At 66.5% G+C, this 57,316-nt stretch carries 52 protein-coding genes (1 of these 52 cut by a window edge); 24 read left to right on the top strand and 28 right to left on the bottom strand.

The genetic code is table 11. The features are described 5' to 3' along the window. The 4 genes from GST15_RS02270 to GST15_RS02255 form a co-directional block, all read left to right on the top strand. Positions 1–897: the 3' portion of a lysylphosphatidylglycerol synthase transmembrane domain-containing protein gene (locus GST15_RS02270; RefSeq protein WP_159015648.1), read on the top strand. 141 nt of this gene lie to the left of the window's left edge; only the last 897 of its 1,038 coding nucleotides appear in the window; the start codon falls outside the window, past its left edge; the stop codon is at positions 895–897. A 152-nt stretch (positions 898–1,049) separates the two neighbouring features. Then, positions 1,050–2,567, top strand: a complete 1,518-nt coding sequence (locus tag GST15_RS02265) for a sensor histidine kinase (protein ID WP_159015647.1) — start codon at positions 1,050–1,052, stop codon at positions 2,565–2,567. 102 nt (positions 2,568–2,669) lie between these two features. Then, a complete protein-coding gene (locus GST15_RS02260) occupies positions 2,670–3,152 on the top strand; it encodes a pyridoxamine 5'-phosphate oxidase family protein (protein ID WP_159015646.1) in 483 nt (160 codons plus the stop codon). Between the two features lie 139 nt (positions 3,153–3,291). Further along, positions 3,292–3,567, top strand: a complete 276-nt coding sequence (locus tag GST15_RS02255) for a hypothetical protein (RefSeq protein ID WP_159015645.1) — start codon at positions 3,292–3,294, stop codon at positions 3,565–3,567. A 25-nt stretch (positions 3,568–3,592) separates the two neighbouring features. Here GST15_RS02255 and GST15_RS02250 read toward each other — a convergent pair whose 3' ends face one another. Then, positions 3,593–4,978 (bottom strand): pyridoxal phosphate-dependent decarboxylase family protein, encoded by a 1,386-nt coding sequence (locus GST15_RS02250; RefSeq protein WP_159015644.1) that lies wholly within the window; start codon positions 4,976–4,978, stop codon positions 3,593–3,595. 186 nt (positions 4,979–5,164) lie between these two features. On the opposite strand from GST15_RS02250, the gene GST15_RS02245 reads away from it, so the two are divergent. Next, positions 5,165–6,280: a TolB family protein gene (locus tag GST15_RS02245; protein ID WP_159015643.1), complete on the top strand. Its 1,116-nt coding sequence runs from the start codon at positions 5,165–5,167 to the stop codon at positions 6,278–6,280. Positions 6,281–6,296: 16 nt separating this feature from the next. Here GST15_RS02245 and GST15_RS02240 read toward each other — a convergent pair whose 3' ends face one another. From GST15_RS02240 to GST15_RS02230, 3 genes are all read right to left on the bottom strand, one after another. Next, positions 6,297–6,884, bottom strand: coding sequence for a DUF3011 domain-containing protein (locus GST15_RS02240; RefSeq protein WP_159015642.1), 588 nt, complete (start codon positions 6,882–6,884; stop codon positions 6,297–6,299). A gap of 125 nt (positions 6,885–7,009) precedes the next feature. Next, complete coding sequence (mgtA, locus tag GST15_RS02235; RefSeq protein WP_233263024.1) at positions 7,010–9,526, bottom strand: magnesium-translocating P-type ATPase; 2,517 nt, start codon at positions 9,524–9,526, stop codon at positions 7,010–7,012. Between the two features lie 200 nt (positions 9,527–9,726). Further along, positions 9,727–10,137: an EF-hand domain-containing protein gene (locus GST15_RS02230; protein WP_159015640.1), complete on the bottom strand. Its 411-nt coding sequence runs from the start codon at positions 10,135–10,137 to the stop codon at positions 9,727–9,729. 293 nt (positions 10,138–10,430) lie between these two features. Between GST15_RS02230 and GST15_RS02225 the strand changes: the two genes are divergently transcribed. Continuing rightward, the gene (locus GST15_RS02225) at positions 10,431–10,943 is read left to right on the top strand and encodes a hypothetical protein (RefSeq protein WP_159015639.1); all 513 of its coding nucleotides are present in this window, start codon (positions 10,431–10,433) and stop codon (positions 10,941–10,943) included. 66 nt (positions 10,944–11,009) lie between these two features. Continuing rightward, positions 11,010–12,128: a hypothetical protein gene (locus GST15_RS02220; RefSeq protein ID WP_233263023.1), complete on the top strand. Its 1,119-nt coding sequence runs from the start codon at positions 11,010–11,012 to the stop codon at positions 12,126–12,128. Positions 12,129–12,174: 46 nt separating this feature from the next. Here the strand turns inward: GST15_RS02220 and GST15_RS02215 are convergent, their stop codons facing one another. Next, positions 12,175–13,329, bottom strand: coding sequence for a ScyD/ScyE family protein (locus tag GST15_RS02215; protein ID WP_159015638.1), 1,155 nt, complete (start codon positions 13,327–13,329; stop codon positions 12,175–12,177). A 346-nt stretch (positions 13,330–13,675) separates the two neighbouring features. Between GST15_RS02215 and GST15_RS02210 the strand changes: the two genes are divergently transcribed. After that, on the top strand, positions 13,676–14,815 hold the full coding sequence (locus tag GST15_RS02210) for a DUF1615 domain-containing protein (protein ID WP_159015637.1): 1,140 nt from the start codon (positions 13,676–13,678) through the stop codon (positions 14,813–14,815). Between the two features lie 242 nt (positions 14,816–15,057). Beyond that, positions 15,058–15,393, top strand: a complete 336-nt coding sequence (locus tag GST15_RS02205; protein ID WP_159015636.1) for a GYD domain-containing protein — start codon at positions 15,058–15,060, stop codon at positions 15,391–15,393. Between the two features lie 2 nt (positions 15,394–15,395). Here GST15_RS02205 and GST15_RS02200 read toward each other — a convergent pair whose 3' ends face one another. Continuing rightward, the gene (locus GST15_RS02200) at positions 15,396–16,055 is read right to left on the bottom strand and encodes a glutathione S-transferase family protein (protein ID WP_159015635.1); all 660 of its coding nucleotides are present in this window, start codon (positions 16,053–16,055) and stop codon (positions 15,396–15,398) included. Between the two features lie 25 nt (positions 16,056–16,080). Continuing rightward, a complete protein-coding gene (locus GST15_RS02195) occupies positions 16,081–16,851 on the bottom strand; it encodes a VOC family protein (RefSeq protein ID WP_159015634.1) in 771 nt (256 codons plus the stop codon). Positions 16,852–17,084: 233 nt separating this feature from the next. Here GST15_RS02195 and GST15_RS02190 point away from each other — a divergent pair, with 233 nt between their 5' ends. Next, positions 17,085–17,903, top strand: a complete 819-nt coding sequence (locus GST15_RS02190; protein WP_159015633.1) for a class I SAM-dependent methyltransferase — start codon at positions 17,085–17,087, stop codon at positions 17,901–17,903. A gap of 66 nt (positions 17,904–17,969) precedes the next feature. Here the strand turns inward: GST15_RS02190 and GST15_RS02185 are convergent, their stop codons facing one another. Next, a complete protein-coding gene (locus GST15_RS02185; protein WP_159015632.1) occupies positions 17,970–20,087 on the bottom strand; it encodes a DUF1631 family protein in 2,118 nt (705 codons plus the stop codon). A 250-nt stretch (positions 20,088–20,337) separates the two neighbouring features. On the opposite strand from GST15_RS02185, the gene GST15_RS02180 reads away from it, so the two are divergent. Next, the gene (locus tag GST15_RS02180) at positions 20,338–21,681 is read left to right on the top strand and encodes a M48 family metallopeptidase (protein ID WP_159015631.1); all 1,344 of its coding nucleotides are present in this window, start codon (positions 20,338–20,340) and stop codon (positions 21,679–21,681) included. A gap of 95 nt (positions 21,682–21,776) precedes the next feature. Here GST15_RS02180 and GST15_RS02175 read toward each other — a convergent pair whose 3' ends face one another. Further along, a complete protein-coding gene (locus GST15_RS02175; protein WP_159015630.1) occupies positions 21,777–22,835 on the bottom strand; it encodes an NADH:flavin oxidoreductase/NADH oxidase in 1,059 nt (352 codons plus the stop codon). A 152-nt stretch (positions 22,836–22,987) separates the two neighbouring features. Between GST15_RS02175 and GST15_RS02170 the strand changes: the two genes are divergently transcribed. Then, positions 22,988–25,645 (top strand): EAL domain-containing protein, encoded by a 2,658-nt coding sequence (locus GST15_RS02170; protein ID WP_159015629.1) that lies wholly within the window; start codon positions 22,988–22,990, stop codon positions 25,643–25,645. 6 nt (positions 25,646–25,651) lie between these two features. On the opposite strand, the gene GST15_RS02165 is transcribed toward GST15_RS02170, so the two are convergent. The 5 genes from GST15_RS02165 to GST15_RS02145 form a co-directional block, all read right to left on the bottom strand. After that, positions 25,652–27,337, bottom strand: coding sequence for an ABC1 kinase family protein (locus GST15_RS02165; RefSeq protein WP_325064766.1), 1,686 nt, complete (start codon positions 27,335–27,337; stop codon positions 25,652–25,654). A gap of 105 nt (positions 27,338–27,442) precedes the next feature. Continuing rightward, the gene (locus GST15_RS02160; protein WP_199268697.1) at positions 27,443–28,825 is read right to left on the bottom strand and encodes an HD-GYP domain-containing protein; all 1,383 of its coding nucleotides are present in this window, start codon (positions 28,823–28,825) and stop codon (positions 27,443–27,445) included. A gap of 217 nt (positions 28,826–29,042) precedes the next feature. Next, entirely contained in the window at positions 29,043–30,485 is a 1,443-nt protein-coding gene (locus GST15_RS02155) for a M48 family metalloprotease (RefSeq protein WP_159015627.1), read from the bottom strand. Positions 30,486–30,501: 16 nt separating this feature from the next. After that, a complete protein-coding gene (locus GST15_RS02150) occupies positions 30,502–31,068 on the bottom strand; it encodes a DUF3558 domain-containing protein (protein ID WP_159015626.1) in 567 nt (188 codons plus the stop codon). A 22-nt stretch (positions 31,069–31,090) separates the two neighbouring features. After that, positions 31,091–32,362 carry a hypothetical protein gene (locus tag GST15_RS02145; protein WP_159015625.1) on the bottom strand — a complete coding sequence of 424 codons (1,272 nt, stop codon included), beginning with the start codon at positions 32,360–32,362 and terminating at the stop codon, positions 31,091–31,093. Between the two features lie 417 nt (positions 32,363–32,779). On the opposite strand from GST15_RS02145, the gene GST15_RS02140 reads away from it, so the two are divergent. After that, on the top strand, positions 32,780–33,319 hold the full coding sequence (locus tag GST15_RS02140; RefSeq protein ID WP_159015624.1) for a peroxiredoxin: 540 nt from the start codon (positions 32,780–32,782) through the stop codon (positions 33,317–33,319). A gap of 376 nt (positions 33,320–33,695) precedes the next feature. After that, a complete protein-coding gene (locus GST15_RS02135) occupies positions 33,696–34,769 on the top strand; it encodes a tetratricopeptide repeat protein (protein WP_159015623.1) in 1,074 nt (357 codons plus the stop codon). Positions 34,770–34,812: 43 nt separating this feature from the next. On the opposite strand, the gene GST15_RS02130 is transcribed toward GST15_RS02135, so the two are convergent. Then, positions 34,813–35,283, bottom strand: a complete 471-nt coding sequence (locus tag GST15_RS02130) for a YehS family protein (protein WP_159015622.1) — start codon at positions 35,281–35,283, stop codon at positions 34,813–34,815. 378 nt (positions 35,284–35,661) lie between these two features. Here GST15_RS02130 and GST15_RS02125 point away from each other — a divergent pair, with 378 nt between their 5' ends. Then, on the top strand, positions 35,662–36,627 hold the full coding sequence (locus GST15_RS02125; RefSeq protein WP_159016407.1) for a L,D-transpeptidase family protein: 966 nt from the start codon (positions 35,662–35,664) through the stop codon (positions 36,625–36,627). A gap of 70 nt (positions 36,628–36,697) precedes the next feature. Here the strand turns inward: GST15_RS02125 and GST15_RS02120 are convergent, their stop codons facing one another. The 6 genes from GST15_RS02120 to GST15_RS02095 all read right to left on the bottom strand — a co-directional run bounded on the left by GST15_RS02120 (position 36,698) and on the right by GST15_RS02095 (position 42,563). Beyond that, complete coding sequence (locus tag GST15_RS02120; RefSeq protein WP_159015621.1) at positions 36,698–37,195, bottom strand: YybH family protein; 498 nt, start codon at positions 37,193–37,195, stop codon at positions 36,698–36,700. Positions 37,196–37,302: 107 nt separating this feature from the next. Beyond that, entirely contained in the window at positions 37,303–37,989 is a 687-nt protein-coding gene (locus GST15_RS02115) for a DUF2238 domain-containing protein (RefSeq protein WP_159015620.1), read from the bottom strand. A gap of 152 nt (positions 37,990–38,141) precedes the next feature. After that, on the bottom strand, positions 38,142–38,633 hold the full coding sequence (locus GST15_RS02110; protein WP_159015619.1) for a YciI family protein: 492 nt from the start codon (positions 38,631–38,633) through the stop codon (positions 38,142–38,144). A 65-nt stretch (positions 38,634–38,698) separates the two neighbouring features. Beyond that, the gene (locus GST15_RS02105) at positions 38,699–39,220 is read right to left on the bottom strand and encodes a GFA family protein (protein WP_159015618.1); all 522 of its coding nucleotides are present in this window, start codon (positions 39,218–39,220) and stop codon (positions 38,699–38,701) included. Between the two features lie 134 nt (positions 39,221–39,354). Continuing rightward, positions 39,355–40,275, bottom strand: coding sequence for a M14 family metallopeptidase (locus tag GST15_RS02100; protein WP_199268696.1), 921 nt, complete (start codon positions 40,273–40,275; stop codon positions 39,355–39,357). A 17-nt stretch (positions 40,276–40,292) separates the two neighbouring features. Beyond that, entirely contained in the window at positions 40,293–42,563 is a 2,271-nt protein-coding gene (locus GST15_RS02095) for a transferrin receptor-like dimerization domain-containing protein (protein WP_233263021.1), read from the bottom strand. 445 nt (positions 42,564–43,008) lie between these two features. Between GST15_RS02095 and GST15_RS02090 the strand changes: the two genes are divergently transcribed. Continuing rightward, on the top strand, positions 43,009–43,194 hold the full coding sequence (locus tag GST15_RS02090) for a CsbD family protein (protein WP_159015615.1): 186 nt from the start codon (positions 43,009–43,011) through the stop codon (positions 43,192–43,194). A 289-nt stretch (positions 43,195–43,483) separates the two neighbouring features. After that, the gene (locus GST15_RS02085; RefSeq protein WP_159015614.1) at positions 43,484–44,386 is read left to right on the top strand and encodes a diguanylate cyclase domain-containing protein; all 903 of its coding nucleotides are present in this window, start codon (positions 43,484–43,486) and stop codon (positions 44,384–44,386) included. Between the two features lie 91 nt (positions 44,387–44,477). Here GST15_RS02085 and GST15_RS02080 read toward each other — a convergent pair whose 3' ends face one another. Continuing rightward, the gene (locus GST15_RS02080; protein WP_159015613.1) at positions 44,478–44,900 is read right to left on the bottom strand and encodes a hypothetical protein; all 423 of its coding nucleotides are present in this window, start codon (positions 44,898–44,900) and stop codon (positions 44,478–44,480) included. Positions 44,901–45,294: 394 nt separating this feature from the next. Continuing rightward, complete coding sequence (locus GST15_RS02075) at positions 45,295–47,886, bottom strand: alpha/beta hydrolase family protein (RefSeq protein ID WP_159015612.1); 2,592 nt, start codon at positions 47,884–47,886, stop codon at positions 45,295–45,297. 215 nt (positions 47,887–48,101) lie between these two features. On the opposite strand from GST15_RS02075, the gene GST15_RS02070 reads away from it, so the two are divergent. From GST15_RS02070 to GST15_RS02050, 5 genes are all read left to right on the top strand, one after another. Next, on the top strand, positions 48,102–48,536 hold the full coding sequence (locus tag GST15_RS02070) for a DUF2231 domain-containing protein (protein ID WP_159015611.1): 435 nt from the start codon (positions 48,102–48,104) through the stop codon (positions 48,534–48,536). Further along, complete coding sequence (locus tag GST15_RS02065; RefSeq protein WP_159015610.1) at positions 48,533–49,852, top strand: PQQ-dependent sugar dehydrogenase; 1,320 nt, start codon at positions 48,533–48,535, stop codon at positions 49,850–49,852. Before GST15_RS02070 ends, GST15_RS02065 begins: the two co-directional genes overlap by 4 nt. Positions 49,853–49,975: 123 nt before the next feature. Beyond that, on the top strand, positions 49,976–50,482 hold the full coding sequence (locus tag GST15_RS02060) for a DUF2975 domain-containing protein (protein ID WP_159015609.1): 507 nt from the start codon (positions 49,976–49,978) through the stop codon (positions 50,480–50,482). Position 50,483: 1 nt separating this feature from the next. Beyond that, positions 50,484–50,705, top strand: coding sequence for a helix-turn-helix domain-containing protein (locus GST15_RS02055; protein ID WP_159015608.1), 222 nt, complete (start codon positions 50,484–50,486; stop codon positions 50,703–50,705). 119 nt (positions 50,706–50,824) lie between these two features. Then, positions 50,825–51,304: a hypothetical protein gene (locus GST15_RS02050; protein ID WP_159015607.1), complete on the top strand. Its 480-nt coding sequence runs from the start codon at positions 50,825–50,827 to the stop codon at positions 51,302–51,304. A 383-nt stretch (positions 51,305–51,687) separates the two neighbouring features. Here the strand turns inward: GST15_RS02050 and GST15_RS02045 are convergent, their stop codons facing one another. From GST15_RS02045 to GST15_RS02035, 3 genes are all read right to left on the bottom strand, one after another. Then, positions 51,688–52,200 carry a cytochrome b gene (locus GST15_RS02045; RefSeq protein WP_159015606.1) on the bottom strand — a complete coding sequence of 171 codons (513 nt, stop codon included), beginning with the start codon at positions 52,198–52,200 and terminating at the stop codon, positions 51,688–51,690. Positions 52,201–52,596: 396 nt separating this feature from the next. Then, on the bottom strand, positions 52,597–52,734 hold the full coding sequence (locus tag GST15_RS02040) for a hypothetical protein (protein ID WP_159015605.1): 138 nt from the start codon (positions 52,732–52,734) through the stop codon (positions 52,597–52,599). A gap of 619 nt (positions 52,735–53,353) precedes the next feature. Further along, positions 53,354–53,860: a hypothetical protein gene (locus GST15_RS02035; RefSeq protein ID WP_159015604.1), complete on the bottom strand. Its 507-nt coding sequence runs from the start codon at positions 53,858–53,860 to the stop codon at positions 53,354–53,356. A gap of 337 nt (positions 53,861–54,197) precedes the next feature. Between GST15_RS02035 and trmY the strand changes: the two genes are divergently transcribed. Then, entirely contained in the window at positions 54,198–54,848 is a 651-nt protein-coding gene (gene trmY / locus GST15_RS02030; RefSeq protein WP_325064765.1) for a tRNA (pseudouridine(54)-N(1))-methyltransferase TrmY, read from the top strand. A 176-nt stretch (positions 54,849–55,024) separates the two neighbouring features. Here trmY and GST15_RS02025 read toward each other — a convergent pair whose 3' ends face one another. Then, positions 55,025–55,828, bottom strand: coding sequence for a PhzF family phenazine biosynthesis protein (locus tag GST15_RS02025; protein WP_159015602.1), 804 nt, complete (start codon positions 55,826–55,828; stop codon positions 55,025–55,027). 101 nt (positions 55,829–55,929) lie between these two features. On the opposite strand from GST15_RS02025, the gene GST15_RS02020 reads away from it, so the two are divergent. Beyond that, entirely contained in the window at positions 55,930–56,700 is a 771-nt protein-coding gene (locus tag GST15_RS02020; protein ID WP_159015601.1) for a hypothetical protein, read from the top strand. Between the two features lie 40 nt (positions 56,701–56,740). On the opposite strand, the gene GST15_RS02015 is transcribed toward GST15_RS02020, so the two are convergent. Beyond that, entirely contained in the window at positions 56,741–57,196 is a 456-nt protein-coding gene (locus GST15_RS02015; protein WP_159015600.1) for a pyridoxamine 5'-phosphate oxidase family protein, read from the bottom strand. Positions 57,197–57,316 lie beyond the last annotated feature (120 nt).

Here is a 57,316-nt window from a genome sequence, read left to right as displayed (position 1 = left end):
CTGCGGGCATTGGCGCCGGCGTGGCTGCTGCTCGCCTGTGCACTGCAGGCGGGTACGTACCTGGGCGTGGCGGGATCCTGGCGGTCGGGATTGCTGCACTGCGGGGTCAGGCCGCCCTTCGCCACGCTGCTGTCACTCGCACTGCAGAAGTTGTTCGTCGACCAGACGCTGCCCAGCGGGGGGATGAGCGGGACGGCATTCCTCGTCACCGCCCTGGCCCGGCGCGGCATTGCACCTGCTGCATACCTGGCGACTCTGCTGGCCGACCTGCTCACCCACTACGGCGCTTATCTGCTGGCTGCCGGAGTTGGGGTCATCCTGCTCTGGTTCGAACACGCCCTGCGTCCATGGATGCTGGGCGTGGCGTTGTTGTTCTCGCTGGTCGTGCTCGCCATTCCCGTCGCCGTGCTGGCGCTGCGGCGGATGGGGCATCGTGCGCCCGCGTGGATCAAGCGGGCGCCGGGCATCGCACCGCTCGTCGAGGCGTTCGCCGATGCTCCCCTGACGCTGTTGCGACGGCCGCGCGTCATCGCTGTCATGGCGGCACTGAATTGCCTCGTGATCGTCCTGGATGCGCTGACGCTGTGGGCGATGCTGCACGCGCTGGGCCAGCCGGTTGCATTCCACATCGTGTTGCCCAGCTTCGTGATGGCATTGATGGTGGCGATGCTGGGGCCGATCCCGATGGGCCTGGGGACCTTTGAAGCCACATGCGTGGCCGCGCTGGTGCTGCAGCATGTCCCGATCGAGGCCGCACTGGCCGGAACGCTGCTGCTGCGCGGCTGGACCACATGGCTTCCAATGCTGCCCGGGCTGGTGCTCGTCCGACGTGAGTTGCGCCATCCATCGCGGAAGCAACTCCACGGTGTTGCCGGTGGCCGCCCCACGCATGGATGAGCGTTGTACCAATCGGCGACGGCCGATTGATGCGTCGACCACCACGTCGATGTAAAGCCTTCTTGCGGTTCTGCGGGTTCAACATCGTCCGGAACAATGCTGCCATGGCCGGCGGACCCTCAAGCCGGCGCGCATGCGGGGGAATCGGCGACATGGATCGACTGCTGCAGGACATCATCAACATGCTGCCGGTCGGCGTGTGGGTCGCGGACGCGCAGGGGCACCTGGTCCGCAACAACCCCGCCGCGGAGCGCATCTGGCTGGGAGCGGACCTCGTCGGCATCGACGAACTCGATCGCTACAAGGGCTGGTGGGTCGACACCGGCAAGCCGATCACGCTGGAAGAATGGGGACTGGTGCGCGCCATCCGGCATGGAGAAACCACCGTCGGCCAGTTGGTTCGCATCCAGTGCTTCGATGGATCCTTCAAGATCATCTTGGCCTCCGCCGCCCCGCTTTACGACGACAGCGGACGATTGACCGGCGCGGTGGCAATCAATGAGGACGTCACCGCGCTGCAGGAGGGCGAGCAACGCTGGCGCCATCGCGAGCAGCTGCTGCACACCATGTTCGACCTGCTCCCGGTCGGCGTCTGGGCTTTGGACGCCATCGGAAACGTCACGCTGGTGAATCCGGCAGCCGAACGCATCTGGGGCAGGCACGACTGGAAGACCCTGGCTGATTTCAGCGCGTCCAAGGGCTGGCGCGCTGGCTCGGACGAGCCCATCGCACCCGGCGACTGGGCCGTTTCCCGCGCACTGCGCGAAGGCGTCACCTCGCGCGAAGAGCTCATCCGCATCGAAGCCATGGACGGCTCCCAAAGAACCATCATCAATTGGGCAGCGCCCATCGTTGGTGAATCCGGCGAGGTTACCGGCGCGATCGCGGTAAACGAGGACGTCACGCCCCTGTACCGCGCACAGGAACAGTTGCGGGCCGCGGTGCGCGATCGCGAGGAAATCCTGGCGATCGTCGCGCACGACCTGCGCAATCCGCTGGGCAGCATCATGCTCGGTGCGAGTACCGCCCAATCCATGGCCAGCAAGTTGCCTGGCGGGGAGAACCTGCGCGATCGCATGGCGGTGCTGGTCGATCTTGCGCGCAACATGTCCGGACTGGTCGAGGACCTGCTCGCGATTGGCGTGTCCACGACTGGCGGGAAACCAATGCTGGAGCTCCGGCAAGTCGCGCCGTCGACCTTGGTCAAGCAGGCATTCGACACCGCCTGCCCGCTCTATGCACAACATGGCGTCGAGCTGCGCTGCGAGATCGAACCCGGGCTATCGGACATCCGCGTCGACGCCAGGCGCATCGAACGCGTGCTGGCCAACCTGCTCGACAATGCGCTCAAGTACACCGAGCCTCCCTGTGTCGTGACGCTCAGCGCACAGGCGCACGGCCCTGTTGTTTTCTCGGTGACGAACAGCGGCCCCGCCCTGACGACGGAGCAGCGCGATGCCATGTTCCAGCCTTTCTGGCAGGCCGAGCAACGTCATCGCGGCGCAGGCCTGGGGCTGTCGATCTGCCGGAGCATCGTGGAAGCCCATGGCGGCAGCATCTGGGCCGAAGCAGCGGAAGGCCAGCGGGTGCGCGTGTCGTTCCACGTGCCGCGCCTGCCGGCCGCACTGGTGCCACTGCAACCTGCGCCGACTGGCGTGGCGGCGTCATGAGCAGGACCGGACCGCGCGCGGAACACGTGGTTCTCACCCACTGCGGCCTAGAACGACGCACGAACCCCCACGCGACATGCCCATTCCGGCTGCGAGGTTGCGATGCACACCCAGCAAGAGATCGAGGGGAAATTCTGGAAGGCCCTGAAGACCGAGCGCACCGTGATGCTCGGGCTAGAGGGCGAAGGCGGCCACACGCGGCCGATGACCGCGCAGACCGAAGGCGAGCGGGGTCCGATCTGGTTTTTCGCCTCGCGCGATGGCGAACTGGTGCAGAAACTTGGCACGGCCAGGCACGCATTCATCGCTTTCAGCTCGCGGGACCACGGCTTGTTTGCCGCGATTCAAGGCCAACTCGAACTCGACGACAACCGCGCTGCAATCGACCACTTCTGGAACCCCTTCGTCGCCGCCTGGTTTGCAGGCGACAAGGACGATCCACGACTGGCGCTGTTGCGCTTCGACGCAGAGCACGCCGAGATCTGGCTCAACGCAGCGAGTGTCCTTGCAGGCGTCAAGTTCCTGATGGGCGGACACCCGAAACGCGAGTACCGGGACCACGTGGCCAGGATCGACCTGCGCTGAGTCCGGTCACCCCGCGCGGATGTCGCGGTTGAGCCACGGCCTGGGCTGCCTTCGTCATTCGATTGTCTCGGAGCACTAACGTCCCTTGTGCGAGGTTGGCCCGCACAGCCCGGTCGGCAGCAGCCCGAAGGAGGACACGATGACCCGTCCACGCCCGACATCCACCGACGCCATCGCCCGCAGCAGCGGACAGGCCAGCGCATTGCATTCGGGCATCAAGCACCCGACCGACGAGCAGGCGCTCGAGGAGCGTCTCGACGATGCCGACGTCGCATCACTGGGGTCCGGCGTCGAGGACGAGATGCGGGATCGTCGCGGCAAAGGGGTCGCTGGCGAATACGACGACTCCATCACCCACGATGCCGACGAGCACTACCCGGGCCCCGAGAACGGGGAACCACCGGCCGTCAAATGAGCTGCGTTGCGATCAGGGGCCGGGGTTAGCGAAGGGATCGGTACACGCGCAGGATCGCCGCGGCACTCTGCGCGATGTCGGTCTCCGACGTCGCCCAGTTGGACACCGACACGCGCATCGCGGCCATGTCGTGCCAGGTGGTTCCGCTGAGCCAGCAGGTGCCGTCGGCCTGCACGCCGGCCACGACAGCGCGCGTCGTGTCGTCGTCGCCGAAGCGGACCAGGACCTGGTTCAGCACGACGTCGCACAGGATGCCGACTCCCTCCTCCGCCGCAAGCAGCCCTGCCATCTGTCGCGCGCGATCACAGCAGCGGTCCACGAGATCCTCGACACCATCGCGACCCAGCATGCGCAGCGTGGCGTAGACCGGCACGCCGCGCGCACGGCGGGAGAACTCCGGCACCCAGTCCACGGCGTCGCGCTCGGCGCCTGCCGTCTGGATCAGGTAGGCGGCAGCGGATGTCATCGCCGCACGATGTTCGGCGGCGTGCCGGACGATGGCCACACCGCAGTCGTAGGGGACGTTCAACCATTTGTGCGCGTCCGTCGCCCAGGAATCGGCAAGGTCGATGCCGTCGGCCAGTTCGCGATGCCGATCACTGGCGCGCGCCCACAAGCCGAAAGCGCCATCGACATGGAGCCATGCGCCGCGCTCGTTGGCGACCTGCCCGATCTCACGCAGCGGATCGAATGCGCCGGTGTTCACGTTGCCCGCCTGTGCGCAGATGATCGTCGGACCATCCAGCGTCGCCATCAGCTCGCGCAGCCGGTCCGCGCGCATGCGTCCCTGTGCATCGCTGTCGACACGCCGCATCGACCGCGTTCCCAGCCCGAGGTAGCGCAACGCCACGTCGATCGTGACATGCGATTCGGCGGACGCAACGATGTTGATGCGCGGCGCACCACACAGGCCGTCAGCCTCGACGTCCCAGCCGGCACGCGCCAGGACGGCGTGCCGCGCAGCGGCAAGGCAGGTGAAGCTCGCCATCTGGCAGCCGGTGACGAAGCCGGCTTCGGACTCGCGCGGCAGGTCGAACAGGTCGATCAGCCAATCCGCCGCGATCTCCTCCACCACCGCGGACAACGGTGATGTCGCGTAGATGCCGGCGTTCTGGTCCCAGGTTGCGGCCAGCCAGTCGGCCGCGAGCGCAACCGGATAGGTCCCACCGATGACGAAGCCGAAGTAGCGCGGCGAGCCGCTGGCGATCGTGCCGCGGCCAGCCTGCGACGCCAGCAACTCGAGCACCGACTCGCCGGCCTCGCCATGGCCTGCAAGCGGCTGCCGCAGTGCCGACAGCAATTCCTCGCGGCTGGCGCGCGCCCCGACATGCCGGGTGGGCTGCTCGCGCAGATAGGTCGACGCAAGCACGCGTGCGCGCTCGAGCAGCGGATCGGTGATGTCGATGGCCATGCGGGGTCCTCGGGACGTCGGGCCGGCGCAGTTTGCACCCTTGGGCGTGCGCCGTGGCCGTCGTGCGGATCACGGTTGCAGCGGCAATCGAAAATGGCGGACAACACGCTCGCCGTCCGTTCACCCGGCCTTGAGTCGCATGCGCGAAGGATGCTCGTGCCGACCACGCATCAACCGGGGCTGACAATGCATGCGCCCACTGTGTTTTCCGCCATGGCGCTGTTGCTGGCGTTGGCGGCCCCAGCCGCGGTGGACGCCGCATCACCAGCGAGTGGCGCGCCACCGGGCTGGATCGTATTCAGCCGCGCGCAACTCAACGCCGACGGCACTCAGCGCAGCAGTAGTTTGTGGCTGGCGACACCGGCCACGGCGGCGCGTCGTCTCACCCCACTTGCCGACCATGAGTACAACGCATCGGGAAGCTGGTCGCCACGCGGCACCCGCATCGCGTTCCAGCATGGTTCGATGGCCGCGAATGGAACCGACCGCTTCGACATCTTCTCGGTCGACCCGCTTGGCCACCAGCTGCTGCAACTGACGTCTGGATCCGGCAATTTCGTCACGCCGGCATGGGGGCCGGGAAACCGCATCGCCCTCGTGTCCAAGTACCGCCACCACGACTGTCTTTCCATCGTCGAGGCCGACGGCCACCACCAGCACGACCTGTTCTGCCCACCCAGTCCCGCCGAAGTGGCGCGCCCGGTGTGGTCAGCCGACGGACGCAGCATCTTCATCCACGCCGGCTATTACACCGGCAGCCTGGAGCCGTTCTGGCGTTCGCTGGCGTATCGCGTGGACGCACGCACGGGTGCGCCGTTCGTGTTGACCGACCGGGTGCTGGACGAACCACGTTTCCTTGAATTCTCACCCGATGGCAGCCGCGGCATCTATTCCGATGTCTGGACCAACGCGATGCAGTTGATCGACTTCAACACCGGACGGCTGAAGTCACTGGGAAGGGGCTACGCACCACGCTGGTCGAGCAACGGCAGCCGGATCGCCTTCACCCGCGAGGTCTTCGACTTCTCGCAACCGCAGTTCCATTATTACGAGCCGCTGTTCGTCATGGATGCCGATGGCAGCCATGTCCGCCGCGTCACGCAATCGCGCATCGACAACCATGCCTATACGGCCGCGCAGTGGTCGGCCGATGGCGTGCATGTGCTGGTGAACCGTCGCGTCTACCTGGACCCTTCGCTCACGATCACGCGCCATTCAATGCGCATCGTCAATGTCGATACACGGGTGGTGACGCCGGTGGCCGACGGATATGCGGAACCGGGAGCCTGGTTCGAGCGCTAGCATCGACCGGCAGTCGCTAGAACACCTGGAAGTCCGCGCGGCAGCCACGGTCGACCCAGATCCCGTTGTGGTCCCAGTCCCAGGTCTGGCCGCGGATGCAGGCCACCCCGGAAATATTCCGCAGGACCTGCACGCCGCGCCGGATGGGCGCATTGCAGTGACGCCAGCGGCCGTCGATCGACTCGCAACGCACGACCGGTCCGGCCCCGTATCCGGAGCCATATCCAGGCAGATAGCCGCCGGTGCCCGTCGTGAACTCCGCGCGGCAGCCATCGGACACCCACACGCCACTGGAGTCGTAACCCCAGGTGCGATTCGGGATGCAGGGACTGCCGGACAGGCGACGGCTCAGGTAGACGCCGCCGCGGGTGTCGATGACGCAATGCCGCGTCCGGTTGTTCTCGGACTCGCAGCGCACGGTCTGGCCATAACCGGTTCCCGGGTAGCCATACGGAGGCCGTGGGTACGTGGGGTACGTGCCGCCCGGGTAGCCGCCGCCCGGGTAAATGCCACCAGGGTAGCCGCTGCCCGGATAGCCATAGCCGACACAGCCGGTGAGGACCGCCAGCCCAAGGACGGCGGAGAGTCGCAGGCAACCGTTCATGCGCCACCTCACTCGAAGTCTCTGTCGACCCGGACAATGCGCGCGGACATCTTAAAAAGGGATGACCGGGGACCAGCCGGCATTAAGGCCGGATGAACGGGTCGCGCACTGCGGGCCTCCCGACCCTAGGCCGCCAGGTTGGCCGCGCGCGCATAGAAGAATTTCTTCGCCAGCTCTGCGGCCAGCACGTAGCCGATGGTGAGTCCAACCATGGCCAGCATCATCGGCGCCGGCAGCGGTACGAAGCCAAACAGCACGTCGAATGGCAGGTACGGAATGACCATCGTGACCCCGATCACGATGAGGGTGCTCAGCAGGAGCAACCTGCCCGGCCGGCTGCGATAGAAGGGCCGGTGCGTGCGCACCACGAGTGCGATCACCAGTTCGGTCAGCAGCGATTCGATGAACCAGCCCGTCCTGAACTCCTCGGGCCCGGCATTGAACAGCCACAGCAGCGTGCCGAAGGTGAGGAAGTCGAACAACGAGCTGACCAGCCCGAACAGCACCATGTAGTCGCGGATGAACACCGTGTCCCATCGACGGGGCCGCGCCACCCATTCCGGGTCGACGTTGTCGCTGGCGATCGTGGTGGCCGGAATGTCCGACAGGAAGTTGTTGAGCAGGATCTGCGAGGCCAGCAACGGCAGGAATGGCAGGAACACCGACGCCACCGCCATGCTGAACATGTTGCCGAAGTTGGCGCTGATGGTGGTGAGGATGTACTTGAGCGTGTTGGCGAAAGTCCTTCGGCCCTCGTCGATGCCGGCGCACAGGATGCCGAGGTCCTTGCGCAGCAGCACGAAGTCGGCGGCGTCCTTGGCCACGTCCACCGCGGTGTCCACCGAGATGCCAACGTCCGCCGTATGCAGTGCCGGTGCATCGTTGATGCCATCGCCCATGTAGCCGACGACATGGCCGGTCTTCTGCAGCGCCAGGATGATCCGGTTCTTCTGGTTCGGGTCGACCTCCGCGAACACGGTGACGTTCTTCGCCACGTGCATGAGCGCTTCGTCGCTCATCTCGCCCATCTCGCGTCCGGTCAGGACGGTCGTGACCGGCAGGTCGACGGCGTCGGCGACATGGCGTGCGACCTTGCGGTTGTCGCCCGTGATCATCTTCAGGCGCACGCCACGCTGCGCCAGGTCGCGGATGGTGCCACGCACGTCGGCCTTGGGTGGATCGAGGAACAGCAGGAACCCGGCGAAACACAGGCCGCGTTCGTCGGCGCGGGTATAGACGCCAGTGCGCTCCTCCACCACGCGCGAGGCCACCCCCAGGACGCGATGCCCCTGCCCGCTCCATTCGTCGTAGCGTGCCGCGACCTGTTCGCGGGCTGCGGCGTCGAGCGGCAGCGCGCCCGCAGCCGACTCCACGCTGGTGCACATGGCCAGGACGTTATCCAGCGCACCCTTGGTCACGATGGTGAGCCTGCCCGCGGCATCGGCGGATACCACGGACAGGCACTTGCGCACGAAGTCGTAGGGGATCTCGTCGCGCTTGTGTTCGCCTCCAAGGTCGATGCCGGCGCCAGTCGCGGCTGCGTTGATGGCGTCATCGAGGGAGTTCGACAGCCCGGTCTGGAAGCGCGCGTTGATCGCGGCCAGGCGCAGCACCCGCGTGCTGGGCGAGCCAATCGCATCCACTGCCCGGTCGAGCTGCACGGTGCCCTCGGTCAGGGTGCCGGTCTTGTCGGTGCACAGCACATCCATGCTGCCGAGGTTCTCGATGGAATTCAGCCTGCGCACGATCACGCCCAGCCTCGCCATGCGCTTGGCGCCATGCGACAGGGTGATGGTGATGATCGCCGGCAGCAGCTCCGGCGACAGTCCGACGGCCAGCGCGAGCGCGAACAGCAGCGAAGCGATCGGCGGCTTGTCCATGAAGATGTTGATGGCCAGCACCACCACGACCATCACCAGCATCAGGCGCGTGAGCAGGTAGCCGAAACGCCGGATGCCGCGTTCGAACTCGGTCAGCGGCGGCCGCAGTGCAAGTGATCCGGCGATCTGCCCGTACACCGTCCCTTTGCCCGTGCGCACGATCAGCACGCGTGCGGTGCCGCTGCGCGCGCTGGTCCCCATGAAAACGCAATTGCCGCGCTCGGCCAGGGACGCGTCCGCGGCGACGGTGTCCGGCGTCTTCTCAACCGGAAAGGTCTCGCCGGTGAGAACGGCCTGGTTGACGAAGAAATCCTTCGCCTCGAGCACGATGCCATCGGCAGGGACCAGGCTGCCGGCGGAGAGCAGCACGATATCGCCCGGCACCACGTCGACTGCAGGCATCGTCCGCGCCTTGCCGTCGCGCAGGACAAGCGAATGGATGGTGACCTGCGAACGCAGCTTCGCGATCGCATTGCCGGCGATGTATTCCTGGACGAAGCCCAGGATGGTGCTTCCCAGGACAATGGCCAGCACGACGCCGGCATCGATCCACTGCGATGCCACCAGCGACACCGCCGATGCAAAGATCAGGATCAGTACCAGCGGGCTCTTGAACTGGTTGGCAAACAGTCCGAGCGTGCTTGTCTGCGTCGTGGCTTCGAGCGCATTGGCGCCGTGGCGTTTCAGTCGGCCGGCGGCGTCGTCCGTGGAGAGGCCGGCGGGACTGGCGCGCAGGGCCGCCAGCACCTGCTCCGGCGGCATGCTCCAAGGCGAACCTGGCCCTGCCTGGGCCGAAGGACCCGACGGCGGAGAGCGCAGCGACTTGGAGAACAAGGACAATGCCGTGCCATCCGCGAACGGGTTTCGGATCCGGTCAGCCTGCAATCGCGTGGACACGACCGGTGCCACACCGCAAGCGGGGCGCATCCCTGCGCCCCGCGTCGATCATCCGGGCTTGGCGATCAGCCGCCCGGCTTGGCCGCCATCTCCGCCCGGTGCGTGTCGACTTCGGCCGAGGACAGCTTGCCGTCGCCATCGGTGTCGGCGGCGGAAAAATGCTGGTAGAGCATCTCGGTGTCCGCCAGTTCGTCCTTGGAGATGCCGCCGTCGCCATTCTTGTCCATCGCGGCGAATGCGAGGCCACTGTCGACCGGCGTGGTGGCGGACGCAGCTGGGGCAACCGATGCGCCGGAGGCCGGTGCGACCGTGCTGTCGGCGGGCATGGCGCTGGTAGCCGGTGCCGGCGTGGTGTCGGCGCTGGCCGCGGTTGCCGCGGCGTCGTCTGCATCGTTGTCGTTGCCGCGATTGCAGGCCGTCATCAGCAGCGCGCTCGACAATGCCACTGCGAGCAACAGGCGATTGGATGTCTTCATGGGGATTCTCCAGGTCAGGATTTCGATCGATGCCACGCATCGGTGGCCATCGGCATATCAACGGTGCCGAGGGAAACGTGCCGTCGGCAGCGCGCCGCATGGGATGAATGCGAGGCGACACCGGCGCAACCTTGCAGCGTCGGCGTAAAGGCAAGGTGACGGCGCTGCAGGTCCCGGTCGCGCGGCCAGGGCGCACGGCTAGGTGACGGACCGTCCGCGGGACCACCCTCGCCTCCACTGGATGATCACGTGGCTGCGTCGAAGGTCTTGGCCCCCAGCCGAGGAATATCCGGATGAAGCACGTCGCAAAGGCATTGGCTCTGGCGCTGGCGACCGCCATTGCGATGGCTGCCGGGGGATGCGACGCCGATCGTGCGCCGGGACCCGCCAGCGACGCGGTGCAGGCAGAGGCTGGCGCACCACCAGCGGACGCAGGCGTCGTTTCCCCGCCAACGCCAACGCCCGCACCCGCGCCCGGCGCAGGGGTTCCGGACCCCAATGCGACGATTCCCGATGCGTTCCAGGGAACGTGGGCGGCCGATGCCCTCGCTTGCCGTGTACCGGCCCACGAATCGCGCCTGGTACTGCAAGCCAATCGCGTCGCCTTCCATGAGGGTGCTGGTCCGGTCAAGTCAGCCGTGGTGGACGGCAACGACATCACCGTGCTGGCGGAACTCACGTCCGAAGGACAAACCGACGAGGCGACGTACGCATTCCACTTGTCCGACGACGGCAACACGCTCACCGACATCAGCACCGGGCCCGGCATGGTGCGGCAACGCTGCGCCGATGTGGCCGCGCGCTGACGCGGATATTCGCCGCGACTGGACAGCCGGCGCCCAGCGACCATGAACGTCCGGGAGTGACGACAGGTGGATGTCGAACTGCACATCCAGGCCGGCGCGCTGATCGCGCATCGCCTGCTCGACGTGGCCGACACGATCGACCTGTCGCGCGCCGAGACCCTGTGGCTGTCGCATGCCGGTCGCGTCAGCCGCCGCACCCGGCTGTCGACGGCCGCGGCCAACGAACTGGCATTCGACGTCCCACCTGCGCTGCTCGCATTGCCGCCGCTGTCCATCGACGTCGACGGGACCGTCCTGCGCGCCGAAATGACGGCGCGTGTCCACGATTTCGGCGCCATTGCGATTGCGTTGCGCGTGGATGCGAGCGATCTCTCGTGGGAGGCATTCGCCGCGCGCTGCAATGCGCTGGACCGTGCGACCGGGCCGGCATCGGGGACGGAGATCTGGCACGACGCATTGCGCCACGTCCTGGAGGTGATCGCGCCGGCGCTGCAGCACCCGGCCTCGAAACACCTCGAGGAGGATTACCTGTTCGCCGTCGTGCATCGATTCGGGCAGCCGATGAGCGGCGCGCAGGTTCGCGCACATGCCGACCTCGCCGCGCTGCTGTCCGGAGAAACCATTCCATTGTCCCCGCAGGAATCCGCCGAGCTCACCGCGCAGTCGTTCTCGTACTTCGTGGACGACCTGGTCGTGCTGACATGGGACCGCGCCTTCATCTTCGAGCCGCGCCGCGACTCGGACGTCATCGACATCCTCGAGGTCGCCAATGCGCAGTTGCTGGAGATGCGCTATTACGACGAGCTGCTGGATGACGAACTGTCGACCATGTACAACCTGGTCGCGGGCGCGCGCGGTGGCTTGTCGCTGGTCGCCTCGCGACGCGCAGCCAGGCTCGCGCGCAGGCTGTACGGCCTCGTCGCCGAGGTGACCGCGCTCACCGAAAAGGTGGAGAACTCGCTCCAGGTCACCGAGGACGTCTACCTCGCGCGCATCTATGGCGCCGCGCTCGAACAGTTCCGTGTGCACAGGCTCAGCGCAGCCGTGGACCGCAAGCTGGCCATCATCCGCGACACCTATGGCGCGTTGTACGAGGAAGCATCGAGTCGCCGCGCCGAGCTGCTCGAACTGGCCATCGTGCTGCTGATCGTGTTCGAGATCGTGCTCGCGCTGGTGGAACGCTAGCCTCGCGTCGCGGGCGACAGCTCGCTGCCGCCCGCAACGACTCCAGTCAATGCCCCAGGTGGATCCGCAATACCTGGCCCAGGCCAAGCGGTGGTGCACCGAAACCCACGTTGGACACGTACAGGTCGCCATCAGGTCCGAAGACCATTCCCGTCGGCGTGGTCAGCCCGGAGACGATCGTCTCGGGCGCGCCATTGACGATGCGCACGATGCTGCCCGTCGCTGGCGATGGATCCGGAGTGGAGCCATCGGTGGCCTGCAACACATACATCCGGCCCAGCTTGTCGAACTGCAGGCCCAGCACGGTCGTCAATCCGTTGACGGCTGTCGTGACCTGGCCCGTGGGCGTGATCTTCAGCACCTTGGCGGAGCCCTTCACCACGGGAAAGGTGTTGAGGTTGCCGACAAAAAAGTTGCCGTAGTGCGCCTGCAGCGCGGTCGGCACGATGTGGCCCTGGCTGGCGGAGATGTCCGACACCCGGTGAATCGCGCCAGTCGTAGGCGAAATGCGGTCGAGTTCGCCATGGTTGGGCTCCACTGCGTACAGGTTGCCGCCCGCGACGACCATGCTCCACCAAGTGCCATCGGGTTCGAAGTCGTCCGCCTCGGGATTCTTCACCGGATGGGTCTTCTGGTAGGCACTGAGGTTGGCGACGAGCGTCGTCGTGCCACCTGCGCCGATGCGGACCACGGCATTGTCACGGCCAGGCACGCCATGCGAGCAGCCCGCACCGCCGATGAGCGCATACATCGTGTTGCCAATGAAGGCAATGTCGGCCACGCCACTGGTCAGCGCTCCGGTGATGGCGCTGGTCTGGCTCGACGGCAACTGGCTGGTCACCGTCGTGCGCACGCCGGTCCTGCTGATCCTCGAAATCCGTCCGCCTGTCGCGCTGCCGGTGTACGGTCCGATGGGTGGAATCACCTGCGCGCACTTGCCGATGGTCGAGTGCGTACCGCCCTTTCCGCCTTCGGCGACGTAAAGGTAACCATCGGGACCGAACTTGAGTCCGCGCGGGTTGTAGAGGCCGGTGGCGAGTACCGACACCGTGACCGCCTGCGCTGCCTGCGGCTGTACGAGCGCGGCGATGTCCTGCGCCTGGATCGGAGGCTTCTGCGCTGCCGGGGCCGTGGCAGGAAACAAGGCAAGACCCAATGCCAGTGCGAGCGAACTGGCGCCGAGTGTGATCTGGAAATTCATGGGGATGGCTCCGAGGGGTGCGGCAATCCAGGGCGATGCCGCTTCGCCAGGAAAACGTCACGGGATGCATCGCCCAAGGCAGGGGCCTGTTGAGGAAAGCGAGCGCCGTGCGCATTCATCGACAGCAGCGATTGGATTGGGCTGGCGTCGACCCATTGGCCAACGATCTGTGTGACGCGATGCGGACACCCCTGCTGGAAAACCATCCGCGGACTCGACGGTGCAGCTTGCGACTGCACGCCTTGCCATGGGCGCATTCAATGTCCATGGTGTCGATCCTGACTCGACAACAAGCGCGCGCAACTTGTCTCTACATCACCCGCCCACCGATGCCATTGCATCGCACATGCCCTTGCCGACGACCCATCGACCGCGCCGTGACACGCTTGCAAGGGCCGGCTTCGGCTGCGTTCTCGGCGCGATCCTCGGACTGGCCGGCTGCTCGGGGCCAAAGGCCGTGCGCAGTCCGGCCGAGGTGCGCGCGCAGATCCTGCGCCTGCTGCCTGCCGGGCTCGCGGACCGAAAGGGCTGGTCGAGCGACCTGTATGCCGCCCTTGCGTCGCTGGGCGTCGAGCCCACGACGCGCAACCTCTGCGCGGCGCTGGCGATCACCGAGCAGGAGTCCGGTTTCCGCGTCGATCCCGCCGTGCCCGGCCTGCCGAAAATCGCGCTTGCCGAAATCGAACGCCGTGCCGCGCAGCACGCCATCCCGGCTTTCGTCGTGCGTGGTGCACTGCTGATCTCGTCGCCTGACGGCAGGAGCTATGAGCAACGCCTGGCGACGGTGCGCACGGAACAGGACCTGAGCCACCTCTACGACGATTTCATCGGATCCGTACCGCTGGGCAGGCGCCTGCTCGGTGGCGCCAATCCCGTGCGCACCGGCGGCCCGATGCAGGTCAGCATCGCTTTCGCCGAACAGTACGCGCGTGCGCACGACTATCCGTACCCGACCCAGTCGACCATCCGCCATGAAGTATTCACGCGCCGCGGCGGGCTCTACTACGGTGTCGCGCACCTGCTCGATTACCCGACGTCCTACCAGAAGGCGCTGTACCGGTTCGCCGACTACAACGCCGGTTTCTACGCCAGTCGCAATGCCGCCTTCCAACAGGCACTGCAGCTCGCCTCAGGCATCCATATCCCGATCGATGGCGATCTCGTCGCCTATGGGTCCGGCAGCGACAGTGCGCCCGGTGCAACCGAGATGGCGGTGCGGTCGCTGGCCGGACCGCTGCAGGTGACGCCGGCGCAGATCCACCGCGTGCTGCAAACGGGCGAGACGGAAAAGTTCGAACACTCACGCCTGTACGAAGCGGTATTCGCATTGGCGGAGCAACAGGCGCACCACCGGCTGCCGCGCGCCATCCTGCCGCGCATCACCCTCGACAGCCCGAAGATCACGCGCAAGCTGACGACGCAATGGTTCGCAAACGCCGTCGATGGCCGATACCGTCGTTGCCTGGCCAAGGCATCCGGACCCTGACGACCCGCGGCATTCCCGACTGGCGCGTACCCGCGCTCACTCTTCCCGGTGTTCTCGTCCATGCGGCCTCTGGGCGGAGGGCAATGCAGGAAAGTGACCCGGGGTGATGCAGACGTCGGCAGCGACGCGATCCGGGGAAGTGACGCACCGCTCCCGGCCCGCGGCGTTCAACTGTTGATCAGCGTCAATGTCTCGGCGAGGCAGCGTGACATCGTCGCGTTCCCCATGCAGGAGAGACGGACATGCCGCTGTTCATCACCCAGGGCCGCTTCACGCTGGACGCCGTGCGCGGCATGCTGGCCAAGCCGGAAGACCGCGCCGGAACCGTCGGCAAATTGTTCGCGCAATCCGGAGGCAAGCTGCTCGCCTACTACATGACCTTCGGCGAGTACGACTTCATGGTCATTTCCGAGGGGCCGATCGAAGGGGTGGCGGCGACCTCGATCGCGGCGGCGGCTTCGGGCGGCGTGGACCACGTGAAGACCACCTTGGCGATGTCATCGGCCGACATGAAGACTGCCTTCGCCAACGCAGGCGCTGCCGCAAAGAGCTTCAGGTCGGCTGGGGCCAGCAGCTAGCCTCAATCCCGATCGGGCGCACCGAGCGGGAAATATCCGCGATACGGCCGTGCTTCATCGACGGCGCGGGCAAACGATGGTCGGGCCAGCAGACGGCGCCGATACGCCTTGACGTTGGGGAAGGCATCGCCGATTGGATGGGTCCAGTCGGCATAGAACAGGAACGGAGCGGCGGCGCAATCGGCAAGGCTGAAGTCCTCGCCCGCCGCCCATTGCCTGTCGGCCATGAGCGCGTCGAGCCAGCCATAGGCGGTGTCGAGCATGCGGCGCGCCTCCGCCACACCGTGCGGGTCGCGCACGGCCTCCGGCCGGAGCCTGTCGGCCACCACTTTCTGCTGCGGCGTCGAAATGTAGTTGTCGAAGAAGCGATCCATCATCCGCACTTCAAGCGCGGCGTCGGCTTGATCGGGGATCAACCGGACCGGGCCGGGATGATGCGCCTGCAGGTATTCGATGATGCAGCTGGCCTCCACGACCATGCGCCCATCGTCCACGAGCATCGGAAACCGCTTCATCGGCCATCGCGCCGACAGCTCGCGCATGGGCCCGCTGTCCGGACCATCGAGCAGCTGCAGCTCGAACGGCGTCCCGTTCTCGTAGAGCGCGGTCAGGACCTTCTGGCAGTAGGACGAAAATGGATGGGCATACAGTTGCAGTGGCATCGTCGTCGGATTCCTGGCTTGCCGATCAGCGGCGCGGCGACACGACGGCAAAATGCGCGCCCTGCGGATCGGTGCCCTGGATGATCCATCGACCGCCGGGAACTTCGTGCGGCCCCATCAGCACCTTGCCTCCATTGGCGTCGATGCTCGCCACGACCGCATCGATCCCATCCACGTTGATGTAGAACGCCCACGCCCCGGCGGGGACATCGGCGGGCTTGTCCATCATGCCACCGCACTGGACGCCATCGATTGAGAAGAGGCGGTACTTGCCCATCGCGCCCATGTCCATCAGGTCGTCGGTCGCCCAGCCGAATTGCTGCGAATAGAACGCGAATGCGGCTTCCTCCCCATTGCCGGCATACAGCTCGTTCCACCCGAACGTGCCTGGCGTTCCGGGTTCGGCAGGTGGCGGCACCTCATCGCGCGGCAGCGGCGTCAGCAGCATGAACGCGGCACCGCCCGGGTCGGCGACCACGGCAAAACGCCCGACGTCGGGAATGTCGGCCGGCGCACGCAGGATGTGACCGCCGGCATCGGCGATGCGCTTGGCCGTGGCATCGGTGTCGCCGACGCCGATATAGCCCATCCATGCGGGCCGTGCACCACCAGCCAGTGCTTCGGCGGACAAGGCCATGATGCCGCCGACGCCACGCTCGCCTGCGGACACCACCGTGTATGGCATTCCGGGCTTGCCGCCCTCGGACAGGGTCCAGCCGACCACGGCGCCATAGAACGCCTTGGCGGCTTCGACATCGGTGGTCATCAGTTCGTACCAGATGAAGTTGTCGGACATGGGCCGTCTCCTGGGCAATGGGGTGGTGGATGGTTCAATTACTGGGACCGAAGTACAGGCGCCAGGCGAACATTGTCGGCATGGCCTGTTGAAGCCGGCGTCAGCCACTGGTCGCGCTTGGCACTGGCTCAGCGCCGTTGGGACAGCAGGTCGTGGATGACTGCTGTCCAGCCACGGCATCTGGACCGACCGTGTGGCATCGTGCGCAGCGCAACCCGACAGGAGGCCGCGCAATGGGCAACCCTGACATCGACCGGGCGTTCGACGGCTCGATCCCGCCGCTGTACGAGCGTTACATGGTGCCTTTGATCTTCGAGCCCTATGCCCACGACCTGGCGACGCGCGTGGCCTCGCGCCCGGTCGGGCGCGTGCTGGAGATTGCGGCCGGCACTGGCGTCCTCACGCGACAGCTGGCGATGCGCCTGCCCGATGCGGCATCCATCATCGCCACGGACCTCAACGCGCCGATGCTGGCGATGGCGGAATCGCTGGGAACCGCGCGCCCCGTGCGATGGCGCCAGGCGGACGCGATGCAGTTGCCGTTCGCGGATGCGTCGTTCGATTGCGTGGCGTGCCAGTTCGGGGCGATGTTCTTTCCGGACAAGGTGAAGGCTTTTGCCGAAGTGCGCCGCGTGCTGGCGCCGGGCGGCGTGTTCGCCTTCAACGTGTGGGATCGGATCGAGGAAAACGAGTTCCCCGATGTCGTGACGCAGGCGCTGGAGTCCATGTTCCCCCACGATCCACCGCGATTCATGGCGCGCGTGGCGCACGGCTATTTCGATACTCGGGCCATCGTTCGCGACCTGGAGAGCGCTGGTTTCGCGATGCCGCCGCAGGTCGACACCATCGCGGTGCGCAGCCGCGCCGCATCCGCGCGGATGGTCGCCCTCGCCTACTGCCAGGGCACGCCGCTGCGCAGCGAAATCGAGGCCCGCGATCCCGCGCGGCTTGATGAAGCGACCGATGCCGCGACGCAAGCACTGGCCCGGCGGTTCGGGACGGGCGCCGTGGAAGGCAGGATCCAGGCGCATGTCATCGTCGTGGAACGCTGAGCCGCGGATCGGCCCGCCGGAAAAAACAGGGACAGGAACGACCTGCCCCTGCCAGTGATCGCCACCTCAGGCAGCGATCTTGTTTTGCATTCGTCCCATCATCTGCTGCAACGCGTCGTCGAATGCACTGCCCGCCGGCCGCAACTGCACGCGGCCGATTTTCTCCATCGCCGCCAACTCCTCCGCCGACGCGACCAGCACGCGGGCCCCACGCCGGTTGACGAACAGGAACCGCGACGAAATCGGGCTGACCCAGGACACCTTTGCCGGCTCGGTGCGTCCGGACTCGCCGGTGAGCTGCAGCCAGGTACCGATCTCCAGCGCCCGCATGCGCTCGGCCATTTCGGGGTCGAAGTCCAGGCTCGCGTGGCCGCCAACGACCGCAAGCACGGGTGGCGCGACCTCGGCGCGCGGGATGATCGGAGCCGGCATCGGCAGTTGCGCAGGCTCGACGTCCCCAGTCGCCACGTCAGCGATCTGGCACAGGCTGCGATGGATCGTGTCGATGGCCTCATCGGCCGCCGTGCCGACACACCCCGAGCTGGCGAGCATCTGTGTCAAACCGGTCCTGTCGAGCGCAGGCAATTCGGCGACCGGCACCTGACTGCTGGCGGCATCGAAGGTCGCCATCAGGCCATCGATCGTGCCGATCGATCGCACATACGGGTCGGACTCGGGTCCGCCGCGCAAACCCAGTTGGGTCAGGTGATGCGTGGCGTAGCCGGACAGCAGGTCGTTGAGCATCGGCGGCAACTCGCGTGCGCCGCGGTGCGAGCAGACGTCCGCAGCCGCACGTTCGCGCGACGCTGCGAGCCGCTCGCGCCCGCGTTGCGTCTCCGCCGCGCGACGCTCGGCGATCTCGATGCGCTGGCGATGCTGGGTCATGAAGGAGCGCAACTCCTGCTCCAGCGTTTCAAAAATCGCGACGTCCTCGGCGAACTCGGCAACGAGGCGGTCGATGGACGCGTTGACGTGATCCAGCAACTCGCGCTCCTGGGGAACATCGCCGTGATTGCCCTCGCAGGCCTCGGCGACCGCATTGAGGAAACGTCGCGCCGGATGTCCCTTGTAGACGAACATCCGGCGATCCGTCACCGCCACCTTGACGTAGGGCACCAGCATTCGGCCGATCTTTCGGCGCACGTCGGGCTGGAAGTCGCGCTCGTCGAGCAGCACGTCGAACAACATGCCGACCAGGTCGACCGCGTCTTCCTGCACGGCGGACAGATTCAGGTCCTCGCCGCCCATTCCGAGTCGACGCGCACCGGCCAGCACTTCCTTGCGCAACAGGTCGGCAAGGGACAGGCGCGCATCGCCGACGGCCTGGTCGAGCATCCCCTGCGGCTCGCTCTGCAGCAATGACAAGGCGGACATCAACTGCGGCACGCCGAGCTGGGCACTGGGCTGCCGGATGTCGGCGCCGGCGGGCATCATGTGCTGGCGCCAGGACTGCAACATACCGATCAGGCTGGAGAACAGCGCGTGGTCGGTCGGCGTTTCCGCCGCGGCGGCGATGTCGCCATCGCTGCGCGTTGCCTGCGCGTCCGGCCTGGCGACATTGGATTCGACCGGCGCTGGCGGCAGGAGACGCGGCAGGATCCCGGCATCGCCGAGGCGTGCGTTGATCTGGTCGTAGAGCGGCGTCAGTGCGGTCGCCAGTTCCCGCTCCATGAATTTGTACAGCGCGATCCGCAGCGAGGTGGACAGCTCGACGGCTCCCAGCGCATCGCGCAGGGCCTGCGCGATCGAGGCGGGCCCGGCGGGGTTTTCGCCGGCTGCCAGCACCGATCGGTCGGCGAGCACGGCGATGCGCTGGTCGAGCATGTCCAGTGCCGGCGCGTGCCGTCGAAGCAGGTTGTCCAGCATCTGTTCCGAAGCCAGTTGCTCCTCGAGGGCGTCCTCGGACAACAGGAACAACTCCCGCTTGACCGGATCGGCCGACAACGGCCCACCCTGCAACCGCTGGAAGGCGGCAACGACGGAAGCCTCGAACGTCTGTCGAAGTTGCGCGCGGGCGCGCCGGAGGTCGCGCAGGGCCGTCAGCTCGGCTCCCTCGGCGGCCTGGGTCGTCCGATCGAACAGATAGTCGTCGGCCTGGCGCATCACGACTTCCATCGCCGCGCCAAGGCGTTCGATCGTGGCCTTCTGCATCTCGGCGAAAAGCTGGCTGGCGCCGGGTTTCACTGATGTCGTTGCGAACAGCGCGTCCATTGAGAAAGCCCCGTTGACCCCCGTCCGCGCCGTTATCCCATGAATGACCCATTCAGGTTGTCGAATCCGGAACCCACTTTTCCGAATTGCGCCATGCGTCACTTATTGGCGCTGAACGGCAATCGATAACGCTGGGCGTCACATGCCAACCCGTCCAGATGGGTTGCTGGCTGCGGGATCGTTACCGATCCGGTAGGTTGACGATTCTCTTGGGGAGACGTCCATGAAACCTGCTTTCGCGATCCTGCTCGCGGCCGTCCTGGCCTTCGGTGCGACCGTCGCCCACGCCGCGCCAATCGCGCCAACAACGCAGGCCACGCAGGCCGCATCCACTTCGCCGACCGCGGCGTCCTTCGACGTGGAGGCGAATACCGCCCGCTACATGGCGCAGCTCTCACCGCAGCAGCGCGCCAATTCGGATGCTTACTTCGAGGGCGGTTACTGGCTGACGCTGTGGGACCTGTTGTGGGTGCTCGGCGTCGCCTGGTTGCTGCTTGGCACGCGACTGTCCACGCGCATGCGCGACCTCGCCGAGCGGATGACGCGAATGCGCTGGCTGCAGACGGCGATCTACGCCGTGCAGTACATCCTGGTCACGACGCTGCTCACCTTGCCCTGGTCGATCTACAGGGACTACCTGCGCGAGCACGCATACGGCCTGTCCACCCAGAACCCTGGGCAGTGGGCGGGCGACCAGTCCAGGATGCTGCTGGTCACGCTGGTCCTGGGCACGCTTGCGCTGGTCGGCATCTATGCCGTGATCCGCAAGGCCACCCGGAGCTGGTGGCTGTGGGGCGCGGGCGCGGCGATCGTGTTCGTCATGCTGGTCGCCACCATTGCGCCGGTGTACATCGCGCCGCTGTTCAACACCTACAAATCGCTGCCGGAGACGCCGCTCAAGGCGCAGATCCTGTCGATGGCGCGCGCCAACCAGATCCCCGCAACCGACGTGTACTGGTTCGATGCGTCCAGGCAGAGCAAGCGCATCAGCGCCAACGTCAGCGGCATGTTCAACACCACCCGCATCAGCCTCAACGACAACCTGATGAACCGCAGCACGCCCAGCGAGATCAAGGCCGTGCTCGGCCACGAGATGGGGCATTACGTCCTGAACCACGTCTACAAGGGCCTGTTGTTCTTCGCCGTCATGATCGCCTTCGCCTTTGCACTGGTGCAGTGGGGTTTCGGCAAGGTGGAGCGTCGCTGGGGGCAGCGATGGGGCATCCGCGGCGTCGACGACGTGGCCGGCCTGCCGGTGCTGGTATCGCTGCTCGCGATCGTCATGTTCTTCATGACGCCCTTGAACAACACCATGACCCGCAGCGCCGAAGCGGAGGCCGATGCGTTCGGACTCAACGCCGCACGCCAGCCCGACGGCTTCGCACAAGCGGCCGTGCAGCTGTCCGAATACCGCAAGATGCATCCGGGGGCGGTGGAGGAATTCGTGTTCTTCGACCACCCGAGCGGCTGGAACCGCATCCATCGCTCCATGGTGTGGAAGGCCGAGCACATCGGTGATGCCGACATCCGTGCCGAGGACGCAGCGCTCGCCGCTGGCGGGCACTGATCGCGACGGTTGGCAAGGCGGGTCGTTCGAACAGGGAATGCGGCCTGGCGCGACCCGCGCTTCCATTCTGATCGTGCCGCCGGCGGCCTGACGCGCTACCAGGATCGTTGGTATTGCTCGGGCACCGCGATGCGGACGCCGAGCTCGGCAGCAGCGCGCCGCGGGAAATACGGATCGCGCAGCGATTCGCGCGCCATCAGGATCAGGTCCGCCTCGCCGCGCTCCAGGATCGACTCGGCCTGGCGGGCATCGGTGATCAGCCCGACCGCGCCGGTCGCGATGCCGGCGTCGTGCCGGATGCGCGCCGCGAACGGCACCTGGTAACCGGGGCCAACCGGAATCCTGGCGTGCGGGACATTGCCGCCGGACGAACAATCGATCAGGTCGACGCCGTCCTGCCTGAGCCAGCGCGCGAGTTCGACGCATTCGTCGATATCCCAGCCGCCTTCCGACCAGTCCGTCGCCGATACGCGCACGAACAGCGGCAACGGCGCCGGCCATTGCGAGCGCACCGCCGCCACGACCATTCGCAGCAGGCGCGCGCGGTTCGCCAGCGAATCACCATGGTGGTCGTCGCGCCGGTTGGAGAGCGGAGAAAGGAATTCGTGCAACAGGTAACCATGCGCCGCGTGCAGTTCGATCACGCGGAAGCCCGCCTCGCGCGCACGCACGGTCGCGGCAACGAAGTCCGCGATCACCTTGTCGATTCCTGCCGGCTCCAGTGCAACCGGGACCGGGTAGCCGACGTCGAATGCAATCGCACTGGGTGCCAGCGTCGTCCAGGCGCCCTGCCCGGCCGCCAGCGGCTTGCCACCGCGCCAGGGCACATCCGTACTGGCCTTGCGACCGGCATGCGCCAGCTGGATGCCCGGCACCGCGCCCTGCGATGCGATGAACTGCACGATGCGCCCCCAGGCGTCGCGTTGCACGTCGTTCCACAAGCCCGTATCGCCCAGGGAAATGCGTCCCTCCGGCGACACTGCCGTTGCCTCGGTGAAGACCAGGCCGGCGCCACCGACCGCGCGACTGCCCAGGTGCACCAGGTGCCAGTCGTTCGGCACGCCATCGACGGCGGAGTATTCGCACATTGGCGACACCGCGATGCGGTTGCGCAGGGTGACGTCGCCAAATGCCAGTGGCTCGAAAAGTCGCATGGCGCATCCATCGTGGTCGATCGCGTCATGTTGCTGCATTGCGCTGCGGCCGCCAAGACAGCGGCAGCGTCGAGCCAGCTCACGGCCCTTCACCTTGCGTCTCGAGCGTGCACGGCATAGCTTAGGGCCGAACTGCGCCCGAGGTCGCTCGAATGAAGTTGCGCCTGCGCCCGAGCGTCGCCGTGATCCTGTTGCTTGGCCTGGCGTTGCTCCTCTTTCTCGGCCGCCCATTCCTTCCGCTCCGTGGATCGGCATCGGAGCGCACGGTCACCGTCGGCCTGTACGACAACCCGCCCAAGATCTACTTGGACGGCAACGGCAAGCCGGCAGGATTGTTCGTGGACCTGTTGCAGCCCATCGCCTCGCGCGAGCACTGGTCGCTGCGCTTCGTGCATTGCGCATGGTCGGACTGCCTGCAGTACCTGCGTGATGGCCGCATCGACCTGATGCCCGATGTCGCCTATAGCGAGGAGCGCGCGCGCCAGTTCGATTTCCACAGGATCGCCGCCGCCCACAGCTGGTCCCAGGTGTACCGGCGCCCGCAGGTGGACATCCGTTCGGTCGCGGACCTCGCGCACCGGCGCATCGCCATCCTGCGCAACGGTATCCAACACCAGTACCTGGTGCAGCTGATGGCTGGAAGCGCCCTGCCCTTTACCCCCGTGCTGGTGAACAGCTTCCCTGAGGGTTTCCAGGCCACGCGCGACGGGCGCACCGACGCGGTGGTGAGCAACGCCTTCTTCGGTGCTGGCCAAGCGCGTCGTTATGGGCTGGTCGAGACGCCGATCATGTTCGAACCGGTCAGTCTCTACTTCGCCACCGCCAAGGGGCGCAATCCCGAGCTCCTGGCGCGCATCGATCATTACCTGACCCGGTGGCGACAGGATCCGGACTCGGTGTATTTCGCTGCCATCCGCAACGCAATGGCGCCCGAACCGGTGACGATCATCCCGCGCTGGCTCCGGTACACGCTGCTGGGCATGGCGACGCTGGCGCTGCTGCTGCTGGGCTTCGGCGTGCTGTCGCGCTGGGAAGTCCGCAGGAAGACCATCGACCTGCAGCGCGCCAACCGGCGCCTGGACCAGGTGATCGCGGCCAGCCCGGTCGTGCTGTTCCTGCTGCAGGGTCGCAGCCGCGAGTTCGCGCCCCAGTGGGTGAGCCCCAACATCCAGCGCGTGTTGGGATATCCGCCGCAGGACGCGCGCCAGCCGGGCTGGTGGGCTGCGCACCTGCACCCCGACGACCGCGACAGTGCGATGTCCAACCTGGGCCAGCTCGCCTATCGCGGGCAACTGACGCAGACCTATCGTTTCATCGACGCCGCTGGCAGGACGCGTCACATCCACGAGGAGTTGCGGGTCGCCGACACGATCGATGGCGAAACCACGCAGATCGTCGGGACGTGGAGCGATATCACCCAGGCGCGGGAGCACGAGGCCGAGCTCGGTTTCCTCGCGCTGCATGACACGCTCACCGGCCTTGGCAATCGCGCGATGCTGCAGCTGCGACTCACCGAGGCCATCGATCGCGCGCGCACCGACGGCACCCGGCTGGCGATCGTCTCGATCGACCTGGATCGGTTCCGCAACGTCAACGACACGCTGGGGCACACGCTTGGCGACGAGTTGCTGCGCACGGCGGCAAGACGGATCGGATCACTGGCAGGGCGCGACGACTTCCTCGCGCGGATTGGCGGTGATGAGTTCGTCCTGGTCCTGTGCAACACCAGCACCAGCCAGGCCTCGGCGAAGGCGCAACAACTGCTGCAGCTGTTCTCGGACCCGCTCACGGCGACGCCGCACGCCGTCGTCGTCACCGCCAGCGTCGGCATCAGCGTGTTTCCCGATGACGGAGCGGATGCCGATACGTTGCTCAAGCACGCCGACCTGGCGCTGTACGAGGCCAAGGGCATCGGATACAACAACTACCGCGTCTTCGCGTCCGCGTTGTCCGCTGGCGCACAGGATCGCGTGGCGCTGGAGACGGCCTTGCGCAGCGCCGTCGCACTCGGGCAACTGCTGCTGCATTACCAACCGCAGGTGGACCTGGCCAGCGGCAAGCTGATCGGCGTGGAAGCACTGGCGCGCTGGAACCATCCGGAGCTGGGGTCGGTGCCACCGGGCCGGTTCATCCCGCTGGCCGAGGAACTCGGACTCATCGACGAGATCGGCGCATGGGTGCTGCGCGAAGCCTGCCGGCAGATGGCCGCATGGCAGGACGCCGGGCTGTTCGTGCCGTCCATGGCGGTGAACCTGTCGGTGCAGCAGATCGAGCGCGACGTCCTGCCGACGCTCGTCGCTGATGTGCTGCGGGAGGCAGGGCTTGCAGCCGGGCGACTGGAGCTTGAAATCACCGAGTCGACCATCATGCGCGAGCCGGAGAAGGCCATCGCGGTGTTGCGCGAACTGCACGACAGGGGCGTCAAGATCTCGATCGACGACTTCGGCATCGGCCATTCGAGCCTGGCCTACGTCAAGCGCCTTCCGGTCGACCGGCTGAAGATCGACCAGTCGTTCGTGCGCGAGATCGGTCGCGATTCCAACGACGAGGCCATCTGTCGCACGGTCATCGAGCTGGCGCGCAGCCTTGGCCTGGATGCCATCGCCGAAGGCGTGGAACGCGATGAACAAATCGACTTCCTGCGCGCGGAAGGCTGCCAGTTCGCGCAGGGCTATCTCTTCAGCAAGCCGTTGCCCGCGGCGGCGCTGCAGGATCTGTGGCAACGCGGTTGGCGTGCATCTCCCCGACCACCAGGCCTGCGGCAGGAACGCAGGGGCGTCGCCTCGGCGGATGGGCCGGGCAAGCGCTGACCCGCGTCACTTTCCCCCGCCACTGCGCCAGATCGACACCAACAGCCAGACGGCGGCAATCACCGCACCCACGAAGCCGAGCAAGCCGAAGAACGGCAATCCGAGCAGTGTCGGACCGCCCTTGACGGTCAGGGTGATGGACGAGCCGATGATCAGCGCCGCCAGCACCACGCCGACGGTCAGGCGGTTCGCGGAATGATCGATCTGCTCGCCGAACTCGCGCAGGTGGCCAATGTCGATGTGGTGCCGGAATTGCCCGCCGCGCACCGAGCGCAGCAGCCCACGCAGGTCCTGCGGCAGCGTGGCGAGCATGCCGGCCATGCCGGACAGTCCGCGCAGGCCGCTCTTCGTCAGCGCCCGCGGCGAAAAGCGCGCCCGCATCGCGCGACGCAGGAATGGCTCGGCGCGGCGTGCCATGTCGAAGTCCGGATCGAGCTTGCGTCCGGTGCCTTCGAGTGTCACGAACACCTTGACCAGCAACGCCAGGTCGGCCGGCAACGCCAGCTGGTGCACACGCAACAGCGTGGTGACTTCCAGCAGCATCCGGGTCAGGTCGAGCTGCCCCAGCGGAATGCCGTGGTAGCGATCGACGAATGCGTCGACGTCCTCCGCCAACTGGGCTTCGTCGATCCCGGGCTCGCCGGTCCAATCGAGCAGCACCTCGGTCACGGTCTCCGCCCGGTGGTTCACCAACGCGTGCAGCAGCACCAGCACCTGCGTGCGACGCGCGGACGACAATCGACCGACCATGCCGTAATCGATCAATGCGATGCGGCCGTCGCGCAGCACGAACACATTGCCCGGATGCGGATCGGCGTGGAAGAAACCATCCTCCAGCAGCATCTTCAGCACTGCTTCGGCGCCGCGCCGTGCGACCTGTTTGCGGTCGATTCCGGCTGCATCCAGCGCCGTGATGTCCGCAACGGGAATGCCGTCGATGAAGTCCTGCACGTTCATGCGTTCGCCGGTGTAATCCCAGTGCACGCGTGGCACGACGATCCCCGCATCGTTGCCCTTGGCAAGACTGGCGGCGATGCGCTCGGCGTGGCGGCATTCGGCTGCAAGGTCCAGCTCACGCGTCAGCGAGGCCTTGAACTGCTTGACCACACCGACCGGATGGAACCGCCGCAATTCCGGAAAGTGCGCATCGAGTGTCGCGGCCACGCGATGCAACAGGCGCAGGTCGGCCTCGATGATCGGGCGGATTCCCGGCCGGCGCACCTTGGCCACGACATCGGTGCCATCCGGCAAGCGCGCGCGGTGCACCTGCGCGATGGACGCGGCGGCCAGTGCCTGCGGGTCGATCGCGAGGAAGACATCCTCGGGTGGCGCGCCGAGGTCTTCGGCCATCTGTGCCCGGATCGCTTCCCAGGCAACCGGCGGCGCCTGGTCCTGCAGCTTGCCGAACTCGTCGATCCATTCGGGTGGGAACAGGTCCACGCGCGTCGCCAGCACCTGCCCCAGCTTGACGAAGCTCGGGCCCATCTCCTCCAGTACGCGGCGTGCCCGTACCGGCGGCGACAGCGTGGCCAGTTCCGCCATTGCGCCCAGCGGCAGGATCCTGCCCGCGCGTCCCAATGCGGCTTCCAGCCCGAAGCGATGCACCAGGTCGCCGAATCCGTAGCGGATCAGGATCGCGGCCAGGTCGTGCAGCCGCCCAAGGTCACGCGTGGCCGCCAAGGTCTCCCAGATCATGCTTGCTCTCCGCCGGGACCGCCACCCTAGCACCGGGGCCCGTGAGGCCATGGTGCGCCGCGCCGGGCGTCCAGCCGACCCTTCGGCATCCACGGCAACAGCTCAGGCCATCGGACCCTGCGCTTCGCGCGCGACCACGCATTCGAGCGCAGCGAAGCAGTCGCCATCGATCGCCGGTCCGACTGCCGCGCGCATGATGTCCAGCGTCTGCGCGATGGGTGTCGGCGCGTGGTACGGACGTTCGGCGGTGATCGCGTCGAAGATGTCGGCGACGGTGATGATGCGCGTCTCCAATGCGATCTCGTGTGCCGACAGTCCCAGCGGATAACCGGTTCCGTCTAGGCGTTCGTGGTGCGCGGACGACACCCGCGCGAGTTCGGCGAAGGGCGAGATGCGCTCGAGGATCTGGCCGGTGTAGGTCGCATGCAGTTGCACCGCCGCCCATTCGGCTGCGTCCAGACGCGCGGGCTTGTCGAGGATCGTGTTGCTGACACCAAGCTTGCCGACGTCGTGCAGCACGGCGGCACGCCGCAGCCAGCGCCGCCGCGCTTCGTCGATATTCAATTCACTGGCCACGAGGTCGGTGTAATGGCGGACACGCTGGCTGTGTCCGGCCGTGAACGGGCTCTTGGCATCCACGACCTGGCCGTACGCGTCGGCGATCGCATCGAGATAGTCGTCGTCAAGCTCGACGCCGTGCCCTCCAGGCTCCAGCGCCTGGACCGCGCGCTCGACCTCGTCGCTGGCGAGCGTCCGCCAGAAGTCGGGCGTCGCGGCCACCGCGTCGAGGGCATCCACGAGTTCCGGGTCGAACCAGTCGCCCGCCCGGGAGCGCGCCTCCGCCAGCGCCGCCGCAGGGCCGTCGTTGAAATGGAACACGTCGACGACCTGCGCCAGCAAGGCGATGCGCGAGCCCAGCGGAATGGCGCCGCCCTGCAATCCATCCGGCCGGCCGCTGCCGTCGAAATGCTCATCCAACCCGTGCACGCCCTGCGCGACCGATTCGGGAAACCGCAACTGCCGCGCGATGTCGGCACCGCGGCTGCAGCGGGTCTGGATCAGTTCCTGCGCCACCGCGTCGCCGTTGCGCATGATGTTGAGGATCGCGCCGACCCGCTTGCGCCAGCTGGCGTGTGGCCCGGTGCGACTGACGACGAATGCCAGCACCTGCGGCGTCCCGGTGCCGACGCGCTTGAAGTCGTGCTTGAAGCTGCGGTCGTCGGTCAGGTAGAGCTCGCAGATGCGCGCGGCATTGCTGCTGCAACCCAGGTCCTTCAGCAGCAGCGTGTAGTAGAGCGACCAGAGCTCCTCATCGCGCAGCCCGATCTGCCGCCCCACGTGCATGCCGATCCAGCAGCAGCGCACGCAATGCCCCGCCGGCTGCCCCTCGGTGAGGTCCAGCGCGTAACTCAGCGACCCGATGAGTTCGGCGAGCTTGAGTTGCGACATGCCTTCCTTGCGGACCCGGGGATGGCCATCCTCCATGGATGGCCTGGCCGTAGCGGATCACCTGTGGACTGTACGTTGTGGTTCGGCGCACGGATGCGCGGCAGGTCGCGATACGAGCCATTGATTCCGGGCCTTGTCTTCCCGAACGAGCCCCTGGACTGCGGAACCAGCACGCCCTCGGACGACAGACACGCCCGCGGTGTCCACCACCGCGCATGCGGTCGCCAGCTGTCAATTCGCGTCTGGACGCCGATCAGCGCAAGAGGGCGTGCACGATCACGGCCGGCAACCAAGTGAACAGCCCCGACAGTGCGACCGAGACATAGAGCAGTCCGAACACGACCGCGGACATCAGCCCTGCCAACAGCGCGATGACCGGCGCCAGCAGCACCCATGCCCAAAGCGGCGGCACCCTGCCCGCACGCGGCGCGACATGCGCACCCATCAGGCCCAGGGCCTTCAGCCGGCGGTCCAGCGAAGGCGACATCGGCACGCTGGATCCACCGAGGATGCTGCGGGCGCCGATCAGCGGGCTCGGGACGACCGACAGGTGCGCGATCCAGGCGCCGAATGCACCGTCGACCGTGGCACCACGGATTTTTTCCAGGGCGCTCCCGAGCGTGTCCGGGTCGCGGGTGAGCTGCACCGCGATCGCATCGGCCATGTACTTGCGCCGGCGCCAGCCGAGCGACAGCAGCGGCCCGAGCAGGAAACTGCACAGCATGCCGCCGAAGAAACCGCTGATGACCAGCGGTCCGGCAACGGGCATCCATGCCAGGGTGCGCAAGGGAATCCTGCCGGTGTCAGCGGGAGGGTCGTGCCCGGTTTGCGTCGCCGGATCGAAGGGATTGGTCAGGACCATCGCCAGGTGTGCATCAGCGGCGCTGGCGCCTGGCCGCAGCGAGCGCAACAGCAGGTGACCGAGGCGACGGGCGGCTCCCCGGTCCGACAACGATTGGCTGAGCCTTGCGATCAGCCCGAACATGCCCAGCAAGCTCGCCATGCGCGCACCGACTCCCAGATCGCCGTTGGCGATGGACCCGACCAGGTGGGCGGCGACGCCCTGCAGCTCGGCACGACTGGCACCGGCGAGCAGACCGGTGCTGACCACGACGTTTGCGTGCGCGTCGTCGGCGCCATACGCGGCTGCATTGACCGCGTCGGTTTCGGTCACCCAGACCCGTGGCGCGACGACCGAGGCAGCGATCGCCATTTCGGCGACGGTGTTGGCGAAGCGTTGTTCGGCGAGCACGGCCGGGTTCGGCGGGCGAGCCCCGAAAATCGAGGCATCGTTGGTCATCGCCTCGCGCATCAGGCGTCCAAGCGTGCGCAGCATCAGCAGCATCAGGCAGCCGCCGGGCAGTGCCGCGAGCAGCAGCAATTCCATCCAGCGTCCCGGCCGGATCGCCTCGGGCGCATCGATCACGCCGGACATGGCATCGGTCACCCGGCCGATCAGATCGGGCACCGGTATTGCCAGGTTCACGAGATCCAGGGCCAAGCCGAGGATGGCGTAACACAGGGGCGCCATCAGCACCGCCACGACCAGGGCGAGCACGAGTGCGCAGGCATTGGCCAGCCATCCCAGGTAGGTTGCCCCCCGGCGATGGCGCGCGATGCTGGCGAAGAACGACTCGCGCTCCTCGTGGGTGAATTGTGGCGATGCCGAATCCGGCATCGGCAGTGCCTCGCTCACGGGCAAACCGGCCTTGTCACATCCTGGCCTTGGCCGTGTCGAACAGCTTCCTGACGGTTCCCGGGCCGTCCCCGACACCCACCAACGTGAAGACCAGCAAGTCCTCGCCGTGACGGATCGTTACGGCCGGCCCCAGCACCACCGCATCGTCGCCGATGCCCTGGTAGGCGCTGTCCGCGCTGGCATCGTGTCCGGCCATCGCCTTCTCCGCCCTGAGCGTCGCAGCACCATCGCCCCGGGACACGGTGAACTCGGCGCTCGGACCACGACCGCCAGCCGGGTTGTACCTGCAACTGGACACGTCCTGGGTTACGTCGTTCGCCACCGCGACCATCGCGGTGCCAAGGAATGTCGACATGTCGGCCGCAGTGAGCAGGTTGCAGGCACTGTGCGGATCGCCTGGCGCGACATCCACACCTGCAGTCGTCCCAGCTGGTGACGACGCAGCATCCGGCGACGGCGCGGCCGTCGACGCGTCGGGCGCAGACACACTGGCGCCGGCGGCCACTGGCGCAGGCCCCGAACAGGCCTGCAACGCGGGCAGCAGGAGCATCAAGGCGAATGCAAGGCGACGCACGCTCATGGGTGGCTCCAGATGTGCACGGTCAGCGACGATCCTTGCGTGCCAGTTGGAACCTCGCCGCGTCGTCGAATCCGCTCTGCTCGTGGCCCGGTGCGAGGGAGTTGCGGATCTTCAGCGAACCCGGGTCCATCGCGGCATTGCCGACCCCGCCGAGTGCGGGATCGCCGAACAGCCCGGTCGCGATGTCGAATCCGAGTTTGTAGAACGCGGGGGCATCGGGCGCAGCCACCTGGGCCAGGGCGTTGGCGGCATCGCGCACGGCGGCAACGTCCGGATCGGCCTGGGCAATGGCGGCGCCCTTGGCGGCGAGTTCGGCATTGGCATTGCGGTCGATCGAGAACTGCACGGCGAGTCCGAATCCGAATTGTTCGTCGGGATCCAGCGCGTTCTGGATCGCCTGCTTCCCGGGTCCATTGGCGGTATCGCCTTCGGCCACGGCCATGCCGTAGTCGAAGCCGTTGCGGGCCTTGCCATCGGGGATCGCATTGCGCAGTTCCGTGGCCAACGGATCCTGGCTGGCAAGGACCTGGCCCCGCGCTGACTTGTCGCTTCGCCAGGCCCCATCGAGCTGCGGCGCCGCGGGCTGTGCAGGCGGTGCCGGCTGCGCTGCGCATTGCCTTTCCAGTGAGGCGGCCGCTGGCGAATTACGCGCGCGCGCGGACCTGGCTACCTCGCAGATCGACAGGCCGGCATTCGGATTGGCCGACGGCGCGACCCGCCCCAGGGCGACCGGCGGCTTGGCGGGCGGCACGACCCGGCCCAAGGCCATTGCCGGCCTGGCGGCAGTGGCAAGACCCAGCGACGACGCGGCCGGCGCGGGCGCGGTCGTCGCGGGCACGCCCGCGTTGTCCATGCATTCGGCGGTTCCATCGCTGTGCCACATCGCCATGGTTTGCGGATGCTGCTTGTCGTAGGTGCTGCCCTCGATCCGCCCCTGCGGGCCGACCTTGCCGGTGTAGGCGCCAGTCGTGCCGTTGTTCCAGTAGACGGTCACGTCGAAGTCATCACCCTTGATCGTGCCGTCGACCGACCCATCGATCACGTAGTAGTCGTCGCCGCTGAACATGTCGCCCTTGTGGGTGGCGCCGTAATAAGCGCTGCCCTTGAGCACCGTTCCGTCCTGTTGCAGGGAAAAATGCACCGCCGTGTCATTGCTCTGGATGGCGGCCCACTGGTTGCTCACATTCCAGTGGCCACACCCGGCTTGCGCCGCAGCCAGCGAGGGCAGGCCGAGGCAGGAAAGAACGACGACCCAGCCTGCGACGGAATCTAGGCTCTTACGGATACCTGGCATGCGACCACTCCACTGTTGGATACGTCGTCCGGCGAATTCGCTTCAGTCATGGCGACCCTGGCCCCAGGCCAGTATCGGCGCCGGCGGCCGCCACGCGGATATTGCTCTCGATGGAGCTTGCCCACCTGATGCCGGGAAGTAACGGCCAACACCAGCATGCTGTCCTGATTCCAGGGTCATGGTCCCGCCGCCCGCCCTCGATACCGATCCCTGTCTCACACGCCAAAAGTCCGCATGACCGGACGCCGTCCAGGTTTTTTCCTGCGGTCTCCCGCGCGCCCAGCCGACCCGCGTGCCGCCGGCGTGGTCGCGCATCCGAACCCGTGTCTCCGCCATGACGAACGTCCCCACCCCCCTCACCGGCCCGCCGGCGCCAGCGGCAGGTGTATAAGGCCTCATTCCCCAGGAGTGACAGTCATGAAACGCCATCTGCTGAAGCTTGCCGCCATCGGCGCAATCGCCCTCGCATCGCCATCTTTTGCCGCCTTGAAGGTCGGCACCCGGGCGCCCGATTTCAGCGCGCCCGCCTATCTCGCCGGCAAGGCGTTCACCTTCAAGCTCGCCGATGCGTTGAAGAAGGGACCCGTGGTCGTGTACTTCTTCCCGGCCGCCCATACCGCCGGCTGCAACCTGGAGGCGCACCTGTTCTCACAGGCCATCGACCAGTTCAAGGCGCAGGACGCCACCGTCATCGGCGTCACCGCCGGCAATGTCGACCAACTGGCTGACTTCTCGAAGGAAACCGAGCACTGCGGCGGCAAGTTTCCGGTCGCGGCCGATCCGGGCGCGAAGATCGCCGGGCAATACGACGCCGTCCTGACCCTGAAGCCCGAATGGTCCAACCGCACGTCCTACGTGATCGCGCCGTCGGGCTCGATCGTGCACGTGTACTCGGATCTCAATCCGAACAAGCACGTCAAGGAAACGCTCGACGCGGTGAAGGCGCTGAAGAAGTAGGCAGCCTGATCCTGCTGGACCACGTCCCGGGTTTGCGCAGGGCGGGCCCTGGCCCGCCGCCGCGGCTGACGCCCCGTCACGACGCTGGCGGGGTGCCGGAGAGCGACGGCTTCAGCAACTCCCACCAGCGGGCGAATGACTGATCGTTCGCGCCGTCCAGTTCGGGTTATCCCGTGGCCTGCATCGCTTCACCGGGCGTCCGGAAACGAGCACGACGGGTCGCAACGATCGGCCGGGGCGGCGCTAGACTGCCGGCCAGTGGTCGTTGATAGGGGCCGGGGTTCGAATGTTGAGCTGGGTACTTGCTGCTGCACTGGCGCTCCAGGCGCCCGCCAAATCCGCTGTCGAGCCGGTCCAGGCAACTGTCCCGATTCCCGTGCCCGTACCCGTGGTCGTGGATCCGGTCCCGCTGGACCAGGTCATGGCATTGCCGCCGGAGTTGAAGGCGCAGGTGCACGCGGTGTTGCTGGCGGGTGATCCGTCGCCGACGCAGCGGTTCCAGCGGCTGATCAACTTCGTCATCGATGACAAGGACGGCCTGGGGATGGCCTACGACGAAAGCGCGACCTACACCGTTGCGCAGGCCTATGCCATGCGCAAGGCGAATTGCCTGACCTTCACCCTGCTGGTGGTGGCGCTTGCGAAGGAGGCGGGGCTTGACGCGTATCCGCAGGAGATTGGCGAGACGCTGTCCTGGCGCGAAGTCGAGGGAACGATCTATCGCGAGAACCACATCAATGCCGGCGTGCACATCGGTGGCCATCGCTACACGGTGGATCCGGCCGCTGACCTGGTGTTCCTGCCGCGTCCGCCCGTGAGGGTGTCGCATGAGCGACTGCTGGCGCACTACTACAACAACGTGGCCGTCGATCGCCTGCTGGAAGGCCGGATGGACGCCGCATTGAAGGACATGGGCGTGGCGCTGGCGCTGGATCCACGCTACGCGACCCTGTGGAGCAACGCCGGCGTGATCGCGTTGCACAACGGTGACGCCGCCACCGCCGAACGCAACTACAACACGGCGCTGGCGCTGGATCCCGCCGACGCCAGTGCGCTGTTCAACATGGTGCAGCTGATGCACGGTCGCGGCGACCGGCGCGAGGTGGAGTTCCGGCAGCGCCTGTCGCGGGTCGAGCAGCGCGATCCCCTGCAGCAGTTCCTGCAGGCGCTGGACTACGAGCGCGCCGGAAACTTCCCGCGTGCCATCGCGAGCACGCGGCGCGCGATCCAGCTGAAACCCGACGAGCACCGCTTCTATGCCGCCCTCGCCCGCCTCTACCAGCGCGTCGGCGATTTCACCCGGGCGCGCTCCGCGCTGGCGAGCGCGCAATCACTCAGCGAGGGCAAGACGCAGGCGATGTATCGCGCCGAACGCGACCGCCTGCGAAAGCTTGGCGAGCAGGCCAAACGTGAAGTCGGTGCGGATGAGGTCGCGCCGCCATTGAAGTAGCCAGGCGCCTGCTGGCGAGGATTCGCGTCGCGCCCGGCGGGCCTCAGCCGCCCCGCACCCGCAGCGTCAGCCCCTTGAGGAAGTTGCGCAGCATCTGGTCGCCGCACAGCCGGAAGTGCTTGTGGTCGGGCTGGCGGAACAAGGCGGAGAGTTCCGGCTTGGACACCGCAAAGCCGGCGTCCTCGAAGGCCTGGTGCATGTCGACATCCTTCAGCTCGAAGGCGACGCGCAGCTTCTTCAGCACCACGTTGTTGGTGATGCGCTTCTCCACCGGTCGCGGTGGCAGGCTGTCGTTCCTGCCGCGGTAATGGATGATCAGTCCGTCGAGGAAATGCGCGAGCACGCGGTCGCTGCACTCGACGTAGCCCGCGTCGTCTTCCTTCTTCAGGAAGGCCTGGACGTCCTCCTTCGCGATCGGGAAATCCGCATCGGCCAGCTTGATGATCTCGACGACCTTGCTGTCGCCGAGGTCGAGCATGTAACGGATGCTGCGCATTACGTCGTTGTTGATCATGGCCTGTCCGTTTGCGCCGGGTCGGCTGGGCGCCGAGGGACTGCACACTCTAGAGGGTCTCCACGAACCATGCGCCATGAACGGGCCGCGACTTTCCTGTACGGCGCCCATCGAGTGGCCTGGTACGTGGTCCGTATTCACACCATGGCCAAACGCGACTCGCAACGATGTGCTTCGACCTCATCCATACGGTGTGCCATGCCTGCGTTCCAGATCCCGTTTGCCGTCCGCGCCCTGCCCGCTGCCCTCGCTCCGCTCCTGTTGCTGGCCTGCACCGGCACGCCCAGCCCCGATGCCGTAGGTACCGCGGCGCCGGCGACTTCCGCGGACGTTGCGGCCTCGACTGTCCCGTCGGCCGCAACCAGTGCCGACGCTGCGATGCCGCCGGTGAGCCTGTCGACTGCAGCATCGGTTGCCACGACCGCGCCGGCATCCGTCGACACCAGCGCGCCCGATGCGATCGCGCCTGCCGTCACCGCGGCACCGGCCGATGCCGACCTCGCCAGGGACAGCGTGTTGCGTGCGCAGGTGTTGCTGGAGCGCGCGCATTTTTCGCCCGGCGAGATCGATGGCGCCAAGGGCAGCAACCTGACCAAGGCGATCGCGGCCTATCAGCGCGCCAACGGCATCGACTCCAGCGGCACGCTGGACACCCCGACCTGGGACGCACTCAATGCCGACACCGCGCCCGTGCTGGTCTCCTACACGCTGACTACGGATGACATCGCGGGACCGTTCGAGGCAACGCCCAAAACGCCCGCCGACATGGCGAAGCTGAAGGCGCTGCCCTACGGATCGGTCGAGGAAAAATTGGCCGAGCAGTTCCACATCGGCACCGGCCTGCTGAAGAAGCTCAATCCCGACGCCGACCTCGCCACCGCCGGCACGACACTCACGGTTCCATACGTCACCCCGGCTGATGCCCTGCCAGTGCCGGAGCGCATCGTCGTCGACAAGTCCGATGGCGCACTGATGCTGCAGGACAGCACGGGCAAGGTGCTTGCGCAGTTCCCGGTCACCACCGGCAGCGCGGAATTCCCGCTGCCGATCGGCGAGTGGAAGGTCACCGGCGTCAAGCGCAATCCCGTCTGGTATTTCGATCCCAAGCTGATCGCCGGCACCAAAAAGAGCGACGAGAAGGCTGAAATCCCCGCCGGCCCCAACAATCCGGTCGGAACGACCTGGATCGACCTGAGCAAGGAGCACTACGGCATCCATGGCACGCCGAACCCGACACGCATCAGCAAGTCGGAGTCCAACGGTTGCATCCGCATGACCAACTGGAGCGCTGCCGCCGTGGCGAAGGTCGTCAAGACCGGCATGCCGGTCCTGATGCAGGAGTAAGCGTCCAACACAAGCGAGCGAGGTGACAGGTGCGTTGATCGACCGGATCAACGCAACCCTGTCGGGCCGATCAGTCTTTCGGTGCTGTCGGCGCGGTTGCGGCAGCTGCGGGCGCGTCGTTGTTCCAGATGTCCCGGATCATCGTCCACTTGCCGTCCTTGCGTTCCCAGACTTCGACGTACTTGCCCGTGCCGACGGTCTTGCCCGTCGTGTCAACAAGGGTGAACGTGCCCTCGTGCCAACCGAGGTTGCCCGAGCTCGCCGATTTGCCGTCGACGATGGCGAGGGTGATACCGGCTTTCTTCGCGTTCGCGATGTCCTTGACCAGGTAGTCGCGCAGCGTTGCCGTCGTGGCGGCCGGCGCATCGGGTGGCATCACCACGGCGTCCCTGGCGTACATCGCAACGATCCTGTCGGCCTCGCCTGCGTTGTAGGCGGTGGCCCAGTCCTGGCTGGATGGATGGAATGCGGCACCTGCTGCCGCCTTGTCCAGGGCAAGCGTGGTGGTGCTGGCCATGACTGCCAGCAGGCCGAGCGAGAGGGAAACCGCAGCTTTGGATAAGTACATGGGACGTCCTCCGTGGATGGTTGCCGGACGCGGGTCTCCGCGCTCGTGTTCCGCGCTGCAAGCCTTTTCGTGCGGCGACTCATCGGCGCAAGGGCCTACACCGTGATTCAAACGGCGCCGGGGCGAAAAGCGGACATGCGGTCGTCAGCCCTGCCCAGCTGCCGGTCATGCAACCGCGACCACAGCAGCAAGGACACGGCCGCGCCGACCAGACAGGTGAACATGTCCCATTGGGTGTCCCATGGGTCGCCCTGGGTTGCGAGGAACGCATCGGCGTCGGCGCCGAATGCCAACGCCGACCACCATTCGATCAGCTCGAAGAACGCGGAAAAACTCAGGGCCACGGCGAGCACCAGGTACACCAGCCAGCCGCCGCGCCGCAGTGGCGTGCAGCGCAGCAATAACTCGCGCGCGAGGATCGCCGGCACGAAGCCCTGCATGAAGTGGCCGACGCGATCCCAGGGGTTGCGCTGGACGGCGATGCCGACGGCATTGGCTGCATCGCGCAACCAGGATCCCAGCGGCGCCTGCGCGTACGTGTAGGCGCCGCCTTCGATCAGCACCAGTGCGTGCGCGGCCAGCAACCAGCAGAGCAATCGTGTCAGCGGGAAGCGCTTCCAGCGCCAGGCCAGCAGCGGAATCCCTGCGATTACCCACATGACTTCCATGAACCAGGTCATCCGGTCGACCGCAGTGAGCACCGACCACAGCAACGCGACGCAGACGATCAAGAGCAACGCCCAGGCTTCGGCGCGCGTGGGGGGAGTGGCGATCGCTGTCGATGTCCCGGGCATGTGCGCTTCCTCGTGAGGCAGCGAGGATAGCCGCACGGGCGGAACCAAGTCAGGGGTCTCATGACTCTTCGTGCGGACGACGGATCGGAGGATGCCGTCGGCCACCCATCCGGCCGCAGATCGTCGACGCGATCCCGCATCGCGGAAATCGCTCAGTCAGCAGCCTCTGCCGTCGCCTTCGGAAGCAGGCGGGCATGGATCCCGGGAAGCATCATCGTCGCCGCCGAGCCGTACCAGCGGTGGTATTCGGCGACCATTTCACCGCGGATGATCACGGGGTCGGTCGCGGTCAGCCGCCGCGCCTCGTCGATGTCGTCGACCGCCAGCACGAACAATCCTCTCCAACCCGCCGGGTCCGCCTCGAACGGACCTGCCAGCACCAGCTTGCCAGCGGCGGCCAGTTTTTCGATGTTGGCGAAGTGCCCGGCGAACATCGCCTTGCGTTCCCCACCATCCGGCACCCGCGTGGGACCGGTCTTGAGGATCACCAGCACGAAATTCCGCATGCCCCTTTCGTCCGCGCCAAGGCGCTTTGCCAGGGCTGCGTCATACGCGGGTGCCGGATCTGCCGTCTGCGCCAGCACCTGCGGCGCGCCGAGCAGTGCGAGACAAGTCGCGACGGTCGCCATCGACGTGAGGTTCATGCTGAATCCTCCTGATGCGGGGAAACAAGACTGGACACGTGCCAGACGGTGGAATCAGGCACTTTTCAGGTCCCGCTCCCGCCGCGTTTTTGGTCGCCTGCCTGATCCAGCAATCCGTGGCGCCGATGCCAGTCTTCGAGCGACTCTTCGGGAAATCCTTCGAGGTGGATATCGTGGTCGCCTCGCGGGACGCGCACCCAGTTGGCCTTGGCATCCAGCAACATGTGCACGCGCTCGGGCGCCAGCGGCAGTGGTGTATCGATTGCCGATGCATGCGGGTGCACCAGGTCCGGCCATTCGGGATCGAACAGCCAGAGCGCGCTGCCGCAACCGGTGCAGAAATGGCGCTGGCCGGAACTGACGCGGCAACTGCCATCGTCTTCGCGGATCTTCGCGTGGTAGACGCCGAGGTGTTTCCGCCCATCGACCTCGAGCGTGTCGGCACGGGCGCCGAGGTTGATCGCACTGCCGCTGCCGCCGGCGGTCTTGCGGCAGATCGAGCAGTAGCAGTACAGGAACGGCACCGGCGCGTAGGCCTCGCAACAGAACCGCACCTGGCCGCAATGACAGGAGCCTTCGAGGTGCATCGGAGAAGCCTGCAGGACAGGGACATGTCGACCCTAGCCCAGCTCGCTTCAAGACCATGCCAAGGGTCCGTTGTCCGGACCGGATGTCCCCATTCAGCGCGCGCCGCCTTGCTCCTTTGTCTCGCAGTTCACCTCTATCGATGCGCCAACGCGTAATCGATGCCTGCACGCACCGCGGCGACCTGCGCGGCGTTGCACTGCCCGGCAGTTGCGCGGGGGCTGTCGGGGTAGACCTCGGTGGTCGTCTTGTAGCGGGCAGCGGTGATGCCCGCACACAGGCCCAGCTCCCTGAGCGCATAGCGGATGACGCCAGGCGCGACGACCGGCGATCCGATGATCTCGCCGTTCGCATCGGCCGGCGCGATGTGGGTCACCTGCTCCACCGCCGCGATCACCGCCTGCTGGAACCCGGGTTGCGGGTTACCGGTGTCGTCGACCAGGTAGAAGCCGTCGGGGATTCCCTCCGGCTCGAACGGCTTGCCATCGCGCGCGGCCAGCGCCGGACGGAACTCGGACTCGTCGGTGTCCGTGGTCTCGTGCAGGTCGATATGCGCCAGCACGCGGTCGCGCAGCGGCGCCACCAGGCGCATGAGGGCCACCGACTCCTCCGCCGGGCTGTCGTCGCGGAACGATCGGTTCGGGTCGAGCGCGTGCGCATTCCAGCGGTGCACGCGCTCGTAGGCCCATGGGCTCACGCACGGCGCGACGAGCAGGTTGACCCGACCTGCATAGTCGCCCGCATGCTGGTCGACGAACTGCAGCGCGCCGTGCACGCCACTGGTTTCATACCCATGCACGCCACCCGTCACCAGCACCACCGGCAGCGCGTCGTTCCAGTCGCGACTGCGGATTGCGAACAGCGGATAGCTGTCGGGGGCATAGTCCAGTCGGCCGTACTGCACGACGTCGAAGCGCGAACGCAGGCGCTCGACCGCGTCCAGAACGTCGGCCTGGTAACTGCGCCTGCGCGTCTGTCGCGAGCGCCAGTCGGCGACTTCCGCCGCACCCCAGGGAACGCCGGGGGTGCCGATTGGATAAGGCGCTGCGTCAGTCATCACGTCACGCGCTCCGGCTACTGCTTCATCAATGTCGTCAGCTGATCGAGCTGCGCGCGATACCCGTCCAGCACCCGCGCGGTGATCACCGCATAGCGATTGGCCTGCTCCCATTGACGCTGCTCGATCGCCTCGCGCACGCCCGGCACGGTCTTGACGCCGTATCCGGTCAGCAGTCCCGGCGCGTAGATCATGTGCTTGTACCAGCCGCGACCCGGCAGGCCGTCCGGATCGGTCAACGCCTGCTCCATGCGCGCGATCGCCATGTCGATCGCGCGCTGCTGCCCTGGCGTCCCCTTGAAGCCACCGGCGGCGCGCGCGTCGTACGCGGATTCGAACGCCTGCGCGCTCTGCGTCAGTTGCTTCGCCGCCGAATCCAGCGGCGCCAGGTCGATGGCGGGCATGTCGGAATCACGCGCCGGCGGGCCGATGGGTCGTGCCGGATCGGACACCAGTGCATAGACGCGTGCGTCGAGCAGTCCGTGCTGGCTCGCGGTGGCCTTCCGCATCCCGTCGATCGTCTGATGCAGGTCGGCGACGTAGCGACCGAGGGTGTCGCTGAAGTCGGAAAAGCGCATGGGCAGCACGTCGGCGTTGGCCATGCGCAGCGCGATGTGGCCGGCAACCTTCGACAGCGCGACGCCGTATGCGAAGCCCGGATCGCCGAAACGGTCGTAATGGTCGAAGGAGTCATAACGCGAGTGGTAGACGCCGTCCTGGTCGTCTTCACCGCCGAAGCCCAGGTTGAGCGACGCGATGCCGAGGTGCTGGAGGAAGGCGCTGTAGTCCGAGCCCGAACCAAGCGCTTCGATCGGCAGGTCGCCGCCCTTGGCCGCGATCGTCGCAGCCTCTCTCGCTTGTGGCTTGGCGCTGTCGGACGACCCGTCGATGCGCATCTTCGCCCGCGCGCGTTCGCGCACGCTGACGTGGGTCTCCGGATCGTCAACGCCCGCGGCGACTTCGTTCAGCACGTGCTGCAGCGAATGACTGCCTTCCATGCCGAGGAAACCGTGGCCATTGGTGTCTGAATTGATGTAGGCCACCGCCTTGCGCTGCAACTCGTCCGCATGCGCTTCGGCAAACTCGGTTGAACCGAGCAGGCCGGGTTCTTCCGCGTCCCAGCTCGCGTACACGAGCGTGCGCTTCGGGCGCCAGCCGGTCTTCGCGAGCGCGCCGATCGCCTTGGCTTCATCCAGCAGCGCCACGTTGCCGGACAGCGGATCCCACGCGCCGAACACCCAGCCGTCGTGATGGTTGCCGCGCAGGATCCATTGATCGGGTTCCGTCGATCCCTTCATCACCGCAATGACGTCATGGATGTCCTTGCGGTTCCAGTCGGACTGCACGACAAGGTGCGCCTTCGCCGCGTTGCCGCCGCCCAGGTGATAGGCGATCGGCAGGCCGCCGCGCCATTCGCGCGGGGCCATCGGGCCGTCGAGCGCGCGCAGCAGTGGCAACGCATCGGCATAGGAAATCGGAAGGACGGGGATCTTCAGGATGGTTTTCGCGTCCTTGATGGCCAGGCGCTTCGCGTCCGGCGTCGCACCCACGCCCGGCGTGAGCGGGTCGCCCGGATACAACTGCATGTCCTGCACGGAGCCGCGCTGCACGCCGTCCTGCGGGCGCCAGCCGCCCTTCGGATAGGCGTCGCCGGCGCCATAGCCGTCGTCGCGCGGATCGGAATAGATCAGGCATCCGACCGCGCCGTGTTCCTGCGCGAGCTTGGGCTTGAGGCCGCGCCAGCCGCCGCCGTAGCGCGTGATGACGATCTTGCCGCGCACGTCGATGCCGCGGCGCGCGAGCTCCTTGTAGTCGTCGGGCATGCCCTGGTTGGCGTACACCAGCCCGGCGGTCACGTCGCCGTCGCCGCCGTACGCGTTGTAGGGCGGCAATGCGCCCGGCGTCGCCGATGTGGAATCACCGGCCACCGGCGGCTCGTGGAGCGTCGCCTTGAAGTGCTCCGGCGCGACGAGTTCGAGCGACTCCGTCTTCGGCGTCGGGTACAGCACGCTGTAGGTCTCGATGCGCGCGTCCCAGCCCCACTCGCGGAACCTGGCGAGCATCCATTCGGCGTTCGCCTTGTCGTGCGCCGAGCCGACGTGGTTGGGCTCGGACGACATGCGCTTGAGCCAGTCACGCTGGTCGGTGGCGCTGAGCGCGGCGTCGAAGCGCTGCTCGAGGGCGCGTTGTTCGGCGGCCCGGCCAGGGGTGAAGCCAAGCATCGCAGACGCGCTGGCGACGGGAACGTCGGGCGCGGCACCGGACGCGGCGCCAGCGGCCGACGTCATCAATGCGCAGGCCATGGCAAGGGTGCAGCCGCGTCGTGCTTCGCGTCATCTCGTTCTCCTGGGTTGGATGCGTAATTTCGCATGGATCGGGGCGGATGGGCGCTGGCGCTGGGGAAAGGGCCGGATGGAGTCGTCCCGAGGTCATCGCCACGTTGCGCAGGGATCCGCGCTTCGCTGCGTTTTCGCGCAAGGCTGGCCTGCCTGATCCGACGCAGCCGCCAGCAACCGTAATCGCCCGGCAAGGTGTCGCCGTGCGCCGCCCGGCGCGGGGTGAACACAGCTTGTCCCTGCCACGTGCCTCTCACCCGGCCAGGCCAGGTAGAACGGTGACTGAACCCGTCATGCCGTTTAACTGAACCGTTCCCGCTGGTGCTCACGTGCGCCGAACGTCGCTTCCGCGATGGTCGATCCAAACCGCACTGTCGCGGCACCTGGAGACGACACCATGGACAACAACCGAATCGATGGCATGGGACACGAAGTCAAGGGCGCGATCAAGGAACAGATCGGCCAGGCGACCGGCAACCGCTCGCAGCAGGTCGAAGGCAACATCGAGAAAAATGTCGGAAAGGCCGAGCAGATGATCGGCGCGATGGCCGACCGGATGCGCACGGAAGAAGCCAAGCGCTGATCGTTCGAGCGGTAACCTGATACGAAGCGTGCAGCGCGGTGGCGTTGCACGCTTTTTTCCTGACAGCCAGCGCCCGGGTAGTAATCCATGCGCATGGCCATCCGTGCATGAGGTGCGGACGCTTGATTCGGGCGGGAAACCTGCAGCGGGAAGTGCCCTGGCAATTCCCTCGATACCGGATTTCCACGCCCGTCTCCCCCCGGCGAACGTGATCGGATGCCATTTCCTTGCGGGCGGCACGGGGATAATGGCCCCCGTGCGCCATCAGCGCCGGCCACACAGCGAATCGATGACCCCGAAGTTGCCCCCGCTCGTCGACGTCTTGAACCTGCTGCCAGACGCGGTGTGCGTGGTTGATGCGGAGGGTCACTTCCTGTTCGTCAGTGCGGGATTCGAGCGAATCTTCGGATACGCGCCCAGTGAGGTGCTCGGCCGGAGAGCCTTCGACCTGGTCCATCCGGAGGACCAGGCGGCGACCATGGAGCAGGCCGAAATGGTCACCTCCGGCGAGCCGCAGCGCCACTTCCGCAATCGCTACATGCACAAGGATGGGCACAGCGTGGACATCCAGTGGTCCGCCAACTGGCTGCCCGACTACGGCGTGCGGATCGGGGTGGCCCGCGAGGTGAGCGAACTGCGCAAGGCCGAACGCGAACTCGAGCACCGCGCCAGCCACGACGCCTTGACCGGCCTTCCCAACCGCCACCATCTGCAACGCGAGCTGCACAAAGCGATGGCGCAGGCGACGCATGCGGGCAGCGGCCTGGCCGTGCTTTACCTCGACCTCGACGGATTCAAGGCGGCCAACGATCGCAGCGGCCACGACGCCGGCGACCGCGTCTTGCGGGAGGTTGCACAGCGCCTCCAGCAGGAACTGCGGCAAGGCGACCTCGTGGCCCGCGTTGGCGGAGACGAATTCGTGGTGCTGCTGCCTGGCTGTCGCGATGCCACGGCCGCCCGCGCTGTCGCGGATGGCCTGCGCGCCCGCCTGCATCCGCCATGCACGCTGCCCGATGGCCCGATCCAGCTGGATGCCAGCGTCGGCATCGCCTGTTTCCCGGCGGATGGAAGCGACCCGGAGGCCCTGCTGGCGCATGCCGACCGCGACATGTATGCGGACAAGCGCCGAGGGCCGCGACGCAGGAGTGGCGAACCCGGGGAAACGCCCGATAGCGTGGGGAATCCTGGGTAGGGCCTGGTAGTCGCCTTGCCTGATGCGACGGCCAGGCCGCGGGATGTGGTGGGTGCGGCGAATTGTGTATTCGCGACCGATGCGCTCCCGATCACAACCCCTTGCAGGCCTCCTGCACCATCGCATCCAGCTGGTGCAACAAATCGTAGGTTCGCGCCAGGCCGACGCGCGCAAGGGTTGCTTCACGACTGGATCCTGCATCCGCGCATTCGCGACGGCGGCGGTCGCGCGCGTCATCCACCGCAGGCGCTGCGTCGGTGTATTCGGCCACCGAAGGCCCGTTGGGCGCGGCGAAGGTCGGCCGGGGTAACGACTCCGCGTCGGGAGGCGCGAAGATGGCACGCGTCACCCGCTCGCCCGCCGCGCACGGCTGCGACTGCAGCGACACCGCACCATGCTTCCCCACGCAGCGATACACCATCGAGACCTGCGACGGTCCGCCAACGTCGGTCGAGGGTGCCGAATCGCGCACGGGAATCGAATCGGACGGCAGCGCACCGATTGCGGGGGGCATCTGCCCAGGCATTACCGCGACGTCGGGCGACTGACCGGCGCTGCCCGCGGTCCGTTCAAGCAACGTCCGCATGAGTAGTCCAAAAACAACCGCGCCAATCAGCGCTGCTGCCAACCACGCCCACTGGGTGGACAACGCCGGTTTCGACATCGGCCGTAACGGCGCACGTCGCCGGAACACCAGGCGATCGAGATCGTCGGCGGCAAGTCCGGCGTGGCGATCGCCCAGCGTTGCCTGCGTCGCTGGCAAATCCCTTGAATCGCGCATCACCCCTCCCGCGGAATCCTGACGTCCATCCCATCCCCCTTGCCACAGTTCACGGACCGTAGAGCGGGCTTAAGCCCTCCCTGCACGGATTGATGCCGGGAACTGGCCCTGACACCTCGCGCACCGGTCAGTTGGATCTTGGCGGCCTGGCTGTCGACGGCATGGCGGTCGAAGGCGTCGGCACTGTCACCGCGACCGTGGCTGGCGTCGGGGACACGGAAGTCGATGGCGACGTTGCCGATGCGGCCGGTGCGCCGGGCGCTCCCAGGTATTTTTCCAGGAAGGCCGCGATGCCGGCGTAGGCCTTGTCGATCTGATCGACGTCGTCCCAGGCATGCGTGCCTTCCTTGAAGGTAATCATCACGGGCTTGTGGCCGGAGAGGTTGAGCATGCGCACCAGGCGACGCGCGTGCTCATAGTCCACGCGTTCGTCTTCCTTGCCATGTACCAGCATCAGTGGCACCTGCAGGTCGCGGTAGTGGTAGATCGGTGAACCGGCCATCATTTCGTCGCGCTCGCGCACGGGATCGCCGACGACGCGTTCGAGCGACTTGCGGCCTTCCCTGGACTGACCGCCATCGCTGGCAGTGAAGAACAGCATGCGATCGCTGACGCCGGAAATCGACACCGCGCAGCGGAAGCGATGCGGCCAGCGCATTGTCGAGACCAGTGCCGAATAGCCGCCGTAACTGCTGCCGACGATGCACATGCGGTCCGCGTCCAACGGATAAGCCGCCAGCGCCGCGGTGATGGATGCATCGATATCGTCTTCGATGCGCGTGCCCTGCGCGTGGTAGCCGGCTTCGCGGAACGCCCTGCCATAACCGTCCGAGCCACGGAAATTCACCCGCAGCACCGCATAGCCCAGCGACGCGAAGAATTGTGTTTCCCGATCGAACATCAAGTGGTCGCTGACACCGACCGGACCGCCATGCGGCAGCACCACGAGCGGATGCCTGCCTGCGGCCGTGGGCAAGGTGAGGTAAGCCTCGATCGGCAGGCCGTCCTTGCTGGTGACCTTCAGCAGCCGGGTGGGCGCGAATGCCTGTTTGTCGAACCATGGATCGACCGGATCCAGCAGCGATGCCTGTCGATGCGCAACATCCAGCAGGTAGAGCATGGGCGGTTGGTCGCTGCTTTGGACCTGCAGGACCAGTTGGCTGCCATCGCGGTTGCGCGCCTCGACCTCGACCGAGCGTCCCGGGAATGTCTGCTGCAGCAAGCCCGCGATCGACTGTGCCTTCGCATCGAAATATTCCGTCACCTTGCGGCCTTCCTGGTAATAGTTGACTGCGATCGGATTGCGATCGTCATCCACCAATACCGCCGTGACATCCACCCCAGGCTTGGTGAACAGTGTCCTGGTGATGCGTTTCTGCATCGTATCGAACACCACGAGGTCGCGTTGGCCCCGGCCTTCGTCGCTGAGTGCGTAGATCAGGCTGCCGTCCATCGACAACGCGAGCGGCTGGAGGGTGGTGTCGCTGTCCAGTCGCAGCACCGGCACGAACTGCTTGCCTTCGCGATGCATCAACACATAGCTGTCGCCGGACCTGGCGATGGCGACCGACAGGCGACCGAGGCCGTCTGCCCACCAGGCGACCGCCTTGTCCACGCCGGTGTTCAGGCGCGTCTGCGAGATGGGTCGGAATGCGTCGATGGTCGCCTGGCTGTGGATGTCCAGGCGCTGGATCAACCCGCGATCCATGCCGGCCACTTCATAGAGCACGTGATCCGGATCGTTGGCGATCGCCGATCCGACCTCCCCCACCTGGCCAACCCGCAACGCCTGGAAGCTGCGCTTTCCAGCCGCGTCCTGGCCGATGCGGAACACGGTCACCAGCTGTGGGCCATCGTTCCGGGCTACACCGCCGATCAGCACGCGATCGCTGGTCCACAGCAGCGAACGCACCGCGGCCGGGCTGACCATCAGCCGCATCGCCGAGCCCGCCTTGATGTCGATCAGGTCGATCGCTGCATGTTTGTCGTCCAGCACCAGCGCCTCGGCGAGCAGGTCACCAGCGGGATTCAGCACGACGTCGGTGACGCGATCACCGCGCCACAAGGTTTTGGGCGACAGCGGCATGAATGCAGGAGCCCACGCCTTGTCGACCGCATCGAGGTCACCGAGCTTCGCCGTCGAAGCGGCACGCTCCTGATGGTAGAAATCGGGGAACGGATCGGGGTAGTGCCCCGAGTATGCGAACGCGTAACGCTGCGCGAGCGCGGGATGATTCGTCTCCAGCCAATCCATGGCGCGCAGGCCGCGATTGCGTACCTGGATGTCGGCCGAGTAGACGCCGGTCGGCCGAAACACCAGGTCACCGGCATAGGTGATCTTCCCGGGCTCCACTGTGAAGTGGTACTCCGGATCGTCCTTCGGATCGAAACGCGTTTCCCAGGACGTATTGATTTCGGCCCATTGATAGGACCCCGCGGGCACCACGTACAAGCCCGCGCTCTTGCCTGCATCGATCCGTTTCAGGACACCCGCATCGAAAAAGTGCCCGTCCTGCTTCACGCGGACGCTGTCGAGCGCGACGACGGTATCGACCTCGACCAGCATCAGGCCATCGTTGGGCCCGAGCCGCGGGATCTCGCCGGGGTCGACCCTGCCCGCAAAGGCTGGCTCCAGGGCAGACAAAGCGCCCAGCAGCAGCACGACCAGCGCCCGTCGAAACGCCCCGGGCACACGCGAAACGCTTCCCTTCGTCCGCATTCCCTTTCCCCTGTTCCCCGGCCGGAGGATAGCCATACCGGACCACGGAAACAAAGAAGGCCCCCCGTGGAGGGTGCGCGTCGACGCAGGCACGCACATGCCGTAAACATCCGGTCGCCTAGGGTGCACGTCAACTCGACAGCGGGCGCCCGGGTAACCATCACCGCGGACGCCCATACCGCGCTTGTGCCGTCCCTCCCATCGAGACCACCGCCATGAACTCCCGTGCCGCACCGCGTCGTTCCGTCGTCGCGAACACCATCTATGGCCTGCTCAACCCGATCCCGTTCGGATTCTTCGTGGCGGCGCTGGTGTTCGACATCATCTATGCGCGGACGGCGGAGGTGCTGTGGGGCAAGGGCGCCGCCTGGCTGATCGCCTTCGGCCTGCTGTTCGCCGTGGTCCCGCGCCTGGTCAACCTGGCGCAGGTCTGGATCACCTCCAGGCAAACCGCGACGCGCGCCGACAAGCTCGACTTCTGGCTCAACCTGTTCGCCATCGTCGCGGCGATCATCAATGCGTTCGTGCACAGTCGCGATGCCTACGGGGTGGTTCCCGCCAGCGTCTGGCTCTCGGCCTGCACGGTCATCCTGCTGGCCATCGGCCACATCGTCATGGGCATGCGGCCCGCATCGGGAGTGCGTCCATGAATCACGTCATCCACCGCAGCATGCTGGCGCTGGCATTCGTGGCAATCCTCGGTGCCTGCAGCCACAAGGCATCGCTTGAACCGACGCAGCAATCGGGCGACAACCCGCCACTGCCAGGCCCCAAGGACTTCCTGATGCCGCCCATGCAGGTGCCGACCGGCGTCGGCTGGGCGCAGGGCCAGACGCCGAAGGTCGCCGCCGGCTTGAAAATCGACCGGATCGCCAGTGGCCTGCTGCACCCGCGCCAGCTGTTGATGCTCCCCAACGGCGACGTGCTGGTGGTGGAATCCAATGGCCCCGGCACGGAGCCGGTGACCACGCCCAAGCAGCTGTTCGCCGGCAAGGTGAAGAACCGCTCCGGCAAGGGCGCCAAGGGCGGCAACCGGATCACGCTGCTGCGCCATGCACCGGGTACCAGCGGCGAGTGGGAGAAGCACGTCTTCCTCGAAAACCTGCATTCCCCATTCGGCGTGCAGCTGATCGGTGATTCGCTGTATGTCGCCAACACCGACGCGATCGTGAAGTATCCCTATACCGCGGGGGCCACGCGGATCACCGCGCCGGGCGTGGAATTCGCGGACCTGCCGGGCACCATCAACCATCACTGGACCAAGTCGCTGCTGGCGAGCCCGGACGGCAGCAGGTTGTATGTCGGCGTCGGCTCCAACAGCAACATCACCGAGAACGGACTGGGCGTGGAATACCGGCGCGCGAACGTGCTTGAAGTCGACGTGGCCACCGGCGCCAGCCGCATCTACGCAACGGGACTGCGCAACCCCACCGGACTGCAGTGGGAACCACGGACCGGCAAGCTCTGGACGATCGTCAACGAGCGCGACGAGATCGGTGCGGACCTGGTGCCGGACTACATGACCTCCGTGCAGGAAGGCGGTTTCTACGGATGGCCCTACAGCTATTACGGCCAGCACGTGGACCATCGCGTCATGCCGCAGCGCCCCGACCTGGTCAAGAAGGCGATCAAGCCCGATTACGCGTTGGGTTCGCACGTCGCCGCCTTGGGGCTGCTGTTCTCGGAGAGCAACGCCCTGCCGGCGAAGTACCGCGGCGGCGCGTTCGTCAGCGAACACGGCAGCTGGGACCGCTCGCCGCTGAGCGGCTACCAGGTCGTCTTCGTCGCGTTCCAGCAAGGCAAGCCGGTCGGCGTGCCCGAGCCCGTCGTCACCGGCTTCCACTCCGACGACGAGAAGCAGTTGTACGGCGCGCCGGTCGGGCTGGCGCAGGATCCCGACGGCGCACTGCTGATCGCGGACGACGTCGGCAACGCGGTCTGGCGGGTGACGGCGGCGACGCCCTGAGGAACGACTAACCCCTTTGGCCACTTCCGGACGAGCTGCGCCCGGGAGTGACTTCCGGCCTATGTTTATCGTTTTACGATAAGTGTATTATCGTTTCACGATACAACCGGCCGGAAACCCGTCATGACCAGCACCTCCGCCCTCGCCGTCGCCCGCCCGATCATCCGGGGGCTGACCGTCCTCAACATCCTCTATGCCGTCGGCCTCGCCGTGCTACTGGGCACGAGCGTCTTCATCGCCGGCTGGCCGGAACGGCCGCTCGGCTTCGACCTGACGCATGCGCATCCGCAGCTGTCGCTCGGGCTGCACGTGATCATCGTCATCGGCATCTTCGGCGCGGGGATCGTGCACACGATCCTGCGACGGTTGCTGGCGATCGTCGACACGGTGCGCGGCGGCGATCCCTTCATCGTCGAGAACGCCAGGCGCCTGGACGCCATCGCGTGGAGCGTGCTGGTGCTGGAAGTGCTGCGGATGTTCGTCCTGGCGATCGCGGCGGTCGTGTGGGAGCCGGGGCGGCTGGGCGGCTTCTCGTTCGTGCCGTGGCTCGCGGTGCTGCTGCTGTTCGTGCTGTCCGGCGTGTTCGCCCAGGGCGCACGCATGCGCGCCGACCTCGAAGGCACGGTGTGACATGGCGATCGTTGTCCGGCTGGATGAACAACTGCACGCGCGCCGCATGACGCTCACCGAGCTCGCCGCGCGCATCGACATCACCCTCGCCAACCTGTCGATCCTGAAGACCGGCAAGGCGAAGGCCATTCGTTTTTCCACGCTCGAGGCGATCTGCGCGGCGCTCGAGTGCCAGCCCGGCGACCTGCTCGCCTTTGATCCCGCGCTGCCCGCTCAGGACTGATGCCGCGCCTCGACGCGCTGCAGCAGGCGATGGTTTACAGCGCGCAGCCGCGCGCTTTGGCACACACATGCAAGCTGCTTACGAACCGTAAGACACATCAGCCGCAGGAATAATGCCCCATGACCGCCAACACGTTCGTCCGGTTCTTCGCCCCCGACCAACGGCAACACGGTGTGCGTCCCGTGCAGACCTGGGGACTACGTTTGTTCTATCTGCTGATGCTGGTGTTCGTCGCGCCGACCGCATGGGGCGTGCTGCTCTCGCACGAAGGCCCGTGGGATCCGGTACGCGCGGTCACGTTCGCCGTGTGGGCGACCTACCCCGCGCTTGCGCTGTTCGGGCTGCTGCATCCGCTGCGCTGGCTGCCGTTGATGTTCTTCACGATCGGCTACAAGGCGATCTGGCTCGCGTTCGTCGCGCTTCCTCTCTGGCAGTCCGGCACGCTGTGGGGCACGCCCACCGGCGAGATCGCCGGCTCATTCCTCGCGCTGCCGCTGCTGGCCGCGGTGGTGCCATGGGGATATGCGTGGCGGACGTATGTGCGTTGGCCACGGCGACCGGTCGAGGCGCGGCCACTGTCGGCGGGTGCGGCCGGGTGACGTCACCGGAGTGGGCGCGCTCCCCGTTTGATCGACATCTGGTCAGACGACCGCGTGTGCGAGTCCAGGCGCCCGACGCTCAGCGCATCATGCAGTTGGCTTGGTGTGCGCTGCGTGCCAATCGCGTGCGCCAGAACGGTGCGACGAAATGGCCTTTCCGCCATGCGCCCCACAACAGCCAGGCACCGACGGCGGTCAGGACAAGCAATGTCAGGACGGATGCCTCGAAACCCGGGTCAGAGTCGACTTTCCCGGTGTTTTTGGAATCCCCGACGCGCGCGTGCCATGGTCGGCAGATCCATCCCGGTATTCTTCCGCAGCCGGGGATCACGCCTATCCGACGATGCGGTCTGCGCCGACATCGCCCTACCTCACGCACCTCACTACATGCGGCGCAGTACGCCGTCACGGCGTACGAACTGGTGCCATAGCGCCGCGAGCGCATGCAATGCAATCACGGCATAAAACACGTTGCCGACGGTTCCATGCAGCTCCTCCAGCGTCTCGCCCGAGGCTTCACCCAGCACAATGAGCGGCGGTATCTGCCACGCGGTGAACGGCACCGGCAGCGGGTCGCCTTCCGCCCAGACCATCAGCACGCCGAGCAGCGGTTCCACCACCACGAACAGCAGAAGCGCGATGTGCACCAGCCGCGCCGACCACGCCTCGAAGGCAGACGCGGGCACCGGCGCATGTTGCCCTCCAAGCCGCGCCAGCAGGCGCGGCACGAACAAAAGCAGCAACGCGAGGCCGGCCAATACGTGCCATTGGCCGCCACCTCCGCCCAGGTCCTCGGCCGATTCTGCGGTGAGGTAGGCGATCGCCACCAGCGCGACGCTGAGCCAATGGATCCAGCGAACAATGACCGGATAACGAAACGGCACCGAAGTGGCCATGGGTAGGGACTCGTGCGGGAAACGGCCCTATTCTCGATCGGTCCCGACGCGCGACTTTGATCCAGGTCAAACCGACAATGCAATTGCGCCAGGACGAAATCAGCCGTGTGGCATCCAAAGCCCGGCCATCGGATTCCACTTCTGGACAGCTGCGACGAAACGGACTGCATCCGCGACCGCTTTCGGGTTCTCGCGGTGGATGTTGTGCCCGGTCGCGAAGTACTGATGCAACCTGAAAAGGTTGGAAACCATTTCCTTTCCGCCCCCACCTAAGATTCGCTTCAAGCAGAATTGTTGCCGCCTCCTTCTTGCCCCCGCCCGGACAGCCCCGCTGGTTGTCCGGCGCCGGCAACCCGGATGGGCGACTGCCACGGCGTGGCAGATCGCCCATCCGCATCACTGGGCTGGCATGGGATTGTCGTGGACGAACTCGATCACGGCACGTGCATCGTCGGCGGCCTGGGTGAACGCATCGAGTTGCGTGCCGCTGTAGTCGATGCCACCAAACACGGCGGTCAGGATCAACTCCGTCACCGCGACGAAAGTACCGTCGCCATTTCTCTTGAGTCACGCACATGCCATGAGCGCAAACACGGGAGCCGCTTGATCCTGATCAACTCTGCGGTGGATACCCACGCCGTCTGCGGCGAGTGGCCGAAGGGCCGACCGCACTTGCACATGTCGGCCGAGCATTCCTGATTTGCGCGCAGAAGCCCGCATTCCCCGATGCCTTCTGCTGTTGCACGTACGCGCGTACTGTCGTCAGGAAAACAAGGCCGGAAATGACGTCCGAATCGCCCCGGGACCGCGCCGTCCTAAGCCGAATACTCGACATATGGGTGACCAAGCCGTTGGGCTCGCAAGCGCGTTGAAGCGATGGCTCGAACATCGATGAGTAACCGTCCCGTCGACCAGATCCGGTCGCGGCGGTCTCGACATGGTCGACGCTCGCTGGAAACGCAACCACCATGACGCCGTCAGCGCGCCGGCCCATCGGAGAAATGGGCCTCACCGCCGACAATCACCACCCGTTGTAGGGAAACGATCCCTGACCTCTTTCGTGCTCGACCAGCGTGCGCTGGCGCTTTGACAGGCACCTGATCATGCAGGCCGGCAAACCTAGCCTGCACGCCATGAGGCCACGTACAACGGTCTAGTTGCCGTCTTCGCTGCCTTGCTGCTTGTTGTTCTGGCCGCTGCCTGACGGAATGCTGACACCGCGCTCGCGTGCGCGCTGCTGCATCTCAATGCGGTGCTGCTCGCGATAGGCATTGCGCTCCTGCACGGTTTTCAGGCTGCGCATCCTGGTCATGTAGGCGGAGCGCTCGGCCGGGGTCATCAGCTCGGAGGCATAGATGGCCAGACCGTCCTGGTCGTGGAGACGGTCGCGATCCTGCAGCTTGTCCTGGTCGTGCAGCTTGTCCTGGTCCCTCAGCTGGTCCTGATCGTGCAGTTTGTCCTGGTCCTTCAGCTGGTCCTGATCGTGCAGTTTGTCCTGGTCCTTCAGGCGATCCTGCGTTTGCAGCTGGTCCCCCCTGGGCGTGGGCGTGGGAGTGGGGGTCTGGCGTGGCGTGCTGCCGCCCCTGCCCTGGGCCATGACGGGCGAAACCAATGCAAGGGCGATCGAGGCGCCCAGAACGATGATGGCGGATTTACGCATGGTGACTGTCCTCGGTTGGTCGAACTCTGCCTGCGGCAATTCGCGGCAAGGGCAGCATAGGAACGCCAGGCGCGTGCGAATTGACATATGTCAATGGCGAAGCGTCGCCTGCATGTGCTCTACGAGCGAACCCCGGGCGAACCGGGTTCAGGGTGCACTTCCTGGGTCAATGGCCGACCGCCACTGACAGCGTCTGGCCGGCGACCCGGGCTTGCGCTCGACGCCGGGCAGATCCACGTCCCGGCAGCGGGAAGGGTGCGTTGGCAGGTTGCCGCGTGCCAAAGCCGGTCCCGCGCGAGCCGACGTCGGTGCACTCCCAGGTGAACTTTCATGGCGAATGAAGAAAGTGCACTCTGACGCCTGTTTCCAGGACCACGAATCGGCCAGGACCCACATGCGAACCTTTGTACTCAGAGCGCGGGCGGCACCCACGGACAGCCAAAAGCTATTGGCTGCCGTCGGCAAGGAGGCCCATCCGGAAATCCTCGCGCATACGCTGATGAACGCGATTTTCGTGGCGCAGTCGCATCGCGCGGATGTCACGGTCCATCTCGTGCTGGAAAGCACGCCGGACTTCTCCCGCACGATCCGTTTCGACGCCAACGCCATCCATGACTTCGGCGGCTTCGACGAGCGCGCGTTGCTGGGCAAGATCGCGACCGCGCTGGATGCGTCCAGGGGAATGGGCAAGGACGAGACGCGACCGGTGGAATCGGGCATCACGGTGCGCACGGTGAGCTTCGAGCGGCTGGTGCAGGAGCTGGCCGACGATCACCAGCTGTTCGTGATGGACCGGAAAGGCACGTCGATCCGCGGGCAGGTGTTCGACGGCAACCCCTGCTTCCTGCTGACCGACCACATCCCGATGCCGAAGAACACCTTCCACACCCTCGATCGCCTGGGTGCGAAGAAAATCACGCTGGGAAAGACCATGCTGTTCGCATCGCAATGCGTCGTGTTGATCCACCATGAGTTGGACCAGCGGTGACTCGACGAAGAGCGATCAAAGGTGGCTTGATCCACGCAGCAACGTAGCCCGGGTAAGGCCGAAGGCCGCACCCGGGACTTCCAACCATTCGATCCCGGGTGCGCTTCGCTTACCCGGGCTACGCTGGCTGGCTCGACCGGACATGTTCCCTGCCACTTTCTGGTCACCACCAGACGCTAGAACGCCACCTCGCCCTCGAGATAGAAAACACAGCCGCCCTCCAGGCGAACCCGATCGCCCTCCACCGCGCAGCGCACGGTGCCGCCTCGCTGCGACGCCTGCCGCGCGACGAACGCCTGCTTGCCAAGCCGCTGGGCCCAGAACGGCGCCAGCATGCAATGCGCGCCGCCGGTCACCGGATCTTCGTCCACGCCCTTGGCCGGTGCGAAGTAGCGGCTGGTGAAGTCGAACTCGCCCTCGCCCTGCGCGGTCACGATCAGCCCCGGTCGGTCGAGGCGCGCGATCGCGGCGAAGTCCGGCGCGAGCGCGCGCACCGCGGCGGGCGAATCCAGCAGCGCCAGGTAGTTGGCGTCGTGCACATGCACCTCGAGCGGCGCGACACCGAGTGCGTCGGCGATGGCGTCCGGTGGCGCGTCCATGCGTACGGCAATGCGTGCGGGGAAGTCCATCGAATACCCGTCCGCCGTGCGCGTCACGCGCAACGGTCCACTCGCGGAATGGAACACCACCTCTCGCCGTCCCGGCTCCAGCCGCTCCATCACCACCGCAGCACTGGCGAGCGTGGCGTGGCCGCACAGCGGAACCTCCAGGCACGGCGTGAACCAGCGGATGCGGTAGTCCACGCCGTCGCGCACCAGGAAGGCGGTTTCGGACAGGTTGTTCTCGGCCGCGAGCGCCTGCATCGTCGCGTCCGGCGGGAACGCGTTCGACGAGAGCCCGGCGACCGGCATCACCGCCGCGGGGTTGCCCTCGAAGTGGCGGGTGGCGAAGGCGTCGAGCTGGTAGAGGGGAATGCGCATGCCGGCATTCTGGCGCAAGCCGCGTGGCGGCGGCCGGAAAAGGATCAGGGAACCGTTATCGTGTCGGCAACCATCCCTGACACCAGTCGCCAGGAGATTCCATGCGGACTGCCAGGCTCGTCCAGCGCTTGCGTGACCACGATTGGACAGCGGCGGTCATCGAACTGGTGATCGTGATCGCCGGCATCCTGATCGCCTTGCAGGTCAGCAACTTCAACCAGGACCGGATCGACCGCGCGCGCGGGGACGTCTATCTGCGCCGCATCCATGCCGACCTGCGATCCGACCTGGCCAACATGGCGTCGACGCGCCAATTCTGGAACCAGGTCACGGCCTACCAGGATGCGGCGATTGCGCACCACGAGCGCGGGCAACTGGTGGACGGCTCACAGTGGAAGACCCTCCTCGCCTATTACCAGGCCAGCCAGCTGCGCCCCTTCGAACTGGAAGACACGAGCTTCGCCGAGATGCGCGATGCCGGCGACCTCGGCCTGATCCAGGACGAGCGGCTGCGCGTCGGCCTGGCGAAGTACTACCGCCTTGGCGGCAATGGGATCCAGGCGCAGATCCTGCGTCACGACCCGGTCTACCGCGTGCAGGTACGCGGACTGGTGCCCACCAAGGTGCAGGCCTACATCTGGACGCACTGCTACCAGCAACTGGAAGGCACCGACCAGCGCCTGATCGACTGCGCCTCGCCGATACCGGAATCGGAAGCCGCCGCGATCCTCGCGACCCTGCGCGCATCGGATTCGCTGCTGCAGACCCTGCGCTACTGGAACACTTGGCTGCGCGTCAGCACCTTCGTGGTCGACGACGCCGGTAAAAGCGCGCGGGCGCTGGATGCGCAGATGTCAGAGGCCGAGCGGTAGGGACGAAGTTGCGACCAATCCAGCGCAACAGCGTGCGGGTTCAACAAGTGACCAGATCGGTGTGCCCGAAGCCCTGGCTGTAGTCGAGCACCGAGATCACCACGGGCTCGACGCGGAAGATGCGGACCTGGTCGGCCCTGGGCATCGGCATCGGCAGCGGCGGCGTCTGCTCGGGGTACTTGCCGGGGAGCAGGCGCAGGATGCGCCCGGCCTCGGCGAGGTCGACCACGGGCTTCGCCCGCGCGGCCATCGAGAGGCCCGTGATGCGCATGATGTCCGGCGTGTCGTGGTCGATGGTCAGCGACACCCGGTCGTCGTGCGCCAGGTTCGCGGCCTTCTGGCTGTCGAGCCCGCACAGGAAGTACAGCACCAGGCCCTCGTTGACGTAGCCCACGGTGGTGGCCTGCGGCCAGCCGTCGGGGCGCAGCGTCGCGATCGTCATGATGCGGTGCGCGTCGAGCAGGTCATGAATCTTCCGCCGGATCTTCTCGTCCATGCTGGTGCTCGGCTGTGGAGATACGAGGGATCCTCCGCTTGCTTGGGCGCCGGAACGTTGACCGAAATCAATCCCGAAGGCGTTTACGAAACCGGGGGCAGAGTGGACTTTCGATGCGGC

Source organism: Cognatiluteimonas profundi (assembly GCF_009792795.1).
GTDB classification, from domain to species: domain Bacteria; phylum Pseudomonadota; class Gammaproteobacteria; order Xanthomonadales; family Xanthomonadaceae; genus Cognatiluteimonas; species Cognatiluteimonas profundi.
The sequence above is the reverse complement of the archived record's forward strand: the minus strand, read 5'-3'. Positions and strand labels throughout refer to the sequence as shown.

Bases quoted from the DNA above. Each gene is read 5' to 3' on its own strand.
- GST15_RS02265 (WP_159015647.1), top strand. From the start codon at position 1,050: ATGGATCGACTGCTGCAGGACATCATCAACATGCTGCCGGTCGGCGTG.
- GST15_RS02260 (WP_159015646.1), top strand. From the start codon at position 2,670: ATGCACACCCAGCAAGAGATCGAGGGGAAATTCTGGAAGGCCCTGAAG.
- GST15_RS02255 (WP_159015645.1), top strand. From the start codon at position 3,292: ATGACCCGTCCACGCCCGACATCCACCGACGCCATCGCCCGCAGCAGC.
- GST15_RS02250 (WP_159015644.1), bottom strand. From the start codon at position 4,978: ATGGCCATCGACATCACCGATCCGCTGCTCGAGCGCGCACGCGTGCTT.
- GST15_RS02245 (WP_159015643.1), top strand. From the start codon at position 5,165: ATGCATGCGCCCACTGTGTTTTCCGCCATGGCGCTGTTGCTGGCGTTG.
- GST15_RS02240 (WP_159015642.1), bottom strand. From the start codon at position 6,884: ATGAACGGTTGCCTGCGACTCTCCGCCGTCCTTGGGCTGGCGGTCCTC.
- mgtA (WP_233263024.1), bottom strand. From the start codon at position 9,526: ATGCCGCCGGAGCAGGTGCTGGCGGCCCTGCGCGCCAGTCCCGCCGGC.
- GST15_RS02230 (WP_159015640.1), bottom strand. From the start codon at position 10,137: ATGAAGACATCCAATCGCCTGTTGCTCGCAGTGGCATTGTCGAGCGCG.
- GST15_RS02225 (WP_159015639.1), top strand. From the start codon at position 10,431: ATGAAGCACGTCGCAAAGGCATTGGCTCTGGCGCTGGCGACCGCCATT.
- GST15_RS02215 (WP_159015638.1), bottom strand. From the start codon at position 13,329: ATGAATTTCCAGATCACACTCGGCGCCAGTTCGCTCGCACTGGCATTG.
- GST15_RS02210 (WP_159015637.1), top strand. From the start codon at position 13,676: ATGCCCTTGCCGACGACCCATCGACCGCGCCGTGACACGCTTGCAAGG.
- GST15_RS02205 (WP_159015636.1), top strand. From the start codon at position 15,058: ATGCCGCTGTTCATCACCCAGGGCCGCTTCACGCTGGACGCCGTGCGC.
- GST15_RS02200 (WP_159015635.1), bottom strand. From the start codon at position 16,055: ATGCCACTGCAACTGTATGCCCATCCATTTTCGTCCTACTGCCAGAAG.
- GST15_RS02195 (WP_159015634.1), bottom strand. From the start codon at position 16,851: ATGTCCGACAACTTCATCTGGTACGAACTGATGACCACCGATGTCGAA.
- GST15_RS02190 (WP_159015633.1), top strand. From the start codon at position 17,085: ATGGGCAACCCTGACATCGACCGGGCGTTCGACGGCTCGATCCCGCCG.
- GST15_RS02180 (WP_159015631.1), top strand. From the start codon at position 20,338: ATGAAACCTGCTTTCGCGATCCTGCTCGCGGCCGTCCTGGCCTTCGGT.
- GST15_RS02175 (WP_159015630.1), bottom strand. From the start codon at position 22,835: ATGCGACTTTTCGAGCCACTGGCATTTGGCGACGTCACCCTGCGCAAC.
- GST15_RS02170 (WP_159015629.1), top strand. From the start codon at position 22,988: ATGAAGTTGCGCCTGCGCCCGAGCGTCGCCGTGATCCTGTTGCTTGGC.
- GST15_RS02160 (WP_199268697.1), bottom strand. From the start codon at position 28,825: ATGGAGGATGGCCATCCCCGGGTCCGCAAGGAAGGCATGTCGCAACTC.
- GST15_RS02150 (WP_159015626.1), bottom strand. From the start codon at position 31,068: ATGAGCGTGCGTCGCCTTGCATTCGCCTTGATGCTCCTGCTGCCCGCG.
- GST15_RS02145 (WP_159015625.1), bottom strand. From the start codon at position 32,362: ATGCCAGGTATCCGTAAGAGCCTAGATTCCGTCGCAGGCTGGGTCGTC.
- GST15_RS02140 (WP_159015624.1), top strand. From the start codon at position 32,780: ATGAAACGCCATCTGCTGAAGCTTGCCGCCATCGGCGCAATCGCCCTC.
- GST15_RS02130 (WP_159015622.1), bottom strand. From the start codon at position 35,283: ATGATCAACAACGACGTAATGCGCAGCATCCGTTACATGCTCGACCTC.
- GST15_RS02125 (WP_159016407.1), top strand. From the start codon at position 35,662: ATGCCGCCGGTGAGCCTGTCGACTGCAGCATCGGTTGCCACGACCGCG.
- GST15_RS02120 (WP_159015621.1), bottom strand. From the start codon at position 37,195: ATGTACTTATCCAAAGCTGCGGTTTCCCTCTCGCTCGGCCTGCTGGCA.
- GST15_RS02115 (WP_159015620.1), bottom strand. From the start codon at position 37,989: ATGCCCGGGACATCGACAGCGATCGCCACTCCCCCCACGCGCGCCGAA.
- GST15_RS02110 (WP_159015619.1), bottom strand. From the start codon at position 38,633: ATGAACCTCACGTCGATGGCGACCGTCGCGACTTGTCTCGCACTGCTC.
- GST15_RS02105 (WP_159015618.1), bottom strand. From the start codon at position 39,220: ATGCACCTCGAAGGCTCCTGTCATTGCGGCCAGGTGCGGTTCTGTTGC.
- GST15_RS02100 (WP_199268696.1), bottom strand. From the start codon at position 40,275: ATGACTGACGCAGCGCCTTATCCAATCGGCACCCCCGGCGTTCCCTGG.
- GST15_RS02095 (WP_233263021.1), bottom strand. From the start codon at position 42,563: ATGACGTCGGCCGCTGGCGCCGCGTCCGGTGCCGCGCCCGACGTTCCC.
- GST15_RS02090 (WP_159015615.1), top strand. From the start codon at position 43,009: ATGGACAACAACCGAATCGATGGCATGGGACACGAAGTCAAGGGCGCG.
- GST15_RS02085 (WP_159015614.1), top strand. From the start codon at position 43,484: ATGACCCCGAAGTTGCCCCCGCTCGTCGACGTCTTGAACCTGCTGCCA.
- GST15_RS02080 (WP_159015613.1), bottom strand. From the start codon at position 44,900: ATGCCCCCCGCAATCGGTGCGCTGCCGTCCGATTCGATTCCCGTGCGC.
- GST15_RS02075 (WP_159015612.1), bottom strand. From the start codon at position 47,886: ATGCGGACGAAGGGAAGCGTTTCGCGTGTGCCCGGGGCGTTTCGACGG.
- GST15_RS02070 (WP_159015611.1), top strand. From the start codon at position 48,102: ATGAACTCCCGTGCCGCACCGCGTCGTTCCGTCGTCGCGAACACCATC.
- GST15_RS02065 (WP_159015610.1), top strand. From the start codon at position 48,533: ATGAATCACGTCATCCACCGCAGCATGCTGGCGCTGGCATTCGTGGCA.
- GST15_RS02060 (WP_159015609.1), top strand. From the start codon at position 49,976: ATGACCAGCACCTCCGCCCTCGCCGTCGCCCGCCCGATCATCCGGGGG.
- GST15_RS02055 (WP_159015608.1), top strand. From the start codon at position 50,484: ATGGCGATCGTTGTCCGGCTGGATGAACAACTGCACGCGCGCCGCATG.
- GST15_RS02050 (WP_159015607.1), top strand. From the start codon at position 50,825: ATGACCGCCAACACGTTCGTCCGGTTCTTCGCCCCCGACCAACGGCAA.
- GST15_RS02045 (WP_159015606.1), bottom strand. From the start codon at position 52,200: ATGGCCACTTCGGTGCCGTTTCGTTATCCGGTCATTGTTCGCTGGATC.
- GST15_RS02035 (WP_159015604.1), bottom strand. From the start codon at position 53,860: ATGCGTAAATCCGCCATCATCGTTCTGGGCGCCTCGATCGCCCTTGCA.
- trmY (WP_325064765.1), top strand. From the start codon at position 54,198: ATGAAGAAAGTGCACTCTGACGCCTGTTTCCAGGACCACGAATCGGCC.
- GST15_RS02025 (WP_159015602.1), bottom strand. From the start codon at position 55,828: ATGCGCATTCCCCTCTACCAGCTCGACGCCTTCGCCACCCGCCACTTC.
- GST15_RS02020 (WP_159015601.1), top strand. From the start codon at position 55,930: ATGCGGACTGCCAGGCTCGTCCAGCGCTTGCGTGACCACGATTGGACA.
- GST15_RS02015 (WP_159015600.1), bottom strand. From the start codon at position 57,196: ATGGACGAGAAGATCCGGCGGAAGATTCATGACCTGCTCGACGCGCAC.